This window comes from Sphingomonas sp. ERG5, from assembly GCF_000803065.1.
GTDB lineage: Bacteria > Pseudomonadota > Alphaproteobacteria > Sphingomonadales > Sphingomonadaceae > Sphingomonas.
Map to the genome: position 1 here is coordinate 1 of NZ_JSXI01000043.1, position 57,671 is coordinate 57,671.

At 61.9% G+C, this 57,671-nt stretch carries 55 protein-coding genes and 1 tRNA gene (1 of these 56 running past the window's edge); 17 read left to right on the forward strand and 39 right to left on the reverse strand.

All coding sequences use genetic code 11. From position 1 onward, the window contains the following. Positions 1–132 precede the first annotated feature (132 nt). Together OO12_RS14910 and OO12_RS14915 are read left to right on the forward strand one after the other, a co-directional pair. Positions 133–1,635 (forward strand): TonB-dependent receptor, encoded by a 1,503-nt coding sequence (locus OO12_RS14910; RefSeq protein ID WP_160296819.1) that lies wholly within the window; start codon positions 133–135, stop codon positions 1,633–1,635. Between the two features lie 66 nt (positions 1,636–1,701). After that, positions 1,702–3,429: an arylsulfatase gene (locus tag OO12_RS14915; protein ID WP_052215906.1), complete on the forward strand. Its 1,728-nt coding sequence runs from the start codon at positions 1,702–1,704 to the stop codon at positions 3,427–3,429. Between the two features lie 123 nt (positions 3,430–3,552). Here OO12_RS14915 and OO12_RS14920 read toward each other — a convergent pair whose 3' ends face one another. From OO12_RS14920 to OO12_RS14930, 3 genes are read right to left on the reverse strand one after another with little or no spacing between them, the layout of a single operon-like run. Next, positions 3,553–4,560 (reverse strand): sugar phosphate isomerase/epimerase family protein, encoded by a 1,008-nt coding sequence (locus OO12_RS14920; RefSeq protein ID WP_034159578.1) that lies wholly within the window; start codon positions 4,558–4,560, stop codon positions 3,553–3,555. Between the two features lie 42 nt (positions 4,561–4,602). Next, entirely contained in the window at positions 4,603–5,742 is a 1,140-nt protein-coding gene (locus OO12_RS14925; RefSeq protein WP_034159515.1) for a Gfo/Idh/MocA family protein, read from the reverse strand. Then, the gene (locus OO12_RS14930) at positions 5,742–6,995 is read right to left on the reverse strand and encodes an MFS transporter (protein ID WP_034159516.1); all 1,254 of its coding nucleotides are present in this window, start codon (positions 6,993–6,995) and stop codon (positions 5,742–5,744) included. The genes OO12_RS14925 and OO12_RS14930 overlap by 1 nt, the downstream gene beginning before the upstream one ends. A 267-nt stretch (positions 6,996–7,262) precedes the next feature. On the opposite strand from OO12_RS14930, the gene OO12_RS14935 reads away from it, so the two are divergent. Beyond that, positions 7,263–8,279, forward strand: a complete 1,017-nt coding sequence (locus OO12_RS14935) for a LacI family DNA-binding transcriptional regulator (RefSeq protein ID WP_034159517.1) — start codon at positions 7,263–7,265, stop codon at positions 8,277–8,279. A gap of 135 nt (positions 8,280–8,414) precedes the next feature. Here the strand turns inward: OO12_RS14935 and OO12_RS14940 are convergent, their stop codons facing one another. Both OO12_RS14940 and OO12_RS14945 read right to left on the reverse strand, forming a co-directional pair. Next, positions 8,415–10,103: a GMC oxidoreductase gene (locus tag OO12_RS14940; RefSeq protein ID WP_034159579.1), complete on the reverse strand. Its 1,689-nt coding sequence runs from the start codon at positions 10,101–10,103 to the stop codon at positions 8,415–8,417. An 11-nt stretch (positions 10,104–10,114) separates the two neighbouring features. Further along, complete coding sequence (locus OO12_RS14945; RefSeq protein ID WP_152616458.1) at positions 10,115–10,768, reverse strand: gluconate 2-dehydrogenase subunit 3 family protein; 654 nt, start codon at positions 10,766–10,768, stop codon at positions 10,115–10,117. Between the two features lie 269 nt (positions 10,769–11,037). Between OO12_RS14945 and OO12_RS14950 the strand changes: the two genes are divergently transcribed. From OO12_RS14950 to OO12_RS14965, 4 genes are read left to right on the forward strand one after another with little or no spacing between them, the layout of a single operon-like run. Continuing rightward, positions 11,038–11,403 (forward strand): c-type cytochrome, encoded by a 366-nt coding sequence (locus tag OO12_RS14950; protein WP_034159518.1) that lies wholly within the window; start codon positions 11,038–11,040, stop codon positions 11,401–11,403. 52 nt (positions 11,404–11,455) lie between these two features. Next, positions 11,456–12,469 (forward strand): sugar phosphate isomerase/epimerase family protein, encoded by a 1,014-nt coding sequence (locus tag OO12_RS14955; protein WP_034159519.1) that lies wholly within the window; start codon positions 11,456–11,458, stop codon positions 12,467–12,469. A 3-nt stretch (positions 12,470–12,472) separates the two neighbouring features. Next, the gene (locus tag OO12_RS14960; protein ID WP_034159520.1) at positions 12,473–13,264 is read left to right on the forward strand and encodes a 3-keto-disaccharide hydrolase; all 792 of its coding nucleotides are present in this window, start codon (positions 12,473–12,475) and stop codon (positions 13,262–13,264) included. Further along, positions 13,200–14,045 (forward strand): 3-keto-disaccharide hydrolase, encoded by an 846-nt coding sequence (locus tag OO12_RS14965; protein WP_235364808.1) that lies wholly within the window; start codon positions 13,200–13,202, stop codon positions 14,043–14,045. The genes OO12_RS14960 and OO12_RS14965 overlap by 65 nt, the downstream gene beginning before the upstream one ends. Before the next feature lie 29 nt (positions 14,046–14,074). On the opposite strand, the gene OO12_RS14970 is transcribed toward OO12_RS14965, so the two are convergent. Next, complete coding sequence (locus OO12_RS14970) at positions 14,075–14,311, reverse strand: hypothetical protein (RefSeq protein WP_034159522.1); 237 nt, start codon at positions 14,309–14,311, stop codon at positions 14,075–14,077. 99 nt (positions 14,312–14,410) lie between these two features. Then, a complete protein-coding gene (locus OO12_RS14975; RefSeq protein WP_052215909.1) occupies positions 14,411–16,735 on the reverse strand; it encodes a TonB-dependent receptor in 2,325 nt (774 codons plus the stop codon). 396 nt (positions 16,736–17,131) lie between these two features. Between OO12_RS14975 and OO12_RS28620 the strand changes: the two genes are divergently transcribed. Further along, entirely contained in the window at positions 17,132–17,458 is a 327-nt protein-coding gene (locus OO12_RS28620; RefSeq protein ID WP_034159523.1) for a hypothetical protein, read from the forward strand. A 6-nt stretch (positions 17,459–17,464) separates the two neighbouring features. On the opposite strand, the gene OO12_RS29415 is transcribed toward OO12_RS28620, so the two are convergent. The 10 genes from OO12_RS29415 to OO12_RS15025 form a co-directional block, all read right to left on the reverse strand. Then, on the reverse strand, positions 17,465–17,689 hold the full coding sequence (locus OO12_RS29415) for a retroviral-like aspartic protease family protein (RefSeq protein WP_082006557.1): 225 nt from the start codon (positions 17,687–17,689) through the stop codon (positions 17,465–17,467). Between the two features lie 70 nt (positions 17,690–17,759). After that, positions 17,760–17,948, reverse strand: a complete 189-nt coding sequence (locus OO12_RS14985; RefSeq protein WP_034159524.1) for a hypothetical protein — start codon at positions 17,946–17,948, stop codon at positions 17,760–17,762. After that, positions 17,945–18,721 carry an MBL fold metallo-hydrolase gene (locus OO12_RS14990; protein ID WP_034159525.1) on the reverse strand — a complete coding sequence of 259 codons (777 nt, stop codon included), beginning with the start codon at positions 18,719–18,721 and terminating at the stop codon, positions 17,945–17,947. The genes OO12_RS14985 and OO12_RS14990 overlap by 4 nt, the downstream gene beginning before the upstream one ends. A 10-nt stretch (positions 18,722–18,731) precedes the next feature. Further along, complete coding sequence (locus OO12_RS14995; RefSeq protein ID WP_034159526.1) at positions 18,732–19,508, reverse strand: TatD family hydrolase; 777 nt, start codon at positions 19,506–19,508, stop codon at positions 18,732–18,734. Continuing rightward, positions 19,508–21,046 (reverse strand): methionine--tRNA ligase, encoded by a 1,539-nt coding sequence (gene metG, locus OO12_RS15000; RefSeq protein ID WP_034159527.1) that lies wholly within the window; start codon positions 21,044–21,046, stop codon positions 19,508–19,510. The genes OO12_RS14995 and metG overlap by 1 nt, the downstream gene beginning before the upstream one ends. A 381-nt stretch (positions 21,047–21,427) precedes the next feature. Further along, positions 21,428–22,411 carry a DNA polymerase gene (locus OO12_RS15005; RefSeq protein ID WP_034159528.1) on the reverse strand — a complete coding sequence of 328 codons (984 nt, stop codon included), beginning with the start codon at positions 22,409–22,411 and terminating at the stop codon, positions 21,428–21,430. Continuing rightward, entirely contained in the window at positions 22,408–23,034 is a 627-nt protein-coding gene (tmk, locus tag OO12_RS15010) for a dTMP kinase (RefSeq protein ID WP_034159529.1), read from the reverse strand. The genes OO12_RS15005 and tmk overlap by 4 nt, the downstream gene beginning before the upstream one ends. Next, complete coding sequence (locus tag OO12_RS15015; protein ID WP_443024568.1) at positions 23,031–24,146, reverse strand: D-alanyl-D-alanine carboxypeptidase family protein; 1,116 nt, start codon at positions 24,144–24,146, stop codon at positions 23,031–23,033. Before OO12_RS15015 ends, tmk begins: the two co-directional genes overlap by 4 nt. A 97-nt stretch (positions 24,147–24,243) precedes the next feature. Then, the gene (locus OO12_RS15020; protein ID WP_235364809.1) at positions 24,244–25,254 is read right to left on the reverse strand and encodes a septal ring lytic transglycosylase RlpA family protein; all 1,011 of its coding nucleotides are present in this window, start codon (positions 25,252–25,254) and stop codon (positions 24,244–24,246) included. Next, positions 25,244–26,275 (reverse strand): lytic murein transglycosylase, encoded by a 1,032-nt coding sequence (locus OO12_RS15025; RefSeq protein WP_034159531.1) that lies wholly within the window; start codon positions 26,273–26,275, stop codon positions 25,244–25,246. Before OO12_RS15025 ends, OO12_RS15020 begins: the two co-directional genes overlap by 11 nt. Positions 26,276–26,611: 336 nt before the next feature. Here OO12_RS15025 and OO12_RS15030 point away from each other — a divergent pair. The 3 genes from OO12_RS15030 (at position 26,612) to OO12_RS15040 (ending at position 28,224) form a co-directional block, all read left to right on the forward strand. Continuing rightward, a tRNA-Ser gene (locus OO12_RS15030) sits at positions 26,612–26,701 on the forward strand. Between the two features lie 54 nt (positions 26,702–26,755). Next, positions 26,756–27,145 (forward strand): hypothetical protein, encoded by a 390-nt coding sequence (locus OO12_RS28625; RefSeq protein WP_034159532.1) that lies wholly within the window; start codon positions 26,756–26,758, stop codon positions 27,143–27,145. 437 nt (positions 27,146–27,582) lie between these two features. Beyond that, positions 27,583–28,224 (forward strand): class I SAM-dependent methyltransferase, encoded by a 642-nt coding sequence (locus tag OO12_RS15040; RefSeq protein ID WP_034159533.1) that lies wholly within the window; start codon positions 27,583–27,585, stop codon positions 28,222–28,224. Here OO12_RS15040 and OO12_RS15045 read toward each other — a convergent pair. Further along, complete coding sequence (locus OO12_RS15045) at positions 28,221–28,781, reverse strand: MarR family winged helix-turn-helix transcriptional regulator (protein WP_034159534.1); 561 nt, start codon at positions 28,779–28,781, stop codon at positions 28,221–28,223. The two genes, OO12_RS15040 and OO12_RS15045, sit on opposite strands and share 4 nt — an antisense overlap. Positions 28,782–28,934: 153 nt before the next feature. On the opposite strand from OO12_RS15045, the gene OO12_RS15050 reads away from it, so the two are divergent. Both OO12_RS15050 and OO12_RS15055 read left to right on the forward strand, forming a co-directional pair. After that, positions 28,935–29,270: a cupin domain-containing protein gene (locus OO12_RS15050; protein WP_034159535.1), complete on the forward strand. Its 336-nt coding sequence runs from the start codon at positions 28,935–28,937 to the stop codon at positions 29,268–29,270. 47 nt (positions 29,271–29,317) lie between these two features. Further along, positions 29,318–29,728, forward strand: coding sequence for a VOC family protein (locus tag OO12_RS15055; RefSeq protein WP_327196026.1), 411 nt, complete (start codon positions 29,318–29,320; stop codon positions 29,726–29,728). Positions 29,729–29,793: 65 nt separating this feature from the next. Here OO12_RS15055 and OO12_RS15060 read toward each other — a convergent pair whose 3' ends face one another. From OO12_RS15060 to OO12_RS15135, 16 genes are all read right to left on the reverse strand, one after another. Next, a complete protein-coding gene (locus OO12_RS15060; RefSeq protein WP_034159537.1) occupies positions 29,794–29,994 on the reverse strand; it encodes a hypothetical protein in 201 nt (66 codons plus the stop codon). 92 nt (positions 29,995–30,086) lie between these two features. Continuing rightward, a complete protein-coding gene (locus tag OO12_RS15065; protein ID WP_034159538.1) occupies positions 30,087–30,410 on the reverse strand; it encodes a PilZ domain-containing protein in 324 nt (107 codons plus the stop codon). Between the two features lie 93 nt (positions 30,411–30,503). Then, positions 30,504–30,731: a 50S ribosomal protein L31 gene (rpmE, locus tag OO12_RS15070; RefSeq protein WP_034159539.1), complete on the reverse strand. Its 228-nt coding sequence runs from the start codon at positions 30,729–30,731 to the stop codon at positions 30,504–30,506. A gap of 146 nt (positions 30,732–30,877) precedes the next feature. After that, positions 30,878–31,354: a 3-hydroxyacyl-ACP dehydratase FabZ gene (gene fabZ, locus OO12_RS15075; RefSeq protein WP_034159540.1), complete on the reverse strand. Its 477-nt coding sequence runs from the start codon at positions 31,352–31,354 to the stop codon at positions 30,878–30,880. After that, the gene (locus tag OO12_RS15080) at positions 31,351–32,025 is read right to left on the reverse strand and encodes an OmpH family outer membrane protein (RefSeq protein ID WP_235364810.1); all 675 of its coding nucleotides are present in this window, start codon (positions 32,023–32,025) and stop codon (positions 31,351–31,353) included. Before OO12_RS15080 ends, fabZ begins: the two co-directional genes overlap by 4 nt. A gap of 5 nt (positions 32,026–32,030) precedes the next feature. Then, positions 32,031–34,760: an outer membrane protein assembly factor BamA gene (gene bamA, locus OO12_RS15085; RefSeq protein ID WP_443024566.1), complete on the reverse strand. Its 2,730-nt coding sequence runs from the start codon at positions 34,758–34,760 to the stop codon at positions 32,031–32,033. Between the two features lie 63 nt (positions 34,761–34,823). Then, entirely contained in the window at positions 34,824–35,957 is a 1,134-nt protein-coding gene (locus tag OO12_RS15090) for a M50 family metallopeptidase (RefSeq protein WP_034159584.1), read from the reverse strand. A gap of 13 nt (positions 35,958–35,970) precedes the next feature. Next, positions 35,971–37,125 (reverse strand): 1-deoxy-D-xylulose-5-phosphate reductoisomerase, encoded by a 1,155-nt coding sequence (locus OO12_RS15095; RefSeq protein WP_034159542.1) that lies wholly within the window; start codon positions 37,123–37,125, stop codon positions 35,971–35,973. Next, positions 37,122–37,904 (reverse strand): phosphatidate cytidylyltransferase, encoded by a 783-nt coding sequence (locus OO12_RS15100; protein ID WP_052215911.1) that lies wholly within the window; start codon positions 37,902–37,904, stop codon positions 37,122–37,124. The genes OO12_RS15095 and OO12_RS15100 overlap by 4 nt, the downstream gene beginning before the upstream one ends. 2 nt (positions 37,905–37,906) lie before the next feature. Then, positions 37,907–38,647 (reverse strand): isoprenyl transferase, encoded by a 741-nt coding sequence (locus OO12_RS15105; protein WP_034159544.1) that lies wholly within the window; start codon positions 38,645–38,647, stop codon positions 37,907–37,909. After that, positions 38,647–39,204, reverse strand: coding sequence for a ribosome recycling factor (gene frr / locus OO12_RS15110; RefSeq protein WP_034159545.1), 558 nt, complete (start codon positions 39,202–39,204; stop codon positions 38,647–38,649). The genes OO12_RS15105 and frr overlap by 1 nt, the downstream gene beginning before the upstream one ends. Continuing rightward, the gene (pyrH, locus tag OO12_RS15115) at positions 39,201–39,878 is read right to left on the reverse strand and encodes a UMP kinase (protein ID WP_443024569.1); all 678 of its coding nucleotides are present in this window, start codon (positions 39,876–39,878) and stop codon (positions 39,201–39,203) included. The genes frr and pyrH overlap by 4 nt, the downstream gene beginning before the upstream one ends. 259 nt (positions 39,879–40,137) lie before the next feature. Then, the gene (gene tsf / locus OO12_RS15120; RefSeq protein WP_034159547.1) at positions 40,138–41,070 is read right to left on the reverse strand and encodes a translation elongation factor Ts; all 933 of its coding nucleotides are present in this window, start codon (positions 41,068–41,070) and stop codon (positions 40,138–40,140) included. 87 nt (positions 41,071–41,157) lie between these two features. Then, positions 41,158–42,078, reverse strand: a complete 921-nt coding sequence (rpsB, locus tag OO12_RS15125; RefSeq protein WP_034159548.1) for a 30S ribosomal protein S2 — start codon at positions 42,076–42,078, stop codon at positions 41,158–41,160. Between the two features lie 418 nt (positions 42,079–42,496). Next, positions 42,497–43,303, reverse strand: coding sequence for a CDP-diacylglycerol--serine O-phosphatidyltransferase (gene pssA / locus OO12_RS15130; RefSeq protein WP_235364811.1), 807 nt, complete (start codon positions 43,301–43,303; stop codon positions 42,497–42,499). Positions 43,304–43,325: 22 nt separating this feature from the next. Then, a complete protein-coding gene (locus OO12_RS15135) occupies positions 43,326–44,054 on the reverse strand; it encodes a phosphatidylserine decarboxylase (protein ID WP_034159549.1) in 729 nt (242 codons plus the stop codon). A gap of 416 nt (positions 44,055–44,470) precedes the next feature. Here OO12_RS15135 and OO12_RS15140 point away from each other — a divergent pair, with 416 nt between their 5' ends. Beyond that, the gene (locus OO12_RS15140) at positions 44,471–45,682 is read left to right on the forward strand and encodes an NADP-dependent isocitrate dehydrogenase (RefSeq protein ID WP_034159550.1); all 1,212 of its coding nucleotides are present in this window, start codon (positions 44,471–44,473) and stop codon (positions 45,680–45,682) included. A gap of 41 nt (positions 45,683–45,723) precedes the next feature. After that, positions 45,724–46,953 (forward strand): hypothetical protein, encoded by a 1,230-nt coding sequence (locus OO12_RS15145; protein ID WP_034159551.1) that lies wholly within the window; start codon positions 45,724–45,726, stop codon positions 46,951–46,953. A 22-nt stretch (positions 46,954–46,975) separates the two neighbouring features. Here the strand turns inward: OO12_RS15145 and OO12_RS15150 are convergent, their stop codons facing one another. Beyond that, entirely contained in the window at positions 46,976–48,214 is a 1,239-nt protein-coding gene (locus OO12_RS15150; protein ID WP_034159552.1) for an FAD-dependent oxidoreductase, read from the reverse strand. A 38-nt stretch (positions 48,215–48,252) separates the two neighbouring features. Here OO12_RS15150 and OO12_RS15155 point away from each other — a divergent pair, with 38 nt between their 5' ends. Next, positions 48,253–50,046 carry a cation:proton antiporter domain-containing protein gene (locus OO12_RS15155; protein WP_034159553.1) on the forward strand — a complete coding sequence of 598 codons (1,794 nt, stop codon included), beginning with the start codon at positions 48,253–48,255 and terminating at the stop codon, positions 50,044–50,046. Between the two features lie 738 nt (positions 50,047–50,784). On the opposite strand, the gene alaS is transcribed toward OO12_RS15155, so the two are convergent. The 4 genes from alaS to OO12_RS15175 are packed head-to-tail and all read right to left on the reverse strand — an operon-like array spanning position 50,785 to position 56,348. Further along, positions 50,785–53,445 carry an alanine--tRNA ligase gene (alaS, locus tag OO12_RS15160; protein WP_034159586.1) on the reverse strand — a complete coding sequence of 887 codons (2,661 nt, stop codon included), beginning with the start codon at positions 53,443–53,445 and terminating at the stop codon, positions 50,785–50,787. A gap of 46 nt (positions 53,446–53,491) precedes the next feature. Then, on the reverse strand, positions 53,492–54,172 hold the full coding sequence (locus OO12_RS15165; protein ID WP_034159554.1) for a site-2 protease family protein: 681 nt from the start codon (positions 54,170–54,172) through the stop codon (positions 53,492–53,494). Beyond that, positions 54,169–55,080: a diacylglycerol/lipid kinase family protein gene (locus tag OO12_RS15170; protein WP_052215913.1), complete on the reverse strand. Its 912-nt coding sequence runs from the start codon at positions 55,078–55,080 to the stop codon at positions 54,169–54,171. Before OO12_RS15170 ends, OO12_RS15165 begins: the two co-directional genes overlap by 4 nt. Further along, a complete protein-coding gene (locus tag OO12_RS15175; protein WP_235364812.1) occupies positions 55,077–56,348 on the reverse strand; it encodes a M24 family metallopeptidase in 1,272 nt (423 codons plus the stop codon). Before OO12_RS15175 ends, OO12_RS15170 begins: the two co-directional genes overlap by 4 nt. A gap of 94 nt (positions 56,349–56,442) precedes the next feature. Between OO12_RS15175 and OO12_RS15180 the strand changes: the two genes are divergently transcribed. Further along, positions 56,443–57,671, forward strand: partial view of a dicarboxylate/amino acid:cation symporter gene (locus tag OO12_RS15180; RefSeq protein WP_034159555.1) — the 5' portion only. 79 nt of this gene lie beyond the right edge of the window; 1,229 of the gene's 1,308 nt are visible here — the first part of the coding sequence; the start codon lies at positions 56,443–56,445; its stop codon lies beyond the right edge, outside the window.

Consider the following 57,671-nt stretch of genomic DNA (forward strand, 5'->3'; position numbering starts at 1 on the left):
GCTGATGGAGCCCATCGGCAACATCCCGCCTGCCGAAGCCGAAGATCAATATTATGCTGCCGCGGACAACATCGATATGGCAGCGTGACTCACAACCCACGGCCTCCGGCAGACCCGGCGCGGTTCACAACAGTGCGTTCTGTGCTTCCAACGACCACCTATTATAACGGCCAGACTCGCGCCGCGCTGCTATCGGCTCAGCGGCTCGGGCCGCTTAACCGCGAGGTGACGGTCGACGGGGATTTCTTCAACCGGCAGAAAACCGGTGGCGCCTCGGTCGAGATCAACACCGAGCTTGGCGGCCAGACGATCACATCGATTTCCGCCTATCGCGAATTCAAGGTCTTCGATAACAATGACGCCGACTTGGTGCCGTTGCCGGTCGCCAGCGTCAACAACGCGCGCCAGCGACAACAGCAGTTTACGCAGGAACTGCGCCTGACATCACCGTCGGGCGAGCCGATCGAATATGTCGTCGGCCTGTTTTATTTCTGGCAGGATGTGGCGAGCCGGACGCAGGTGAAGGGCAATCTCGTCGCGAACCTGCCGGTGGGCCAATATCTCGGCAACCAGGTTGACCGCGACATTACATCGAAGAATGTCGCTGCATTCGGTCAGCTGACTGCGCACCCGACCGACAGATTGTCGCTCATCGGCGGTTTTCGCCTGACGTCGGACCAGGCCGTAGCGCATTTCAACCGGACGATCCTGCCCGGCGCAGTCGGTGCCATGCCGAGCCTCGGCGGCCCAGCTTATGTCTCGCCGACGTTGAAGGCGACGGATACCGATTTCAGCTACAAGCTGGGTGCGCAGTATCAGTTCTCGCCTGATATCATGGCGTATTTCACCTACACACGAGGATATAAAGGACCGGCGCTCAACCTGCTGAACAACCTGACCGCTACCACAGTCAATTCAGGGCTGGCGGTGCTGAAGCCGGAAATCGCGAGCAACTGGGAAGGCGGCGTCCGCACAACGCTCTTCGATCGGATGCTGACGCTCAATGTTACCGGCTTTTATGAAACCTTCACGGATTTCCAAGCGCAGACCTATAGTGCGGTGCTGACGTCGTTTCAGCTCACCAACGCGGGTAAGCTGATCACACAAGGGGCAGAAGTCGAAGCGGTCCTGCGGGCGGTCGATGGCCTGACGTTGACGGGTAATCTTGCCTATACCAAAACGGAGGTGCGCGGGTTGGTCCTGAGCTGTTACCCGGGGCAGACTGCGGCGCAAGGATGTCTGACCGGCAACCGGCAGGATGTGACCGGGGAGGCACTCGCGAACGCGCCGAAATGGGCCTACTCCGTCAATGCTAATTATGGGGCCGATATTGGCAATCGCCTGCGCGGCAGTGCCAATCTGGCGTTCACCTACCGCTCGCAGATATTCTTTGGCTTTCGCGACCCCGAGACCATTCAGCGGGGCTATGGTTTGCTCAACGGCCGCCTCTCGCTCGAAACGCAGGATCGGCGTTATCGCGTATCGGTTTTCGGCAAGAATCTGACGAACAAGCATTTCGCCAGCTTCATCGGGACGGGCCTGCTTGATACGTCGGCAACCGGCGCTGGCTATACTCAGCTCCTGACACCGGATGCCTTCCGCACCTTTGGTGTCGAGGCCGCAGTCCGCTTCTGAGTTCTCATGGCAACGGGGACGCGAGCGGACTGGCGATCCCCGCTGCGCGACGGAGTGCCTTGATCCATGCAGATTTCCCGCCGCCGCTTCCTCGGCACGTTGCTCGCTACCACGACGCTGTACAGCGTTGCCGGGGCTCAATCCGTGGGTCGTGACGGACCGCGCCCCAACATCATAACCATCGTCCTCGACGATGTAGGGTATTCCGATCTCGCATGCTTCGGTGCGGAGATCCGCACTCCGGCAATTGACAGTTTGGCGAAAGCTGGGCTGCGCTACGTCCATTTCGATACCAAGTCGGTCTGCGCTGCAACCCGCGCATCGATGCTCACGGGGCGCAACAACCACACGATCAACATGCCGGATGTTCCCGACGTCGCCGCCGTGCTGGCCAAGGATCCGGACATGGCACGCCTGTTTCGTATACCCGGTAACGCCCAGACGATGGCGCAGGTGTTGCAGCGTCAGGGTTATGCCACTTGGGCGATCGGGAAATGGCACATGATCCCAATGGATGAACTCGGTGCACATGCCGGCCGCGAGCACTGGCCGTTGCAGCGCGGCTTCGATTATTTCTATGGTTTTCCACGGGGCTGGACCGATCAATATCGTCCGGAGCTGGTGGAAAATAACGACTATCTCAAGCGAGATTTCCCCGCGGGCTATCATCTTTCGGTCGATCTCGCCGATAAGGCGATCAGCGTGATCGAAGATCACATCGCACGGAACGGCGACAAGCCCTTCTTCCTGAACCTTGGTTTTGGCACCGCCCATTCCCCAATCCAGGTCGCGCGCAAATATTCGGCACCCTATGATGCCATATATGAAAAGGGATGGGACGCGATCCGGGAGGAGCGCTTCGCCCGTATGAAGCGGATGGGGCTGATTCCGGCGAATACCCGGATGCCGCCACGCGAAGCACGCGATCGGGCCTGGGCGGATCTGTCCGATGACGAGAAGGCGGTCTTTGGCCGCTTCATGGCGGTCTATGCCGGCTTCATTGAGCATTGCGACGAACAGATCGGCCGGCTGCTGGAGACGCTACGGCATAAGGCGTTGTTCGATAACACCATCATCGTCCTCCTTTCAGACAATGGTGCAGCGTCGGAGGCGGGGCAGCGCGGCTTTTTCGATGGACTCTATCGCGCCAACACCATTCCGGCGGCAGAGCAGCGCGCGCGTATCGACGAGCTGGGAACGGCCAAGACGCAAGCGGAGTATCCACGCCCTTGGGCGATGGTCGGCGACACGCCGCTGCGGCGATACAAGCTGTGGCCCTATTCAGGGGGCACCCGGACGCCGATGATATTCCATTGGCCGCGCCGTGTACGCGATCCAGGAGCCATTCGGCGGCAATTTGTCGATGTGATCGATATTGCCCCGACACTGCTCGAAGCTGTTGGCACGCGATTCGAATCCGTCGTCGGCGGCGTGGCGCAAATTCCCGTAGCGGGGCGCTCCTTCCTGCCGACCGTGCGGAGCCGCAAGGCTCCGGGCCGATCGGTGCAATATTTCGAATTGCGCGGCAATCGAGCGATCACCAGCGGTCGCTGGCGAGCTGTCGCCATCCACGATTGCGATCAGCCCTACGCCAATGACCGCTGGGAGCTTTACGATCTAGACACCGACTTTGCCGAAAGCACGGATCTTGCCGCGAAATACCCGGACAAGGTCGAGGAATTGAAAGTGTTGTGGGGCAATCAATGGGCCAGATATGGCACCGGGGAACTGGCGCAGCCGACCCTGTTGACGTGCCGCTATTCCGACATGTTCGACCGCCGCCCGGCCGGATAACCGGTCGGCAGACGACATCGCTGAAAACAACAAGATATGGGAATCGGGATACAGGGCGGTCGGCCTCAGCGATGTCTCCGCCGATTTGCGTAAAACTCTCGCGCCGGTGGATGAAGAACTTGTTTACCCCGCAAAATCGTCGAACCGCCGATCGGTGACGCGGATGATGCGGTCACGAATGAAGGGGGCGCCTTCACGGGCGCCATCTTCGGGATGCTTGAGACAGCACTCCCATTCGAGCACCGCCCATCCGGGAAAATCATATTGCGCCAACTTGGAGAAGATCGTGCGAAAATCGATCTGACCATCCCCTAGCGAGCGGAAACGGCCCGGCCGGTCGATCCAGTTCTGATAACCGCCATAGACACCGGATCGCCCGCTCGGCCGGAATTCGGCATCCTTCACGTGAAAGGCGCGGATGCGATCGTTGTAAAGATCGATGAAGGCGAGATAATCGAGCTGCTGCAGCAACAGATGGCTGGGATCGTACAGGATCGTTGCGCGCGGATGGTCGTCGACCGCAGCCAGGAAACGCTCGAACGTGGCACCGTCATGCAGGTCCTCGCCGGGGTGGATCTCATAAGCCAGGTCGACCCCAGCATCGTCGAATGCATCGAGAATGGGGCGCCAGCGCCGGGCAAGTTCGGCGAATACATCCTCGATCATTCCGGCCGGGCGCTGCGGCCAGGGATAGAAATTGCCCCAGGCAAGGGCGCCCGAGAACGTAACATGCGTATCGAGTCCCAGATTGCGGCTCGCCTTCGCGGCGAGCAGCAATTGTCGGTGCGCCCATTCCCGGCGCGCTTCCGGGCGCCCACGCAGGTTCTCGGGCGCAAAGGCGTCGAACAGCACATCCTGCGCCGGATCGACGGCGATCAGCTGTCCTTGAAGATGCGTGGACAATTCAGTGATGCGGATGCCGTGTTCATCGAGCATGCCGATGATGTCGCTGCAATAGGTCTTGCTTTCGGCCGCCAGTTCCAGGTCGATCAGCTTACCCCCGGTCGGCACTTGCACGCCTTCATAGCCGAGGCTGGCCGCCCAGCCCGCCATCCCCGCGAGCGTGTCGAAGGGCGCTTCGGCTCCTTCAAACTGCGCCAGGAAAATCGCCGGGCCTTTGATCGTTCGCATTGAATACCTTTCGGGAAAAATCTTCAAACCGGGCGAACCGGTTCAGTCGATCAGCGGAAGCCATGCCGCGCCGAGATTGCTCGATTGCAGGGCGGTCTCGATAAACCGCATGCTGCGCACGCCTTCCTCTATGCCGGACAACGGAGATATGATGGCCGGCGCCTTTGCCCGGATCGCCGTGGTGAAATCGCGATAGAGAGTCGCGAATGCCTCGATAAAACCCTCCGGATGCCCGGCCGGCAAGCGCGAGGCGCGTCGCGCGGCTTCGCCGAGATAGGAGCTGCCGGCGCAAAGAATTTGATCGGGGCGGTCGGGCCAGCGCAGGTACAGGCGCTGGCTATCCGCATGCGACCATTCGAGTCCGCCGCGTTCACCCCAGATCCGGATTTTCAGATCATTTCGTGCACCAGCCGCAATCTGCGTCGCGGTAATCAAGCCCTGTGCCCCACCCGAAAACCGGACGAGGACGGTGGCGTCGTCATCGAGGGTGCGGCCGGGCACGACCTTCGCAAGGCAGGCCAGGAGTTCGATCACCCGCTCGCCCGAGACATATTCGGCGAGGTTGAAGGCGTGGACGCCGATATCCGAAATGCACCCGCCGACGCCCGTGCGCGCGGGATCGGTGCGCCACCCGGCCTGTTTGTTTCCACTGTTCTCGATTGCGTCGGCAAGCCACCCTTGCGGGTAGTCGACATGGATCTTGCGCAACCGGCCAAGGTCGCCACGCGCCGCGATATCACGCGCCTCACGAATCAACGGATAACCCGTATAGGTATAGGTGAGTGCGTAGAGACAGCCAGTACCCGCCAGCCGATCGCGCAGTGTCAGCGCCTCGTCCAGCGTCGCGGTGGCCGGCTTGTCGCTCACCACATGCACGCCTGCCTCGATTGCGGCGAGTGCGATCGGCAAGTGCGTGTCGTTCGGCGTGGCGATGGTCAGGAAATCGATCCCGTCGCTTCGCTGCCGTTCCGCCGCGACCATCGTCGCAACGTCGGAATAAATCCGATCGGGATCGATCCCATAGGCCTTTCCCGCCGCTTGCGACCGGCCGGGATCGCTGCTGAACACACCCGCGCATAGCCGTGCATCGCCATCGAGTTCCGCCGCGATACGGTGGATCGGACCGATGAAGGAGCCGGGGCCGCCTCCCGCCATGCCCATTGCGAGGGGCTTGGCCGACATCACGCCCTCCCGCCATTCGCCACGCGACCGGCCCGATTCCGTGCCCCAGCTTGTTCGTGAAAGGTGAGGGCGAAGACGATGGCGGCGGCTGCCGCGACGACGGCCGGAATCAGCCAGATCGCGCGCCAGTCGTGGTCCGTCGTCGAATGCGTATTGGCGACATAGATCCAGCCGGCGACGTTCGATCCGATCACCGTGCCGATGCCCTGAGTTACCAGCGCGAGAAACGCTTGCGCCCGAGACCGGGCGGAGAGATCGAATTTGCGATCGACATAAATCTGGCTCGATACGAACACGAAGTCGTAACAGATGCCGTGGATGATGATGCCGAACAGCATCAACGGCACGATCGCCTGTGCGCCTTCATAGCCCCAGCCGAATGCCAGGAACCGGACGCTCCACGCGGCCATGCCCACGACCAGCACCCATTTGATGCCGAACCGGAGCAGCAGCAGCGGCAGCGTGATGAGGAACAGAGTCTCGAACATCTGGCCGGCGGTCTGGATCGCAGTGGCTTCCAGATGCCAGCCGAACAGGTCGATCGTCAGGTTCTTTTCCGAAAAGAACGCATTCGCATAGGTGTCGTAAAAGGTCTTCGGCAGCATGATGACGAACATCGCGCAGATGAAAACCCAGAAGGCGCGATTGCGATAGCCCATCACGATGTCGAGGCCGAACAGTCCTGCAACACTGATCGGCTGGCCCTTTGCGCGCGGCGGCGTATCGGGCAATGTCAGTGAATAGACGCCGAGCAATACATACACGCCACCGGCGATCTGCATCGGCAACGCGGTTCCGGCCGCACCAGGGATCAGGCCGATCAGCAGGCCTGCGACAATCCAGCCGATTGTGCCCCAGACGCGGATCGCCGGGAACTCACGACCCGTATCCGATATGGAATTGAACGCGATCGACGTCGCCAGCGGGATGGTCGAAGCATAAAACAGGAAGTGGACCATCAATCCGGTAAGAAAAACCGTCTCGGATTGAGTGATCGTCGAAACCCACAGCAACGCCGCGCCCGCGCCCAGGCACAGCACGGCCATCACCTTCTGCGCGGAAAAATACCGGTCGGCGACCATGCCGACGAACAATGTCGAGAGGATCGTCGCGATGCCGATCAGCCCGAAGGCCGTGCCGATGATCGCGTCGAACCGAAGCCCTTTGCTCATATAGGTGCCGAGCGGGACCAGCCAGACGCCCCAGGCGAAATATTGAGCGAACATCATCAACGAGAGGCGTGTCTTTACCATCGTCTCATCCCTCTCCGGCGCCGGTCTTTGCCGAGCGTCCTGGTGCCTGCTCAGGCGACTGGTTCGAAAGGGTGGGGTTGGGTGTCACGTCCGTTCGCACCGCAACCCACTTCGTGAGAACTTGCCTCAACGCTGCGGTTGAATCTTTCCGCATGACCCCTCCCTTGTTGTAATGGATTACATCTTAGGGACGGCTGTACCTAAGGCAAGGACAAAGATATACGACAAATTTGGCCGTTGCCCGCATTTGAGAGAACAGGTTAACGAATGACCACGATTGCGGACGTCGCGCGAGCAGCCGGCGTATCGACAGCCACAGTATCACGGGCGCTCAGCGATCCCGATTCTGTCAGCGAAGCGCGCCGTCGCCTTGTCGTTCAGGCGGTGGACGCATTGGGCTATGTGCCCAATTATGCCGCCAAGAGCCTCCGTACGACCCGCGCACAGCGGATCATTCTGACGGTACCGGACATCTCCAATCCCTTTTTCTCCGCCATCATTCGCGGTGCGGAAGAGGCGTTGCAGGCGGCACGCTATTCACTTCTGATCGGCGATACGCGCCACGACAGCGCGCTGGAGGAATATTATGCCAACATGCTGTCCCGCCGGGAGGCGGACGGCATGATCTTCCTGGGCCACCGGCTGGCACCGACGGCCGCGGCGATGGTCGCCCGGCTGGGCGCCGCCGCGCCGATCGTCAATGGCTGCGAATATGAACCCGACCTCAATGTCGCGAGCGTCCATATCGCCAATGGCGTCGCCGCGGCTGAAGCGATGCAGCATCTCTACGATATCGGGCATCGGCGCATCGGCGTCATTACCGGCCCGTTGCTCAGCCCGCTCAGCCGCGATCGGCTCGGCGGAGTCCAGGGCGCCGCGGCGGGGCGGGGGCATCGCGAGAATCTGCTGCTCCGGACCGGCGATTTCTCGGTCGATTCGGGGGAAGCCCATACCCATTCGCTGCTCGACGAGGATCAACCACCCACGGCGATATTCTGCTTCAGCGACGAGATGGCGATCGGGGCGATCGTCGCGCTGCGCGAGCGCGCACTCGATTGTCCGGGCGATGTCTCGGTGGTTGGCTTTGACGATATTCGTCATGCCCGGGCTTTCCAGCCGGCACTGACCACGATCAATCAGCCCAAGGAATTGATCGGTCGCAAGACGGTCGAAATTCTGCTCGATATTCTGCGCGGAAAATCGACGACCAGCGCCGTGTCGATCACTTTGCCGCATGAACTGATCTTGCGCGAAAGCACAGCGCCGCCGCGCTCTGCGCGGTGACGGACGATCGCTTCCGGGGGTAGTTTCAATTGACCGGTCCCGGCGAGCCTTTTCCAGGCGGCACCGGGACCAACCTCACCGCCGCCGATGATCGCTCAGCGGACGGGAATTCCAATGCCCGGTGCCGATCGGGCCTTATAGCTGCCCCTGTTTCATCCGGCCGACTGCATGATCCACCGCCCGGGCGGTTAGCGCCATATAGGTGAGCGATGGATTCTGGCAGGCCGTGGAGGTCATGCAAGCGCCATCGGTCACGAACAGGTTCGACACCTCATGCGCCTGGTTGAAGCCGTTGAGATACGATGTTTTCGGATCCCGCCCCATCCGTGCGGTGCCCATTTCGTGGATCGCGAGCCCGCCGATCGGCATTGCCGCATTGGCCTGGACGCCCTGCGCGCCCGCAGCCTCGAGCATCGCTTTCGCTTCGGCGGCCATCTCGGTCGCCATCGCCCGTTCATTGTCGCCCCATTCGAACCGGGTGTTGAGGATCGGGATGCCCCATTTGTCCTTCTTTACCGGATCGAGGCTGAGGCTGTTCTCGTAATAAGGCAGGCATTCGCCAAAGCCGCCGAGATACATGACCCATGGTCCCAATTCGCGTAGACCCTTTTTGAAATCCGCGCCAAAGCCGGGGGTCATCGTCCCGCGTGCCCAGTTCATGCGGAATGCGGCGCCCTGGAAACCGAAGCCACGCAGATAGGGCTTGTCCTTTTTGTCCAGATTCTGAAAGCGCGCCATATAAAGGCCGGCCGGACGATTGCCGATCGGATGCTTGTCATACATGCCCGGCACCATCCCGAATGCGCTGCCGGTCATCAGGTGATCCAGCAAATAATGACCGAGCACGCCACTCGTGTTGCCGAGTCCGGTCGGATATTTCTCGCTCTTCGAATTGAGCAGGATCTGCGTCGTGCCCAGCGTCGAAGCGTTGAGGAACACGATACGCCCGCGATAGGTGCTGCGCGCGCGGCTGTTGGTGTCGATCACACGCACGCCGCTGACCTTGCCTGTCTTGGGGTCATGATTCAGCCCCTCGACGATCGCGTTGGTGATGGTGGTGAGGTTGCCGGTCGCCTCGGCGGCAGGCAGAGTCGAACTGATCGAACTGAAATAGGATCCGGTGGAACAGCCGCGCGCGCACGGCCCGCAATAATGGCATGCCGCCCGGCCATTCAGCTCCTGCGTCAGGATCGCCGATGGTGCGATCGCCAGCCGCCGCTCCGGAAATTTCTGCGCAATGGCCTCCGCGACTCGGTTCTCGCAGCTGTTCATTGGCATGCCGGGTTGAAAGCGTCCCTCCGGCGCGCTCGGAACATTGAGCCCGATCGGCCCGGACACGCCGATGAATGTCTCGACCTTATCGTACCAGGGACGGATGTCGTCATATCGGATCGGCCAATCAACGCCGTGGCCGTCGCGGGCATTGTCGGTGAAGTTGATCTCTCCCCAACGCGGCGTGCATCGGCCCCAGGTGAGCGAGCGGCCGCCCAGATGATAGCCGCGGATCCAGTTGAACGGATGATCGGGATCGCGACCATAGGGATGGTCGACGTCCTTCACGAAAAACTGCTCCGTATCCTCACCCAGCGCATAGTCGGTGGAACGCTGAATCGGATAGTCGCGCTCATAACGCAGCCGGTCGCCCAGGCCGCGAAAGGGAAATTCCCACGGCGCCTTGTGCTCGCCCTGATAGTCATCGGGCGTGATCGGGCGACCGCGCTCGATGAGCAGGACCTTCAGGCCCTTTTCGGTCAACTCCTTGGCGGCCCAGCCGCCCGAAATCCCCGAGCCGACGACAATCGCATCAAAATCCTGGTTGCTCATGGTCTTTCCAATCATCGTGCGCTGAAGGGGGGCAGGGCGATCTGCGCGTAGGAATCCGCACGCTCGCCGGGCCTGACCGTGGCTTCGGGCACATATTCGTTGGGTATGATGTTGAGCGACAGCTCGACCGAACCGCCAAGCTCGCTGGTGTAATAGCCGAAGATCGTAAGCCGCTTCATCAACACGACGAAGGGAGACCATGGAGGCGGTGGAGCGCCCTTTGCGCCGCCCCTGTTGAGCGAAGTGGGCTTGGCCGGCTGCGCTTCGGCCTGGTGCAGCAAGCCGCCGAAATACTCCGTTTGCTGCGCCGGCGTCAGAGCGGTGAATGGCTTACCGTATTTGGTGACGGCGCCCGTGGCGAATTCAGCCATGCCGGAAAGGAAATTGTCGCGTTCATCCGGATGGAACCAGCGCGTGACCATCAGGCCAATGAACGCGGGCACTTCGGCTTGCTTGGCGCCGCCGGTGTCGGTGGCCGGGATGATGAGCTCGGCAACATCTCCGATCAATGCCAGGTCGGAGGGAGCGAGTGTCGTCTCGCCTGCCGCATACGCATCCGGCATGCTGACCGACGCGACCAGCGCCACACCAAGCCAGGCTCCCAGTTCCAGCAGCTTTCGCCGATTTGGCTGAAAGCTTGCCAACGGATTCCCGTCTGTTCCCACGGCAACACTCCCCTATTCCTTTTTTTAGTAATCGTTTTCATATCGCCCCGAAATTCGCATGGCAATGCTGTTTTATATCTTGCGAGTCGATCGCACGCTGACTCGATTTGGCGAACGGGCTCCGGCTGATTGTAATCCATTCCAAAGCCTGTTAGGCCTCGCCTCGAGATCGCTTTCCACGTTAAGAAAGTGCGGGAATTGGGAGAAGGATTCGAATGCATCGGGATTCCGTATCTAGACTGTCGGTCGCCGCTCTGTGTTTCAGCGCCATGACCCTGTCCGTCGGCGCCGCAATCCTCTCTTCCCGGCCCGCCCAGGCCCAGGCGCAGGCAATCACCCCGGCGAAAGCGAAGCTCGCCTTTCAATCCTGTGCGATATGTCATTCGGAGAAGGCGGGGGCCTCGGGCCTCGGTCCCAGTCTGGCCGGCATCTTCGGCAAGCCCGCCGGTCAGGTGAAGGGCTTCAAATATTCCCCAGCGATGTCGACCGCCAAGGTGCGGTGGGATCGGGAGACGCTGGACGCATTCATCGCCAAACCCAAGACGGTCGTTCCCGGTACGCGCATGTCGTATCCCGGCGTCAGCGACCCCGCCAAGCGGCAAGCGATCATCGACTATATTCAGGCGCTGCGTTGAGCCGGACGACGCCAACACGACAGATCAAATCGAAATCAGAGGGGACCATATCATGAGCATCCGTCGCAACGCTTTGTCGCTGCTGGCACTGGCCACCTTGCCGGCCGGCGCTACCGTCGCGCAGGACATGCATGCCGGACATCGCATGGCGGCGGGCCCGCGATGCCTCGGGTTGCCTGAAAGCAAGGTCGCCGTTCAAACTTATAATTTTGCAGGTCCACTGACCGGCACCACCATTCCGGTGGAGTGGGATGCCCTACCGATGCCGGCGAAATTCCAGAAGGCGATGCCGACATTCGCCAACGTGTTCGGGCCGCGGGCCTCCCAGCCGACTCGCGAACAAATTGCGACGGTGCTCAAAAACATTCGCGATCTCGGCTATCGCAACGTCGAGGGTTTCGACCTGATTTCGCAAAGTTCGCCGGAAACCTATGCGGAGTTGCTCAAGGCCAATGGCCTGCAAGCCATTGGCAATCATACCGAGCTCGACCCGGCGCAATGGCCGGCGCGGCTTGCCGAAGCCAAGACGCGTGGGCAGGCCTTTGTAGGATCCAGCGGTTTCGGCAAACCGGGTTTCGATACGCTGGAACACACGCTGGAGACGGCGCGCAACCTGAATGAGCTGGGCAGGGCAGCCCAGGCGCAAGGCTTGAAACTCTATGTGCATAATCACGACAAGGAATTGTCCACTCAGTTCCTGTACGACAGGGGTGACGGCAAGTCGGTGATGACCAGTGCATGGGAAATCGTCGCGGCGAATACCGACCCCCGCCTGGTTCATTTCGAGGTCGATGTCTTCTGGGCACTGGCCGCGTTCAAGCCCGAGCATTTCAACGATCTGATTGCGTTTCTGGAAAGGAATCACAGCCGCATCGCCATGCTGCACATCAAGGATCTGTCCGCGGAAGGCGCCATGGTCGCGCCCGGAAAGGGCATGATCGACTGGCGCAAGGTGGTCACTGCCGCGGGACCGCAGGTCGCGTATTACATCATCGAATATGACTTGCCTTCCGATGCGGCGAAGGTGTCGAAGGAAGGATACAAATACCTCACCTGCAAAGCGTAGATAATGACCCGGGCAATCAAGGCGGCGCTGCTCCTGTCCCTCGCACTGGCCTCGGTGCCGGGACAAGCGAAGGGGAGGTGGCAACCCCTGTTCGATGGCAAGACGTTGAACGGCTGGACGCCAAAAATACGCGGCCTTCCCTTGGGGCAGGACGATAAGAAGGTCTTCACGGTCAAGGACGGCGTGATCCACGTTTCGCACGCGAATTATGCGGCCTTCGATATGCATTTTGCACATCTGTTCTACCATACGCCGTTCAAGGCCTTCCGCCTCCAGCTTGACTATCGTTTTCTTGACGCCCGCCCGCCCGGCGTGCCCGATTGGGCAACGGCGAATAGCGGCATCATGTTCGACAGCCAGCCGCCGGAAACCATGCCGCTCGACCAGGCATTTCCGATCTCCGTCGAATTTCAGTTGCTCGGCAAGGTGGATGACAAGGATCGGCCGACCGGGGCAGTCTGTACGCCCGGAACGATCGTTTCGATCGGCGGCGTCCCGCAAACCGAGCATTGCATCCAGCCCAGCAACGCGCAGACGATCGCTCCGGGCATCTGGGTGCGGGCGGAATTGCGCGTCGATGCCAAGGGACATGTGACTCAGCTGATCAACGACAGGATCGTCGCAGAATATGACGATGTTGCGCTGGCGCCCGACGAACTCGATGGCTCGAATCCGATGTACAAAGCGATGTTTCCCGGGGGCGTATCGCTGAAAACCCTCGGACATTATGTTGCGCTTCAAGGTGAGGGGCAGGACGTGGAATTCAGGAATATCCGGGTCATGCCGCTTCGCTGAAGGATTTGCCGCAAGCAAGGGGGCGAGAATGCTATCCGCTGTGATGATCCTGTTGTTGCAGGCCTCGACGCCCGTCGTGGCGAAGCCGCAGGATACCGAAAAATGGTCCCCCGAGCCGCCGATCGTGACACCGGCCGCGGCCATCGGGAATCCGCCCTCCGACGCCGTCATTCTGTTCGACGGACGAAATCTCGATCAGTGGGTGTCCACTATTGACGGCTCTTCGGCGAAATGGCCGATCCGTGACGGCATTCTCACCGTCGACAAAAAGGCGGGCAATATTCAGACCCGACGTACCTTCCGCAACTTCCAGATCCATCTGGAATGGCGGATCCCGGCGGACGTCGACGGAGAAGGCCAGGGGCGCGGGAACAGCGGTCTGTTCCTTGCCTCGACCGGGCCCGGTGACGAAGGATATGAGCTGCAGATCCTGGACAGCTATCATCACAAAACCTACGTCAACGGCCAGGCGGGCAGCATCTACAAACAATATCCTCCGCTGGTGAATGCGACACTGTCGCCGGGCAAATGGCAGAGTTATGATGTTATCTGGACCGCGCCGGCATTCGCGCCGGATGGTGCGCTGGAAAGTCCTGCCAGAATGACCGCGTTGCTGAACGGTGTCGTGATTCAGTCGGACGCGGTGCTCAAAGGCCGGACGGTCTATATCGGCCAGCCCAGTTACAAGGTGCATGGTGCGGCGGCGATCAAGCTACAGGCGCACGGTGACCCCAGCCGCCCGATCAGTTTTCGCAATATCTGGGTCCGCGAACTGCCTTGAAGCGGAAGCGGGGGCGATAGTTCGCGCGTTCATCGGGTGGAAAAGTCCAGCTTGGCCGAACCCTGGTGGCGAAGCCGTTGTTCGAGACGCTCCGCCACGGAACGGCGGATCGGCTCACCCGCCCGAACCTTGCGCCAAGTATTATAGCTGATACCAAATTGAGGCATTAGTTTTTCATCGGTCTGACCAACGAGGTGCGCCGACATCAGGGTCACGACCTTGGCATCGACGATCCGAAGGCTGGCGCGCGCAGGTTGCGAAGCCATAATTCACTCCTTGAAGATCGGAAAACTGCGGCGCGGGCACTCCCGGGAAGTGGAGGGCCCGCGCCGATCTGAACCTTCCAGGGGGCTGGAAGGTCGATGTCAGAATTTCACGCCAGCTCGGATGCCATAAGTGCGTGGATCTCCCGGCACGACAGTGGTCAGGCTGTCGCGGCCAAGGCTGGGCGGATTGAAGCTCACGGCGTTCACCGTGATGGTATTTTCCAGATTTTTGGCGAAACCCTGCACATACCAGCGATGATCGGGCGCGTTATAGGTCAGGTTCACTTCACTGCGCGTGAAGCTGGGCTGGCGATATTGGCGCGGCACGTTGAACGCAGTGATGACATAGGAATCGCTCAGCCGTGAGCGCGCCCCGAAATCGATCGAACCGCCATTACCGAGTGGCTGGCTGTAACTATAGCCAGCCGAGGCAACATATTTAGGCGATCGATCGAGCGCCCGGCCCTTATAATCGATCGGCACGATCTGGCCGTTCTGGCCGATCGGGTTCGGGGTATAATCGGTATATTCGGCGTCGAGCCAGGAGAAGCTCAAGTCGAAGCGATTGCGGCTATCCGGGGTGATGGTCGCGTCCGCTTCCACACCCTTCACGCGCGCCTTGCCGGCATTGGTGGTGTAATTCACCGGTACGCCAAGGAAGATCTGCGACGTGTTGAGCTGCAGATTATTATAGTCGTAATAGAATGCCGCCAAGGTCAGGCGAACCGCATTATCGGCAAAGCGCGTCTTCAGGCCCAACTCATAGGCAGTCAGCGTTTCCGGCTTGTAATAGAGCCGGTCCAGCGGGCGCGATTCCGCCACGGTGCAGGTGCGTCCCCGCGTTGCAACGCCCGCTTCGCAGCCATCGTTGAAGCCACCGGCCTTATAACCGGTGGAGACCGACCCATAAAGCAAGGTCCGGTCGTTGACGTCAAAGTCGACCCCGGCGCGCCAGGTAATCTTGTCGAACTTCGCCGATGCCGAATTCAGCGTGGAGCTGTCGGTGGCCGGATTAAACACCGGGCCTCGCTGCATCACGGTAAGGCCGACACGCGACTTGTCGTCTTTCGAATATCGCGCGCCTGCGGTAATGCGCAGCGTATCGGTCAGGCTATAGGTTGCCTGGCCGAAAACGCCGAAGCTTTTGACGATCGTCGGATCCTGCGGGAAGCCGAAATAGGGCACGCCAGGGACAAAATCCTTCAGGAAGAGAGCGATGCCCGATTGCTCGCGGAAATACATGCCGCCGAACTGGACCTTGAGTGGGCCGGTGCCTGTCGTCGCAAAACGCACTTCGTGCGATTGCTGGGTGTAGAGACCGGTGAATCTGGTGTTTCGGGGGGTAGGCGCTCCACCCGCCACGCCGCCGACGACCGTATCGGCGAATTCATCGCGCTTGAATTCGCGATAAGAGCCCAGATAGGTCAGCATCACCGGGCCGAAATCCCAGTTGAACTCCCCGCTGACTCCCCAGGTGTGGTTACGAGTCGATTGGTCGCCGAGCAGCGAATAACCCCGTCGCCGCAAGTCCGCGGAACTCTTGCCGGCACCGGCATAGACCGCATCGGTATAATCAAATTGATTGGGTTGCGGGCGATAGAATGTCCCGTCGGCAACCACTCCGATCAGTGAATCGCTCCCCCGCATCCGGCTGTAATCACCCTTGATCAGCAGATTGATATCCGGGCTGAAGGTGAATAGCGCCTGGGCACGTGCCGACAGGTTGTTCTTGAACGGATCGAATTTATTGCGATCTCCAGCACTCTTGATGAGGTAGCTGTCACGCCGGTCAAAGGACCCGCCAAAGCGCAGGGCGAGCATGGCATTGACCGGGATGTTGACCATCGCATCCGCCTGGATCGAATCATAATTGCCATAGGCGACATTGGCGGCCGCCTCGAACTTATCCGAAGGCTTCTTGGTGATGACGTTGACCACGCCCGCCGTGGTATTCTTGCCATAGAGCGTGCCTTGCGGTCCGCGCAGCACTTCGACCCGGTCGATGTCGAAGAAGCTGACCTCTTGCGCCTGCGGTCGGGCGATATAGATACCGTCGAGCAGGAACGCGGCGGAAGGATCGCCCTTCTCGGTATTGTCGCGGCTGGTGATGCCGCGGATCGTGATTTGCAAACCGCCGGTGCGGTCGATCGACAAATTGGGCACCTGATCGCCCAGTGCTGTGGCGTTGGTAATGCCGGCGGTGCGTAGCGCGTCCCCGCCGATGGCGGTCAGCGCGATCGGAGTCTTGGAGGCGAGCGACGATGTGCGTTGTGCCGTCACGACGATATCGCCCCCCGCGACCGCATCCGCGAGAGGTGCGGCCTCTAGTTCGCTTTTGGGGACATCCTGTGCGTAAACCGCCGGCGCGGACGCGCTCAGTGCAACAAAGGCGGCGCCATAAAGTAATCGATTACGTTCCCTCATACATCCTCCCATTTTTGGCTCGTTCCCACGGCCTTACGTTTCACACCCTTGTTTTGCGGGCTTGGCTTCGAAAGACTCCCTCGTCCATCAAAGCCCGAAGAGAGTAGGGGGGGATTGTCAATCGAGTCAAGTAATCGTTTACATAATTTGGTGATGTGAATGCGTGGGAGCCTTTGACAGCGCTACGGCGACGTCACGGCAATTCCACTTCGGCCCTCGTCGAATTTTGACCATATCCAGCTGTACAGGTGTCGGGACAAGCCCGTCGGCGGGGGCCGGCATCCCGACGGGGCGCGAGTCCGTATCGACCGTGCAAGAGAGCTTAGGGACTTTGGCGTTGAACTGTGTGGAAATGTACGCGGTTTCGTTGAGGCATGCCGCGAGCTCATCGGCGTAGTGAGACACTGGCTGGGTTCGATCGACCTGACCGCCGAAATCATCCAAGACCTAATTGTCCGCTGGTCGCGTATCGACACGATCATTCCGATAGGCGCCCGAACCTATCTTTTTCGCATGGCAATTAATCTCGCGGTCGATCACGGGAAGGCCGATAATCGGCGTGCTGAGATCCGTTATCGCCCGGACCGTCTCACATTCCTTGACCGAAGGTTTATCGTCACCAGGCGTGGCATTGGCTCCATCGATCAGAAAGAAGCGCGGTTAGGGGCTTCTCATGAGATGTCTCTCTTCGACGTCGCGCTTACTTTGATTCAAGTCCGATAATATACATTATGTTAAATCGACATCGATACCGCACTCTTGCCCACGCTCAGTCGGTTCGGGCACCAAAGTGCCATTCTCCACTGGCATCGATCCGCTGGCGGTTTGCACCTCGATCGGCTCGTGGCGCCTGTCGACCGTGACCTTAGCTGCCCTGGCGGTTGCTTCAGACAATGCAACCGTCGTTGCGCCGCTATCGCTCGGCATCGACCACGTGACACCGTTGATCGTCACTCGGGAATAATGATGACTGTCATCGCTCGGTGCGATGCGGATCGTTCTGCCGTGGCCTGCATGCTGGAAGCTATTGAAAACTAGCGAAAATTGCTGGCAGGTTGACGACAACGATATAGATGATGCCAATGATCGCCGCCCAGGCCAGTGCCGATTTGATTGCGAAGCTGAGCGGGATACGGCGACCGGCCAATGAGCTGACCGCCAGCACCAGGCACAACAGCGAGAATATAACGCCAGCGGATTGGCCCTCGGTCATGCGATCAGCTCCAGCCCGTCATAACCCGGTTCGACACCCTTGGGCAGTTCACGCAACAATGTGGCATAATCCATCGAATAATCCATATGGATCAACGCCGATCTGGGCGGACGCAATTCCCCGATCCATCCGAGCACGGCCGACAGTTCAGGATGGGTCGGGTGTGGAAAGCGCCGCAGTGCATCGACCACCCATATATCCAGCCCTTGATACAATGATCGCATATTATCAGTTAAAATATTGAAATCAGTAGCATATCCGATCGATTTTTCGCCATGATCAAAGCGCAATCCAGCGGATTCGATATTACCATGTGGCTGATCGACCACCCGGATCATGATGTCGCCGATCTCGATCGCGTCCGGCAGGCTCTCGCCATCGACCGTCGGCGGATAACCGTCGCGGCCGTTAAAGGCATAAGCGAAACGCTCGCTCAACGCGGCAAGCGTTGTGGCCCGAGCCAACCCTCGCACCGGCCGCCCGCGCGCGTGATAGATTTGCCGCAAATCATCGATACCATGGCAATGATCGGCATGATCATGCGTCCAGATCACCGCATCGACATCGGCGACATTGGCGGCCAGCAGTTGTTCGCGCATGTCTGGACTGGTGTCGACCAGGATGCGCGTCGTATCGGTCTCGACGATCACTGACTGGCGCAAGCGGCGATTGCGCGGTTCGGTTGGGTCGCATTCGCCCCAGTCCCCACCCTGATTGGGGCCGATTCGCGGTACGCCCGATGACGTGCCCGATCCGAGGATGCGGATCTTCACCGCCGCGACTTCACGCGATGGTCTTGGCGAACAATCGGTGGAAATTCCGGGCGGTTGCTCCGGTCAGTTGCTCGACTGTCTCACCGCGCAGATTGGCCAGAAACTGCGCCGTGTCGGCGACAAATGCCGGCTCGCCGGTCTTGCCGCGATGCGGCACCGGCGCAAGGAACGGCGCGTCGGTTTCGATCAGCAGGCGGTCGAGCGGCAGCCGCGCGGCCGTTTCCTGCAGATCCTTCGCATTCTTGAACGTCACAATGCCTGAAATCGAGATCATGAAACCCAGGTCGAGCGCGATATCGGCGAACGCCCCGCTCGCGGTGAAGCAATGGATGACGCCGGGATAGGCCCCCTTCCCCAGTTCGTCGCGCAGGATCGCCGCCGTATCGTCCTCGGCATCGCGAGTATGCACGACGATCGGCAATCCGGTCTCGCGCGCGGCGGCGATATGCGCGCGAAAGCTGATCTGCTGCCGCTCGCGATCGCTATGATCGTAGTAATAATCCAGCCCGCTCTCCCCGATGCCGACGACGCGCGGATGCCGGGCACGATCGACCAGTTTGGCGGTGTCGATATGCGCATGCTGGTCGGCTTCATGCGGATGGATGCCGACCGTCGCCCACACATCGCTTTCGCGCTCGGCGGTGGCCAGCACATCGTCCCACTCGCTTTCCCGCGTCGCGATATTGAGCATTGCGGTCACACCCCGCGCGCGGGCGCGTTCGAGCACTCCCGCCTGATCCTCGGCAAGCCCCTTGTAATTCAGGTGGCAATGGCTGTCGGCGAGCATCAGTCCGGTTCCGCCGCCAGTTCCAACCGTGGGAACACGCCGCTCGGCGCGGGCAGCGGCGTTCCCGCCGCCACCGGCCGGCTTAGCGCAGCAAAGGTCCGCGCATCCACGCTCTGGCCAAGCAGGTCGAGCAGCCGATCCGCGCCGTCGGGAATGGCCCAGCGTGCCATGATCGCGATGCGGCGGATCGCCTCGATCGTGAAATGCAGGATGGTGTCGGCCCGGGCTGGATCGGTCTTGCGCACGCCCCAAGGCGCGGCGTCGGCGAAATACTGGTTCGCATCGCGCGCGGCCGACCACACCGCCTCCAGTGCATTATGAATCGCAAGGTCGCCCATCGCGGCATGCAGCCCCGCCTCGGCGGCGATGACGCTCGCCATCAACGCCTCTTCGGTTTCGGTCGGCGGCCCCGCCGGCGGTATCTTGCCCTCGCAATTCTTGGCCACGATCGACAGGCAGCGCTGCGCGAGATTGCCGAGATTATTGGCCAGATCGGCATTGCAACGCGTGACGATCGCTTCTTCCGAATAGCTGCCGTCCTGGCCGAAACTCACTTCGCGCAACAGGAAATAGCGCAGCGCATCGACCCCGAACCGTTCGACCAGTTCGATCGGATCGGTGACGTTGCCGACCGATTTCGACATTTTCTCCCCACGGTTGAGCAGGAAGCCATGGCCGAACACCCGCCGGGGTAATGCCAGCTTCGCTGACATCAGGAAGGCCGGCCAGTAAACCGCATGGAATCGCACGATATCCTTGCCGATGACATGCAGATCGGCTGGCCAGTATCGCGCCATGTCGGCGGCATTGTCTGGATAGCCCGCACCGGTCAGGTAATTGGTCAGCGCATCGACCCATACATACATGACATGGCCCGGGCTGCCCGGCACCTTGACGCCCCAGTCGAAACTGGTCCGCGATACCGACAGGTCGGACAGGCCGCCTTCGACGAAGCGCATCACTTCGTTGCGCCGCGCATCCGGCAGGATGAAATCGGGCTGTGCGTTATACAGATCGAGCAGGGGCTGTTGATATTTCGACAGGCGGAAGAACCAGGTCTCCTCGGCGGTCCATTCGACTGGCGTGCCCTGGGGGGAAACTTTGCCCCCTTCCCCGTCGACCAACTCCTTCTCGTCGTAAAATGCTTCGTCGCGAACCGAATACCAGCCTTCATAGCGATCGAGATACAGATCGCCGGCATCCGCCATCGCCTGCCAGATCGCGGCGCTGGCGGCGTGATGCGCCGGCTCGACGGTCCGGATGAAACGATCATAGGAAATATTCAACCTGTCATCCATTTCCTTGAAATAGGATGACATTTCATCAGCAAGCGCACGCGTTCCGACGCCGCGGTCACGTGCTGTCTGGACCATCTTCAGCCCATGTTCGTCGGTGCCGGTCTGGAAACGCACGTCGCGCCCCGCCTGACGGTGGTACCGCGCGATGGCGTCGGTCGCGATCGCCTCATAAGCATGACCGATATGCGGGCGTCCGTTCGGATAGCTGATCGCGGTGGTGATATAATAAGGCTCGCCCATGCCGGGCCTCCTAGCGCGGTTCGCGCGCGATTAGAACCACCGACACGGCACTCATGCGCGATTCAAGACCAGCCCCGGCATTGGCAATGAGGGAAAGCGCCTGGTCGATGCCCGGCGCGAATGGCTCTTTGACATGACTGGTTCACGACGAAAAACGCGCCACGCTGTTATGGCGGGAACAGCGTGCGCCTGTTGCTGATACGCGGATCGGCGATGCTGTTTTTATGCTGTTACCATGCTGTTATTCAATAACAGCATAGATGCCGGTATCTTATTGATAAACATCAAGAAAACTGCCGCCGATTTCCAACATAACAGCATGAAAAAAATATCGGCAAATAACAACATCCGGGCATATCGATCAGGCCCGGAAAACCGGCCTCACCGCTCGGCGAGCGTCGCCACCAGCCCAGCCATCTCGAACACCGTCGCCTGCGCGTCGAGCGACAGGCCGCGCGCGCTGGCCGACAGCGCACGTGCCGCATCATAGCTGTTCAGCGCGGTTTGCAGGGCAGCCCCGCGCTTTCCAGGCGCAGCGGCAGCGATGAAAGCGGGCGCGCGGTCGAGAAACGCCTCGTAGCGCGGTTGCGCGGCTTTGGGCGACAGCAGCTTGGCCAGCTTCGCGCGCTGCGCATTGCTCGGGTCCCCATCCCTCGCGATCCCGATCAGCGCCGTATCGAGCGCCGCCATATCGAGCCCGGCAAATCCCAGTGCCCGGCCCGGCGATCCCTGCCCCGCCGTCACCAGCGCGGCGATCTCCGCATCCTTGGCGTCGGGCAGCTGCGCGCGCAAAACGCGCTCCATCGCGACATCGTCGAGCGGGTCGAAGCGCAGCAGCCGGCAGCGTGACCGGATCGTCGGCAGCAGCCGACCGGGCGCGTGGCTGATGAGCAGGAAGATGGTGCCGGCGGGCGGTTCCTCCAGGCTCTTGAGCAGCGCGTTCGACGCGCCGGGCCGCTCGACTTCGTCGATCGCGTCGATCAGCACGATGCGGCGCGAGGACATCGATGGCGTGGTCGCGAACATCGGCCCAAGTGCACGAACTTGCGCGATCGGAATGCTCCGCGCGAGATCCTGGCCGGGCTTGTCGGCATCCTTGGGCTGGCGCGTCAATTCGCGGTAATCGGGGTGCGATCCGGCAGCGATCAGTGCGCGGGTGCGATCGCCTTCCGGCACATCGTAACCCGGCGGAAGCGCCCCCGGGTTGGCACCTTCGGCCAGCAGGCGCAACGCGGCGATCCGGGCGAAACTCGCCTTGCCCACGCCTTCGGGGCCCGCGAACAGCCAGGCATGGTGCAATGTCCCGCCCGCCATCGCCGCGGCAAAGGCAGCATGTGCGGCATCGTTTCCGACCGGCAGTTTCATGGCAGCAGATCGGCGAGACCGGTGAGCAATGCCTCGGTTACCGCTTCGGGCGATCCTGATGCGTCGATGCGGCGCACCCGGTCGGGTTCATGCTCGGCATAGCTCCGGAACGCCGCCGCGACCTGGGCGTGGAAGTCGTCGCCCCGCGCCGCGAACCGGTCCGCTGCCGCGCCATCACGATCATCGGCACGGGCACGCCCCTGATCGAGCGGTACTTCGAGGATGAAAGTGCGATCCGGCAACAAACCGCGCGATCCAAAGCCGTGCAGCGCGAGCACCGCCGCATCGTCAATCCCGCCCGCCACGCCCTGATAGGCGCGGCTGCTGTCGATGAAACGGTCGCAGATCACCCAGGTCCCGGCACCGAGCGCTGGCTGGATCTGCTTTTCGACATGATCCGCGCGCGCCGCCGCGAACAGCAAGGCTTCGCTATGTGGACTCCAGCGTGTGACCGTGCCCTGCATCAGCAGCCCGCGAATCGCCTCGGCGCCTTCGCTGCCGCCGGGCTCGCGCGTGACGAGCGTCTCGATCCCGCGCGCGCCCAGCGCCTCGGCGAGGCGCCGGACCTGAGTCGATTTACCCGCCCCCTCGCCGCCTTCGAGCGAGATGAAGCGTCCCCTCACCCGCCGAACAGGCCCATCAGACCAGCCCAGGCCCGGCCGAAAAAGCCGGCTTCATCGACATCCTTGTCCGCAACCAGCGGCAGGCTCTGCGCCGGCATATCGGGGGTCATCACAACCAGGTCGGCAATGTGCTGGCCGGCCTTGATCGGGGCCTTGATCGGCCCGTTATAGACCACGCGCAGCTGAATATCGGGCGAGGTCCCCGCAGGAAGGGTTGCCGTCAGGTTGGACGGCGCGACCAGACCGACGGTGCTCGCATTGCCTAGCTGAACTTCAGCGGTCTCGACCTTGCGGCCCTTGGCGACGATGGGCTTGGCCTGCCAGGCGCGGAAACCCCAGTTCATGAACTTGACCGATTCCTCGATCCGCTGGTTCGAACTGGTCAGGCCGGCCATGACCATGATCAGCCGACGCCCATTCTGCTGTGCCGATCCGGTGAAGCCGTAACCGGCCTCATCGGTATGTCCGGTCTTCAGCCCATCGGCTCCGGCAACGCGGCCGAGCAGCGGGTCGCGATTCGCCTGAGTGATGTCGGCGCCGGCGCCGAGCGTCTTGCCCCAGGTGAAATTCGGCAGTGAATAGAACTTCTTGTAATAATCGGGATGGTCGTTGATCGTCGCGGCCGCCAGCTTGGCCAGGTCGCGCGCAGTAACATAGGTCACGCCATTGTCGGGCCAGCCATTCGATGTGCCGAAATGGCTGTTGGTCAGGCCAAGTCGCTTGGCCGCCTGATTCATCCGCTCGGTAAACGCCGCTTCGGTACCGGAGATGCCTTCGGCCAGCACGACACAGGCATCGTTGCCCGAAAGCGTCACGATGCCCTTCAGGAGATTCTCGACGCTGACCTTCTCTCCGGTCGACAGGAACATGGTCGATCCGGCGGCAGGGCCATGCCACTGCTTCCAGGTCTCGGGCCGAACATCATATTGCGTGTCGAGCTTGATCTCGCCCTTTTTGAGCATGTCGAAGGCGACATAGACCGTCATCATCTTCGCCATCGACGCGGGCGGCATGCGCCGGTCGGGGTCCTTGGAATAGAGGATCGCCCCTGACGACAGGTCAGTCAGATAGGCGACTGGCGCCGGCGTCTCGAACGCTGGCGCGGCGGCCATGCTCGGATTGGCCAGAACAAGCGCGATAACGGAGGCGGCGGCGAGCTTCTTTGTCGACAGGTTCTTCATGGGCAGTCCGTAACGCTAAGGGGATGACTCAGTTCGTTTTCACGATCCTGGCATCTCCATAACCACGTCTTGCCACATCGTCACGCGCGCGTTGCGCCAAAGCGTTGTTTGCGAACGGTCCGATCTGCACACGGAAGATCGATCCGGCCATTTCGACCCGCCCGCCCAGTTGCGTCGCCAATGCTTTGGCGCGACCGGCATTCGAAAGGGCGGCCACCTGGACATAAAGGCCCGGCCCGCCATGTGTCGCTGCTGCTTGCTGGCGCGGAGCGCTCGGCAGCGGCGCTGGCCGCGCGCGGGGCTCGCCTGGTGGTGCGTAGCTGGCACCCGGCGCAGCGCGGAGTGGTGCGCTCCGTGTCGCTGTGGGCCGCGCCGCCGTCGGGCGCGGCGCAGCAGCCGTTGCACGCACCGGCAGCTTGCGGCGCAAGGCGGTGAGCAGCGATGGCGGCGCATCGATACGGGGCGACGCGGCCTGCCCCTGGCGCAACGCCATCTGATCCGGCGGCGGCGGGTTGACCAGCCGCACACGCACCGGCGCCAGGGCATTCACGCCGAGCAATTGGGCCGCGCCGCGCGATAGATCGATCAGCCGGTCATCCGCACCCGGTCCCCGGTCGTTAACCAGCGCGATAATGGTTCGCCCGCTGTCCAGCGCGGTAACCTCGACGAACGAGCCGAGCGGCAAGCTGTTATGTGCCGCGGTGATCGCTGCGGGGTTGAAGGGTTGACCCGACGCCGTGCGCCCGCCGCCCACTTCCTCGCCATACCAGCTCGCATAGCCGACTTCGTCATAGCGCTGCTGCTCACCCGACGTGCCGCGCGGTCCGGTGCCGGAGGGCATGTCGACCGGCAGCGGTTCGGGAACACGCGCCTGTTGTGCTGGGCCCGGGCGACCAGACGGTGGTGGCGCATAACTCGCCCCATAACTGGGCTCGGCCCCGTTGGTCTGCTGCTGCGCCTGCAACGGCGTCGCCTCGACACCGCTCCCGCCACATCCGGCAAGGAACAGCGCTACGCCAAGGGCAAATCTATTGTTCAACTGCATCCGCGAGGAGTCCGACCGAAAGAGCGTAAAAGTTCGAGCAATTATAATCGAGGATAACCCGATAATTTCCGGTTAGCAGATACGCGGTTTTCCCCGGACCATCCGGCTCGAGCAATGTCGCCAGCACCCGGTCGCCCGGCCAGGTCCGGGTTTGCGGCGTAATGCCGAGCGCACGCCACTCCGCCATCGTTTTCCATCCGCTATGTCGTTCGAACACGCGGGGGCAGCGTGGCGAGACGCTGCGGTTGGCGATCAAGCCGCGATCGAACCCCGTGGGGACATTGACCGCCAGTCCCCAGGGCTGGCCCGGGCGCCAGCCGGCATTGGCGAAATAATTGCCGATCGAGGCCAAAGTATCGGCATCGCTGTTCCAGATATCCGGCTGCCCGTCGCCATCGCCATCCTTGGCGAGGCGCAGATAGATCGACGGCAGAAATTGCGGCCCGCCGGTCGCGCCTGCCCAGCTGCCCAGCAATTTGCTGCGTGGCAGGCCGCGATCCATCATCTTTAGCGTGGCGATGAATTCGGACGAGAACAGCTCGCGGCGGCGCCCTTCATAGGCAAGCGTCGCCAGCGCGCGCGGCAAATCGAAATTGCCCATCACGTTGCCGTAATTGGTTTCATGCCCCCAGATCGCGACCATGATCGATTCGGGGACGCCGAGTTCGCGTTCGATCCGCTGCAGCCGGAACCGCTGCGCCTGATAGGCGGTGCGCCCGCGATTGATCCGCGAGGCATCGACATGGCGCGCCTTGTACGGCGCGAAGTTGAGGATCCCCGCGGTCGGGCTGGATCCGCCGCCCGGTTGTGCCCGGTCGAGTTCGATCACGCGGGTATTGAGCGTCAGCGTCGGCATGACCGCATCGAGCGTCACCGGGCTCACTCCTTGCGCTTGCGCCTGCGCCCGGAGGGTGACGAGATAATCCTGGAAACCGGCCTCATCCTGGGCATGAGCCGATCCGCTGAACATTACGCATACACAGGCGGCGAACACCGCCCCGAACCATTGCTTCATTTGATCACTATCCCCGGCATTGACCGACCTTGCCACAGCGTTGCCGCGACACAAACCTCCGATGGTCGTGCCTGGAGCACAAAGCGGCGCGGCTTCATACCTATTCCGGGCTTGCGCTCCGCCGCCCCGGCGCATTAAGCGCCACAACGCGCGGAGAGGTGGCCGAGTGGTTTAAGGCAGCGGTCTTGAAAGCTAACGGGGGTTTCGACCCGCGGAAGCGCGGACCGACGAAAAAGGAATGTAATTAGAATCGCTTAGCGGTAGGTCGGCAAATCGGCGGGTTGGAGCGCTTCCGAGCCATCTAGCAGATTTCTAGCCCCGCCGCTGAATCGGTATGGAAGAGTGTCCGAGTGGTTTAAGGAACTGGTCTTGAAAACCAGCGACGGGGCAACCCGTCCGTGGGTTCGAATCCCACCTCTTCCGCCAATCCCAACGAAGCGCACTCGTTGCGGCGAGTGAGTCATATGGCAGTCTCGAGCTATGTTGAAGGTACGACGCGACAAACTGCCAAAAGGTTGGGCCTACCCGTTAAAGGCGTCGATCCTCGACCAAGCGGTCTCGGATGCGGGCATTTTCACTTCAGTGACACTATTTCTCCATCATGGAGCTTTCTGGGCAAAGCGCCCCCTCTTCCACGCCAATTTCTATCTCGTCGGTGCATTGGTAAAAAACGAGGAAGAGGAATTCTGGATCGGTTGTCGGTCGGTCGCGGCAGCGGATTGCAGCGAAGCCCGCAGCTTTATCGAGGCGGAGGCCATACCGGCGTTTACTAAGTGGGCAGCGGAGCTAGAAGTCCTGCCAGCCAATTCCACCCGCCGGAAGTCGCACGGAATCACGAGAGATTGGAGTGCTACGACTCCTAACGAGTAGTCGTAACAGCACCCCACGCCCGAGGGCGCAGGGTGCTGGCAGCGTCAGGTGGCAGAAGAACCCTACCCCGCTGCTGGCCCCGATGTTTGATGGCGAGGGTCGGTGGCCTTAACCTCGGCGCGGGCTAGCCGGAACACCCGCGCAAACTCAACTCATGTGAAACGATCCTCGTCCCTCCGGCAACCGCCAATGGTGGGATCAACGCAGAGCCGCAGGCGCACCACGTCGTCGGACCAGAATGGCTTCCGACACTTGAGGCAGTGATGCCAACCTACCTTGCGAACGACGCGCCGGTTGTTCCGCCGTTCCGGGCCGTTATCGACACGATGTGACAGCTCCCCGCAACCTTGGCCTGCGAGGCAGGGGCGAGACGCGGCTTCGCTTCGACTCATTCCGACGCCGGACAGGATAAGGTCGCGATCCGAGGAGCAAATATCATGAGCATCGCGGGCGACGCCCGTTTCTGGGACCGGAGTTCACGGAAATACGCCTTGAGCACCGTTGCCGATCAGGCCGGATATGAGCGCACACTGGACCGTACCCGCGCCCTGCTCGGACCAGGCGACAGGGTGCTCGAACTGGGCTGTGGAACCGGAACGACGGCGCTCCGGCTTGCCGGCGATGTCCCGGACTATTGTGCAACCGATATTTCCGCGGAAATGATCAGGATCGCCAATGAGAGATACGCTGCCGATCCGGCCCCGACCCTTACTTTCCGCACCGCGACCGCGGAAGCGCTTGCCCCTGACGCGCCACCGTTCAACGCGGTCCTGGGCTTCAACTATCTCCATCTGGTCCGCGACTTGCCCGGGACGTTACGCCGGATCCATGATCTTCTGGCAGCGGACGGCCTGTTCATCTCAAAGACGCCATGCGTTGGAGAAATGAACCCGCTCATTCGGCTCGCCTTGCCGGTGATGCGCGCGATCGGTCAGGCCCCTTATGCGGGCGTCTTTCGGGCGGTGGAACTAAACCGGCAAATATCCGCGGCGGGTTTTGACATTCTTGCCATCGAAAACCATGCAACCAGGGGTAACGACAACCGCCCTTACATCGTGGCACGCAAGAGCCGAGGTTAATGGTCGGGGGCGTGACGCACCGGCGCGCGCGCGCCTTGCTCGATGCCGACGATCAGCTTGCGCAGCAAGCCAGCAAGGACCTCGCGCTCCTTGATGTCCAGCGCATCCAGGAACAAGGCTTCGTTCGCCATGTCCGTGCGAAAAGCTTGCTCGGCAAGTGCAGCGCCAGTCTCAGTCAACGCCACCAGCACGCTTCGTCCGTCGCGCGGCGCCTTCTCGCGCCGGATCAGCCCCGCCTTCTCCAGCCGGTCGAGCCGATGGGTAAGGCCGCCCGACGAAACCATCAGCAACGTGTATAAATCCGTCGGCGTCAACCGGTAAGGCGGCCCGGATCGGCGCAGGGTTCCGATGACGTCGAATTCGCCGCGATCGAGACCGAAACCGGCAAAGGTCGCCTCGATGCTCGAGCGCACCAGAGTCGACACCCGATAAGCCCGCCCCAGGATCGCCATCGGCGCGGTATCGAGATCGGGCAGTTCGCGTGCCCATTGCCCGCGCAGCCGATCTACATGATCGCCATCGACCTGGCCGGCATTGTTTTCAGTTTTCCCCGTCATTTCTCACCCCGGGGCGCCAGTTGCGCCGAACGCAGCGCATACACCATCCAGCGTTTCGCGAGAAGGTGTCTTGACAGGAAGATAGTTCCGACGGATATATCTTCTCGTCAAGATAGTTTGCTTCCGCAAACATGCATCAAGAGGAGACTGGATATGCTCAATGTCCTTCGTCACCAGGAGCCGCAACCAGGCCAGAGCCGCACGGTGCGCTTCGAGGGCCTAGACCATGGCAGCGGGGTGTCGTTCTTCCTGGTCGACAATGAGCCGGGCCAGGGGCCGGGCCTTCATGTGCATCCCTATTCCGAGACCTGGATCGTCAGAAAGGGCGAGGCCGAGTTCATCGTGGGCGACGAGAAGGTCCGCGGCTATCCGGGCGACATCCTGGTCGGGCCCGCCGGCATCCCGCATCGCTTCGTGAATGTCGGGACGGGGCGGCTCGAAGTCACCTGCATCCATGCCAGCGACACGATCGAGCAGGAATTCCTGTGACGTGAAATCGACGCCAAGAACAGCAAAAGGAGAATAGTGTGCCCAAGATGATCTTTGTGAACCTGCCGGTGCAGGACCTAGCCACAGCGACCCGCTTTTATGAAGCGATCGGGTGCGAGAAGAACGAACAGTTCAGCGATGACCAGGCCTCTTCGATGGTCTGGTCGGACGCAATCACCTTCCAGTTGCTGACTCACGGCTATTTCGCAACCTTCGCGCCGAAGCCGATCGCGAATGCGCGGGAAACCGTCGGCGCACTGTTCGCCCTGACTCGCGACAGCCGCGAAGAAGTGGATGGCATCACCGAAGCCGCAGCCTCAGCGGGGGGCAAGGCGGACGTTCGCGACCGCATGGATATGGGCTGGATGTACAACCGTGCCTTTGCGGACCCGGATGGCCATGTCTTTGAAGCCGTATGGATGGACATGAGTGCGGCGTTTGCCGCGCCGAATGAATAACGACGAAAGGATCACGATGGTCGGCGCTTTCGCTTGCCGACCATCGTCTCCCCCTATTGCCCACCCTATCGACTGTCGGGCCGTGACTTGCGCGGCGCACCGTCAGTTTGATGATCGCGCGACGCGTCAAACGCGCGCCAGTCGCCAAGGGTGACCTTGATCAGCGGGAAACCGCAACGGCGACATGGCGCACGGTAATTATGGCCATCGTCCCACACCCGCGCCGCGTCGCGCTGATGGTTCAGGATCAAGCATAGCAGATTCATCGCCGCGTTTCCGTCCGGCACCAATCGACCGCGCGGGGAAAGCTGGGTCCTATATCGGCTCGCGTGGCCATAACGCCCCCTCGCCCTTCAAACTAACTTGGGCTGAGCGCAGCCAGCGTTTCGAACGCGGCATCGTCGAGTGCATGATGGAACTGGCAGCCGGCCTCGAAATCATCGGCCCACATCACCGTGGCCGCAACCTGGCCAAGCAACGGGAGGGTCAGCCAGATAACCGCGCCTCTGCGCAGTCCGGAATAGCTATGGATACGGGCACCGTGGATCGACAGATCCGCCACCTTGCACAAGGTGCGGTCCAGTCCGCCTCGCCCGATCCGCGCATCAAGCGACACCGGCGCGCGCGGGGCTCGCCGGCGTCCGTTGCTGATGACTGCTGGTTCGTATTCGGCGGCGAACATGGCTCCCCTTTCGTCTGAACGATGAATCGTCGACAACTGGGGAGAGCCTATGCCCGCTTGGCTAACGCGCCGTTAACAACGGCGCCAAAGCCCTTACTTCTTGAGAGTGAGGCCACCGAAGCGCTTGTTGAAGCGTGCGACCTGGCCGCCGGTGTCGAGCATCGTGCCGCGGCCGCCGGTCCATGCCGGATGCGCCAGCGGATCGATTTCGAGCGTCATCGTGTCGCCTTCCTTGCCCCAGGTGGAGCGGGTTTCGTACACGGTGCCATCGGTCATCTGCACCTTGATGGTGTGATAATCGGGATGGATGTCTTTCTTCACGTCAAATCTCCGAGAGTGGCTGGTTCCGACCAGCCTGAAGGAAGGCGCGCCTTACAGAAGGCGCTCTTGAAACACAAGCGCGGCGGCCATCCGACCGGATCGGCATCCCCGGCGCAAATATACGGCAGACCGGGCAGATACTATGCTCAGGCTTTGGGAGGATCCGCGATCATTGCGGTGAAATTCGATTCCGCGACAAGCTGCCCGTCGATCGTGGCGCGACCGGAGAATTTACACACGCTCGACCGTTTCTGCACGAACTCGACTTCGAGGCGCAACAGCACACCGGGTTCAACCGGCTTCCTGAACTTCGCGCCTTCGATCGCCATGAAATAGACCAGCTTGCCCGATCCGGCGAGGCCAAGCGATTCGACCGCAAGGATGCCTGCCGCCTGCGCCATCGCCTCGACGATCAGCACGCCGGGCATGATCGGCCGTCCGGGGAAATGTCCCTGGAAAAAGCTTTCGTTGATCGTCACCGCCTTGATCGCCGCGATCGACCGGTCGAGGATCAGTTCCTCGACGCGGTCGACCAGCAGCATCGGATAGCGGTGCGGCAGCGCTGCCATGACCCGCGCGATATCGAGCGGGCCAAGCACTGCCGGAGCTACCGTCTCGGTCACCGGCTTTCAGGCTGCTTCTTGGGCTTGGCGCCGGTCGCCGGTGCAGCGGGCGCAGGAGCGGCGGCCGCTTGCTGACCCTGCTGGCCAGGCTGCCAGCCGGCTGGCGGTGTGATGCTCGCCTTGGGGAAGAGGCGATCGATTTCAGCGCTGATCGCCGGGGTGATGTCGGCGGTCGGGCTGGCGAAGAACGCCGCATTGGGGCGGATCAGCACCGAGATGTTGCGCGACTTCACCACATTGGTGACGGCTTCATTGACCTTGCTGGTGATCTGCTCGACCGCATAAGCGCGGGCGCGCGACGGCTGTGCGGTCATGCGGCCCAGTTCTTCCTGCGCTGCCTTTTCCTTCGCTTCGATCTGCGCCAATTCCGCCCCACGGGTGCTGCGCGCGGCGGCAATCTCAGCCTGGCTCAGCTGATTGTCGCCATTGGTGTCGAACTTCTTGTAAAGCGGCGCCAGTTCGGCCGCGATCGCATCGCTGCGCGTCTTGGCTTGATCGAGCTGCGTCTTGTAGGTCGTGCCGATTTCCGCCTGTGCCGCAGCCCAGACCTTGGAATTCTCGACTGCTGCTTCAGGATCGGCGACCGCAACGGTCTGTGCCTGCGCCTGGGTAGCGACGATGATCGCGCCGGGAGCGACCAGCACCGCCGCCAACAAAATCTTCTTGTGCATATTCATTAGAAGGATGTCCCTACGTTGAAAGTGATAAGCTTGGTATCGTCGCCTTTATCCTTGAGCAGCGCATAAGCAAGATCGATGCGCAACGGGCCAAAGGGTGAGGTCCAGTTAACACCGGCGCCGATCGAGAGACGTGGCTTGGCTGAATTGCCGACGAATTGTTCCTTGAAGGGCTGGATGGCGGTATTACGAAGAATCTGGTTCACGCCGCCGCCGTTGCAGGTTCCGGATGCGTCCGGAATACCGACCGCGCAAGTCGTCGTCAGCGTGCCGCCATCGGCCTGGGTAATACCGTAGAGCTGCTGGCCTTGGTCGTTCAGGAGCAGAGGTGACAAGAAATTGCCTTTGTCATCGACCGGAAAAGTAACCGTGGGCAAAGGCTTGGTGATACCGAACAGCGCGCCGGTCTGCAGATAGATTGACGGGCGCAAGCCGAGTTCGCGAGCGCCGGCACTGAGCGGGATTTCAAGCTCGATGCGCCCGGAGTAATACGCTCGACCGCCGAGTGCATCGTCGATGATCTGGTTCTTGTCGGTCACCAGGATCTGCTTGCCGCTGGCATCCGTGGTGTAGGGGATACGCTGGACGCGCGGCCCGACGCCACGAATGTCGAAGCCGCGGAACTCCGGCTCGCCAAGATAGAAACGATCGGTGATGCGCACCTTGTCAATGCCCTTGCCGCGACTACCTTCCAGTGAATGGATGTAACCGCCCTCAAGGCTTGCCGACAGGATGAAGCCGCTGCCGAGGCCCCAATATTTATCGGCATCGAAACGCGTGCGGATGTAGCGCACGTCACCGCCAAGGCCAGCGAAATCCTGGCTGAACACCAGTCGCTGACCACGGCTCGGCCGCAGTCGGCTGTTGAGGCTGTCATAGATCAGCGAGTAGCCGACCGAAGACGTCGCGCGGTTGCCGATCGCTTCGCAGAGATAGCGGCCAGCCTTGACGACATCGCAGCTGCCGTTGGTGTAATATTGGCTCGAAAGCCCCACATTGTCGAAGGTCAGGCCGTAGCGCGCCGACGCCGACCAATATTCGGTCAGCGGGATGCCCGCCCGGATCTGGAAACCGGTCGAGACCTGACTGTAAGTGGTCTGGCGGTCGTTACCGATATAATTGAACGAGTTATAGTCGCGGCGGAAGATGTCGCCACCAATCGCGATATTCTTGTCAAAGAGATAAGGCTCGGTAAAGCCCAGTTCCACCGACTTGGAATAGCTCGAATAATTGACGCTCGCGCGCAACTCCTGCCCCTTGCCGCGGAAATTGCGCTGACGGATCGATGCCTGGACGATGAAGCTTTCGAGGCTGGAGAAACCGGCCGACAGCTGCAATTCGCCGGTCGATTTTTCTTCGACATCGGCGGTCAGCACGACGCGGTCCGGCGCCGATCCGGGAGTCTGCTTGATCTCGAACTTTTCCTGGAAAAAGCCGAGCGAGTTGATCCGGTCCTGCGAGCGCTTAACCTGGAAGCTGTTGAACGCATCGCCTTCCGACAGGCGGATTTCACGCCGGATCACCTTGTCCTGCGTGTTGGTGTTGCCGTTGATGTCGATGCGCTCGACATAGGATCGCTTCGCCTCGGCGATGTTGAAATTCAGCGACATGGTGAGCGTTTCACGGTCGCGCTGGAATTCCGGATTCACCTCGGTGAAGGCGTAGCCGAACAATCCAGCCGTCTCGCTGAGGCTGTCGACCGAGCTCTCGACCAGCTTGGCGTTGTACCAGTCGCCCTTCTTGATCGCCAGCCCCTTGGCCAGCGCGTCATTGTTAAAGTCGCGGATCGAGCTGTCGACGGTGACGTCGCCGAACTTGTAGCGCGGGCCTTCCTCGACGACATAAGTGATGATGAAGTCGGATTTGTCGGGGCTCAGCTCGGCGACGGCGGAGGTCACCTTGAAGTCGGCATAGCCCTCGGTCAGGTAGAATTGGCGCATCTTCTGCTGGTCATACGCCATGCGATCCTGGTCGTAGCTCGTGTTCGAGCTGAGCAGCCGGAACAGACGCGCCTGCTTGGTCGCCATCTGCTCGCGCAGCTTGTCATCGTCGAACACCTCGTTGCCGATGATGTTGATCTGACGGACCTTGGATTTCGGCCCTTCGCTGATTTCGAATACGACATCGACACGGTTCTGGTCGAGCGCAACCATCTTCGGTTCGATCGAAGCACCGAAACGACCCTGGCGCCGATACAGTTCGACGATTCGCGCGACATCCTGACGCACGGCCGTGCGCGTGAAGATCTGGCGTGGGGCGAGCTTGATTTCCTTGGTGATTTTCTCGGACTTGAGGCGCTTGTTGCCCTCCAGCACGATACGATTGATCACCGGATTTTCGCGGATGCGAATGACGATGTCGCCGGTCTCGACGCCGGCGATCGACACATCGGCGAAGAAATCGCTCGCCAGCAGGTCGCGCAGGCCCTGATCGAGCGTTTCGTTGGTGTAGGCCTGACCAATACGCAGCTTGGTGTAGGAGAGCACCGTATCGGGTTCGATACGTTGCGATCCCTCGACGCGGAGCGACTTGATCGTGCGCGTCACCGGCGCAACGACGGGCGCTGGTGCCTGGGGGGCTCCCGCTTGTGCCGCGGCACCCTGTGGCGCGGCTTGGGGCTTGGCGGCCGGCGGCGCGGTCTGCGCACTGGCGATGCCCGACAGCATGGTGCCCGCGAGCAACGCCGCCGTGGCGCTAGCGCCGAATTTAGAAACCTTGATCGCTGTCACTGTCCACCCCAACCGGAGAAAATTACGCGGGCCGCTTAATTAGCCTGCCCTGCCTCAACCGCGTCAGCCGATCAACCCGGCCAAATTCTTCCACAGCCCGAAAGCGCCCAGATCATTGAACGTTACGAGCATCATCAGCGCAAACAATGCCACCAACCCGCCACGAAAAGCCCATTCCTGGACTTCCGGTCTGACCGGTCTTCGCCGGATCGCCTCGATCGCGTAGAAAAACAAATGGCCACCATCCAGCATGGGGACTGGCAACAAATTGATGAACCCCAAGTTAATCGACACCAGGGCAATCAGGAAAACAAACGCATCGGGACCAAGCGCCAACTGCTCGCCCGATGCCTTGGCGATGCTGAGCGGTCCGCCGAGTTCCTTCACCGAGCGCTTACCAGTGATGATCTGGCCAAGCGTTTCGACCATCATGCCGACGATGTCACGCACACCGCGGACCGCCACGCCCGGCGCCTCCAGCAAGCCGACCGAGACACGGACGGCCTGAGCCGGTGCGACGCCGAGCAAGCCGAGGCGATATTCATTGTTGAAGCGGTCGCGCTGGACCTGCGTGCCGATCGTCACGGTGCGACGGATCGACACGCCGCCGCGATCGAACGTGACCTCGGCCTGTTCGCCGGCCCGAATCCGGACGTAACGGCGAATATCTTCGAACCATGCGACCGACCGGCCGCCGATTGCGGTGATGCGATCGCCGGGCTGCAGCGCGATCGCGGCCGCGGCACTGCCCTTTTCAACCGCCCCCACGACGGTGGTGGTGCGGCTGTCGCCATAAGCCAGCGCGAACCCCATCAAAATCAGGACCGCGAGGATAAAATTCACCGCGGGCCCAGCCGCGACGATGATCGCGCGCTGCCATACCGGCTTCGCCTGGAAGGTTCGCGACCGTTCTTCGGCGGGCAACGCCAACCACGCCGCATCGGGTTGCCCCGCCGCATTCATGTCACCGGCAAACTTCACATAGCCGCCCAGCGGCAGCCAGCCGAACTTCCACCGTGTGCCGCGCTTGTCAGTGACGCCAAAGATTTCCCGACCGAAGCCGATCGAGAAGGCGTCCGCCTTCACGCCGAACAGGCGTCCGGCGAGATAATGGCCCATCTCATGAACGAACACGAGCGGTCCGATCACTAGCACGAATGCCAAAATGGTCAGCCAAAGGCCAGGGGTCTGGATCAAATCACGCAATCCTTCACACGCCACTCACTATTCTGGCGCCCGCGATCCTCCGCGCTTCGGCGTCGATTGCCAATACTGCATCGAGCGTTTCCGGTGCGGGCGGGTCGTAACGATCCAGCGTATCGGCGACGATTGCGGCAATTTCGAGGAAGCCGATCCGGCGTGCGAGGAACGCTGCAACGGCGATCTCATTGGCAGCGTTGAGAATTGCCGGACGCGCGCCACCCGCATTCAGGGCCTCGCGCGCCAGACGCAGCGCCGGGAAGCGTATGGGATCGGGCGCCTCGAAATCGAGCCGGCCGATTGCGATCAGGTCGAGCGGCGCCATCGGCGTCGCCATGCGCTCGGGCCAGGCCAGGCAATGCGCGATCGGCGTACGCATATCGGGTGGGCCAAGCTGAGCAAGCACCGAACCATCGACATAATCGACCAGCGAATGGACCACCGATTGCCGATGCAGGATGATTTCGATCTGATCATATAGAATTGGGAACAGCCGGGCCGCCTCGATCAACTCGAGCCCCTTGTTCATCAGAGTCGCCGAATCGATCGAGATCTTCGCACCCATCGACCAGTTGGGATGCGCCACCGCCTGCTCCGGTGTGACGTCACGCATCCGATCGACCGGCCAGTCACGGAACGGTCCGCCGCTCGCGGTCAGGATGATGCGGCGAATCCCCTCCGGCCGATCGAAGTCGAAGCATTGAAAGATCGCATTATGCTCCGAATCGGCGGGGAGCAGGGTCGCACCATGGCGCTTGGCCGCGGCGAGGACGACATCGCCGGCCGAAACCAGCGGTTCCTTATTGGCCAGCACCACCGTGCCGCCCTGTTCGACCGCCGCCATGACGGGTTCGAGGCCCGCACAGCCGACGATCGCCGCCATCGTCCAGTCCGCGCCCATCGCCGCGGTATCGAGCAAGGCCTGCGCGCCGCCCGCAGTTTCGATGTCGGTCCCTGCCAATGCGTCGCGCAGCGCCGGCAGGCAGCTTTCGTCCGCCACCACCGCGCGTCGCGCATTGGTCCGGACCGCCGCCTTGGCGAGTTTGTCGACGTCGCAATTGGCGGTCAGCGCCAGGACCTCGAAACGCTCGGGTTCGCGCTCGATCAGGTCGAGCGTCGAACTGCCGACCGATCCGGTCGCACCAAGGATAGTGACTGTTTTCATATGTAAAATCGCGGCAGGATGACCAGAAACGCGGCGATCGGCGCTACCGGCACCAGCCCGTCGAGCCGGTCGAGTACGCCGCCATGCCCAGGCAGGATGTTGCCGCTGTCCTTGACCCCTGCCCTGCGCTTCAGCCAGCTTTCGAACAGGTCGCCGCCCTGCGCCAGCACGGCTAGCACCGGCGTCGCGAGCGTCATGCGCCAGGGCAGACCGTAGAAAACATGCATGGCGATCGCGAACAGGCTTGCCAGTACGACACCACCGATCAGCCCGGCCCAGGTCTTGTTCGGGCTGATCGCCGGCCATAATTTCGGCCCACCGATCGCGCGCCCGGCAAAGTAAGCACCGATATCGCAGGCCCAGACAAGCGCCAGCGCCCACAAGGTATAGACGATGCCTTCGTCTTGGCGGCGCATGAACACCAATGCCAGCACTGGCAGCCCGCAATAGATCACACCCGCGGCCAGTGTCGGCCGCCGTGTCACGATCGCGATGAAGAAAGTCGCGCCCGCCAGCAACCCGAGCGTGAAAAAGTTATGCACCTCGATGATCAGTGATGCCGGCGCCATCAGCGCAAGCGGCACCGACAATGCGAATTGCGCCATCCGCCGGGTCTTCCGATCGACACCATCAAGGTCGGCCCATTCCGCCATCATGACCAGCGACAACAGGATGCAGACCAGCCAGAAGCCGATGCCGCCCCACCACAGCGCCAGCGCCGCGACGGCGACGAGCAGCACGGCCACAGCGGACCGCAGCCCGAGATCAGAGCTTTTCATGGTCACAGGCCGCCGAAGCGCCGCTGACGTCGGGCGAACTCGGCGACCGCATTTTCGAGCGCAGCGGCATCGAAATCCGGCCATAGCGTGTCAATGAAGAGCAATTCGGCATAGGCCGCCTGCCACAACAGAAAATTGGACAGACGTATTTCGCCCGACGTGCGGATGAGCAGATCGAGCGGCGGCAAATCGCCGGTATCGAGTTCGGCATCAATTGCCGCCTCGTCGATACTGGCAATATCAAGCGCACCGCTCTCGACCCTGGCGGCAAGTCGCCGGGCTGCCCCTGCAATCTCGGCTTGTGCGCCATAATTGAGCGCGATCACCAGAATCGGGCCGCTATTGGTCGCCGTCCGCGCGATCGCGTCCTCGACCTGGGTAACAAGATCCGCGGAAAAGCGCCGATAATCCCCGATCACCCGCAGGCGGACATTCTCGCGCACCAGTTCATCGATATCGGTGCGGATGAACAAGCGCAGCAACCCCATCAGGTCGCTCACTTCTTCCTCTGGCCGGCGCCAATTCTCCGAGGAGAAGGCATAGAGCGTCAACGCTTCGATACCCATCGCGCGCGCCGCACGAGTCACGGCGCGAACCGCCTCGACCCCAGCCTTGTGCCCGGCGAAGCGCGGCAGAAAGCGCTTCTTGGCCCAGCGCCCGTTGCCATCCATGATAATGGCGACATGGCGGGGCAAATGCGTCGTCCCGGCAGCGGGAGGCGCAGCCGTGGCGGGTACGGGCATCACTTGCCGAGGATTTCCTTTTCCTTGGCCGATGCGGTCGCGTCGATCTCTCCGATCGTCTTGTCGGTCAGCTTCTGGACTTCGGTTTCGTGACGCTTGCGATCGTCTTCGCCGAACAGGCCCTTTTTCTCATCGGCCTTCAGGCTGTCCATGCCGTCGCGGCGCACGTTGCGCGCGGCAATGCGTGCGTCCTCGGCATATTTACCGGCCAGCTTGGCGAGTTCCTTGCGGCGTTCCTCGGTCAGGTCGGGAATCGGCAAGCGCAAGGTCGTACCATCAACGATCGGGTTGAGCCCGAGGCCGGCCGAGCGGATCGCCTTGTCGGCCGGACCGACATTCGATTTATCCCAGACCTGAACCGACAACATGCGCGGTTCAGGCGCCGACACGGTCGCGATCTGGTTGAGCGGCATGTGCGCGCCATAGACTTCGACCGTCACCGGATCGAGCAGCGACGTCGACGCACGGCCAGTGCGCAGGCCCTGCAGATCGTGCTTCAGCGCCTCGACACTGCCGGCCATGCGGCGTTCGAGATCTGCCTTGTCATAGGCCATCAGGCTTGCTCCTCTTCATTCTGCACGATCGTCGATGTGCCTTTTCCGCTGAGGACGGCGGCAAGATTGCCCTCTCCGCGAATGTTGAACACGACGATCGGGATGTTGTTGTCACGGCACAAGGCGACCGCGGCGGCATCCATTACCTTTAGATTATCGGCCAGAACGCGTCCGAAACTCAAGCTTTCATAGCGTGTCGCCGATGCGACCTTTTTGGGATCGGCATTATAGACGCCATCGACGCTGGTGCCCTTGAACAGCGCTTCGCAATTCATCTCGGCGGCGCGTAGCGCCGCGGTGGTGTCGGTGGTGAAGAATGGCAGGCCGGTGCCGGCGGCGAAGATCACCACGCGGCCCTTTTCCATGTGCCGTTCGGCACGGCGGCGGATATAGGGTTCGCACACCGACGCCATCGGGATCGCCGACTGCACGCGCGTATGCACGCCGATTTTCTCGAGCGCGTTCTGCATTGCCAGCGCATTCATCACCGTGGCGAGCATGCCCATATAATCGGCGCTGGCACGGTCGATGCCCTGGGCGGCGCCCGCAAGGCCGCGGAAGATATTGCCGCCGCCGACCACGATGCAGATTTCATGACCCGCTTCCCTGGCAGCCTTGATTTCGCCGGCGATGCGATCGCACGTTTCGGGATCGATGCCAAACTGGCCCTGACCCATCAGGACTTCGCCCGACAATTTTAGCAGAATTCGTTTGAAGCGGAGTGCTGTCACAGGGTTCCAACATACAGGCGGACGGGGCGGCGCGGACCTTAGTCGGCGAGGCTGGCGATTGGAAGCGGGAAGGCGTGCCCAAAACCAGCAAGTGCGCAGGCAACGCCGACCAGACCGCGTTCGCCGGGTCCAGGTACAATTTGGGCCAGCTCAACAAGCCGGCCCAAATCAAGTCAAATTCCTCTCCCGGGGAGAAGAATGGGGTTTATGCGGGCTGCTTGACGCCCGATGCCGCGGCGACTTCGGCAGCAAAGTCGCTGGCTTCCTTCTCGATGCCTTCACCGAGCTGGAAGCGGACATAGTCCTTGAGCACGATCGTCTTGCCGGCCGCCTTGGCGGCATTGGCAACGACGTCGGAGATCTTGGTCTTGCCGTCCATCACCAGCAACTGGCTGACCAGCGCATTTTCCTTGCGGTACTTGGCGATCGCACCATCGACCATCTTGGCGACGATGTCGGCGGGCTTGCCGCTCTCGGCCGCCTTTTCAGTGGCGATCGCACGCTCGCGCTCGACGATCTCGGCGTCGAGATCATCTTCGTTCAGCGCCAGCGGGAAAGCTGCCGCGATGTGCATCGCGATCTGCTTGCCGAGCGGTTCGAGCACGTCCGCGCCCGCATCGCTTTCCAGCGCCACGAGAACGCCGATCTTGCCGAGGCCGGGAGCTGCCGCGTTGTGGACATAAGGCACGACCGCGCCCGAGGTCACTTCGAGACGCTTTGCGCGGCGGACCGTCTGGTTCTCGCCAATCGTCGCGATGTTGTTGGTCAGCACTTCTTCGACCGTCTTGCCGCCAAGCGATGCCGCCTTGATCGTGTCGATCGAATCGCCAAGCTCAAGCGCGACCGAGGTCACGTCACGGACGAAGGTCTGGAACTGCACGTTCTTGGCGACGAAATCGGTCTCGGAATTGACTTCGACCGCTGCACCCTTGGTGCCCGACACTTCGATGCCGACCAGACCTTCTGCCGCGGTGCGGCTGGACTTCTTGGCGGCCGAGGCGAGACCCTTGGCGCGCAGCCAATCGATCGCCGCGGTCATGTCGCCATTGGCTTCGGTCAGCGCCTTCTTGCAATCCATCATGCCCGCGCCGCTCTTTTCGCGCAGGTCCTTCACCGCTGCTGCCGTGATCTCGGCCATGTCTAATTCCTCTTGTGCTTCGAATATGGGTACGGACGGGGAAAGGCTGAAGCGCCCTACCCCGTCCGCATGTCAGTTCTACGACGCTCAGGCGTCGATCTGGCGCTCGCCCTCGGCGGCCGTTTCCGGCTCGGTCGAGGCCGCGGGAGCCTCGGGCTCGGCCACTGCCGGTGCGGCGACGGGCGCCTCAGGTGCGGCGAAGTCCTCGGCGGTCACCACCGTGTCGGCAATCGGCGCTTCTTCAGCCACCGGTGCGACGGTCAGGGCTTCCTCGACCGGCGGACGCTCCATCGCGCCGACATCGACACCACGGCGCTGCTGCTGCTCATGACCGCCACGGGTCGCGGCAATCGCGATCGCTTCGCAGTACAGGCGGATGGCGCGGCTGGCGTCATCGTTCGCCGGAACCGGGAACGCGATGCCGTCGGGCGAGACGTTCGAATCGAGGATCGCAACGACCGGAATGCCCAGCGTGTTGGCTTCCTTGATCGCCAGCTCTTCCTTGTTGGCGTCGATCACGAACATCACGTCCGGAATGCCGCCCATGTCGCGGATGCCGCCGAGCGAAAGCTCAAGCTTGTCCTTCTCGCGGGTGAGCTGAAGCACTTCCTTCTTGGTCAGGCCGTGCGTGTCGCCCGAAAGCTGCTCTTCGAGCGTCTTGAGGCGCTTGATCGAACCCGAAATGGTCTTCCAGTTGGTGAGCATGCCGCCCAGCCAGCGATGGTTGACGAAATGCTGACCCGAACGGCGGGCCGCGTCGGCGACGGGTTCCTGCGCCTGGCGCTTGGTACCGACGAACAGCACCTTGCCGCCCGCTGCGGTCGACGCAGCGACGAACTCGAGAGCGCGCGCGAACAGCGGCACGGTCTGCGACAGATCGAGGATGTGGACGCCGTTGCGGTCGCCAAAGATGTAAGGCTTCATCTTCGGGTTCCAGCGATGCGTCTGGTGGCCGAAATGCGCGCCCGTTTCGAGCAATTGCTGCATGGAGACGACAGGTGCCGCCATAAGATAGTTCCTTTCCGGTTGAGCCTCTGGGAAGCGAGTAATCCGTCGAGCGAACCCAAGTGGGTGAACTCGGCCGACACCGGTGATGTGTGCTTCCCATGCGGTGTGAAGGCGCGCCCTCTATCCGAAGCTTTCCCGTAAATCAAGTGTTGACACGCGGAACAAGAGTGGAACATACAGTGCCCGTAAGGCGGACACGGAACGGAACGGGACCATTATGGTTGGCGTATCCTGACCTTGGCCCGAATTTCAGGGAGTTGGGCAATGATGACGATCGTCGCACTATTGGTTTTCGCTGGCGCCTTTGCCGCCGCAGCGATGGTATTTGCTTATACCCTGCTCCCTGCACTCCCGCGGATCGGTGCGATCCTGTCGGGTCGCGAAGATCCGGTTTTGTCGGCAACTCACCAGCTGGTGGTCAGGGATCGACGCTCGTCGGCGCGGTCGCGGATGGTTGCTGCACCGGTTGCGTTCCGCGCAGCCGCTTGACCCGGGCATAGGAAGAAACGCTGAACGGCAGCGACGCGATATAAGCGATGCACAACAGGGATAGCGTGTGCCACGGTGCCGAAATAATCGCCGCGCCGAGCAGAACCATGACCGCCAATGCCTCGAACCGGATATTCCGGCGCAGCTTGAGCGAACTCCATGAATAGGTGGCGACGCTCGACACCATCAGGAGCGCAACCGCAGCGACCCAGGGCGCAACGAGATAGGGTGAGCGGAACAGCGCCTCACCGGTCCAGAACCACAGGAACAGCGGCAGCAACGCCATCGCCGCTGCGGCCGGCGCGGGAACGCCGGTCAGGAACCCGGCCGACTTATGCGGCTGTTCGCTGACATCGATATTGGCGTTGAAGCGTGCCAGGCGCAGTGCGCAGAATACCGCCAGGACCAGCGAGCATAACCAGCCGATCCGCGGCACGGTGTACAGCGACCAAAGATACAGGATCAGAGCGGGCGAAACCCCGAACGAGATCGCGTCCGCCAGCGAATCGAGCTCGGCGCCGAATTTGCTTTCGCCGTGCAGCATGCGAGCGATCCGTCCGTCGAGACCATCGAGCACGCCGGCGATCAGGATCAGGGCGACGGCAATCTCCCAATCGTGCGAGATCGCGAAACGAATCCCGGTCAGGCCACAGCACAAGGCGAGCGCGGTGACCGCATTCGGCACGACCGCGCGCAACGGCAAACCGCGCGTGATGGGTCGCGGACGGCGACTCACGCGCGGCAAGACATGGCGGTAATCACTGGGATATGCCGGTCGGCACGACACCGCCAAGGCGACCCAGGACCGTTTCGCCCGCGACGCTGCGCTGTCCCAGCGCAACCTGACAGGCAATATCATCAGGCAGATAGACATCGACACGGCTGCCGAAACGGATCAGCCCGACGCGCTGGCCGGTGGCGACCATGTCGCCCGGCTTCACGAAGCCGAGGATGCGCCGCGCGACCAGTCCGGCGATCTGCGTCATGCCGACGCGTCTTCCGTCGCGCCCTTCGACGACGATGTGCTGGCGTTCGTTTTCCTCGCTCGCCTTGTCGAGATCGGCATTGAGGAATTTGCCCGAAATATAGACGACCTGACGAATCGTGCCCGCGATCGGGGTACGATTAATATGCACGTCGAACACCGACATGAAGATCGACACGCGGATCAGCGGCGCGTCGCCCAGGCCATTCTCCCCGGCCAGTTCGCGCGGCACGGGTACACGTTCTATCATCGTGATCAGGCCATCGGCCGGCGCGATGATCAACCCTTCGCCCACTGGCGTCACACGCACAGGGTCACGGAAAAAGGCGGCGACCCAGATCGTCAGGCCGATCAGCGGCCAGGCCCAGAAATCCCAGAAGATCAGCGCGAGGAACACAAGGACACCCGCGATCAGGACATATTTGCGTCCTTCGGGGTGCATGTCGGGGAAGCGCCATTTGACGGTCGGATTCGCCACTGGCGGTTTATCGAATGAAGACATGGAGGGCGGTGTAGCCATGCGGCCGGGGCAAGACAACGTGCAGCGTCAAAAACGCGCATTCCGCTGGCCGATCCAATGTCGATGGAATATAACCTGCCCATGATCTTCCGAAGCGAGCGCAAATAACGGACAGCGACATCGCTTGGCGTTGTACGGCAGCGGAAAGGTCACATCCGCAAGCCGCCTTCACCTTCATGGGAGGACGCAATGGGCATCGTCATCGCCGTTACTGGATCGGAAATCCCGCGCTGAGTGCATGTGAGCCTGGAATGATCGGATCATGGGAGCGGGTCGCCGGCGATTGGGCCCGTGCGGCGGTTGCTCCCTGCCCGCGACGGTTGACCATTTACCCGCCTTGCTCCTAGACGCCCAATCTAAACCCGGAACCGAAACCTCCCCCTACGGAAAGAGCATCGATGGCGAAGATCAAGGTGAAGACGCCTGTCGTGGAAATCGACGGCGACGAGATGACGCGGATCATCTGGCAGTGGATTCGTGAGCGCCTGATTCTCCCCTATCTCGATATCGATCTCGATTATTACGACCTCGGCATCCAGAAGCGCGACGAGACCGACGACAAGATCACCGTCGAATCCGCTCGCGCGATCCAGAAATACGGCGTCGGCGTGAAGTGCGCGACGATCACGCCGGACGAAGCCCGGGTCGAAGAATTCGGCCTGAAGAAGATGTGGAAGTCGCCCAATGGCACGATCCGCAACATCCTGGGCGGTGTGGTGTTCCGCGAACCGATCGTGATGAAGAACGTGCCCCGCCTGATCCCCGGCTGGACTCACCCGATCGTTGTCGGCCGTCACGCATTCGGCGATCAATATCGCGCGACCGATTACCGCGTCCCCGGCCCCGGCAAGCTGCGCATGGTGTTCGAAGGCGATGACGGCACGGTCATTGACGAGGAAGTGTTCCAGTTCCCATCGGCCGGCGTGGCGATGGCGATGTACAATCTCGACGATTCGATCCGCGATTTCGCCCGCGCGTCGATGCACTATGGTCTCAACCTGGGCTGGCCAGTCTATCTGTCGACCAAGAACACCATCCTGAAAGCCTATGATGGCCGCTTCAAGGACATCTTCGCCGATGTTTTCGAAAGCGAATTCAAAGACAAGTTCAAGGAAGCAAACATCGTCTATGAGCATCGCCTGATCGACGACATGGTCGCATCGGCGCTCAAATGGCATGGCGAGTTCGTCTGGGCCTGCAAGAATTACGACGGCGACGTGCAGTCGGATCAGGTGGCGCAGGGCTTTGGCTCGCTTGGCCTGATGACCTCGGTGCTGCTCACGCCCGACGGCAAGACGGTCGAGGCGGAAGCCGCGCACGGCACCGTCACGCGCCACTTCCGCATGCATGAGCAGGGCAAGGCGACCTCGACCAATCCGATCGCGTCGATCTTCGCCTGGACCGGCGGTCTGAAATATCGCGGCAAGTTCGACGGCACGCCTGAAGTGACCGAGTTCGCCGAGCTGCTCGAAAAGGTCTGCATCGATACGGTCGAAAGCGGCAAGATGACCAAGGATCTCGCGATCCTGATCGGTCCGGATCAGCCCTGGATGACCACCGAACAATTCTTCGAGGCCGTCCGCGTCAACCTCGAAACCGCGATGGGCTGATCGTCACGTAACAGTCAGCATTGAAAACAGGGGGGTGAAGCATGCCGGAACGGGGCGCATCGAATAATGGCTTCACCCCCAACGCTCCCGCCATCATGGCAGCGATCGCCGCAGCCGACCATGCGCGGAACGGTGTCGATTTCGGGCCGTTTCTGATCAACGTGATGATGACGAACGCCGGGCAGATCTGGTCATCCGAAAAGGGTGATTATCCGATCTCCTTCCTGTTCGACGAATATGGGTTGGACGATGGCGGCTTTCACAGCCTGGGCGGCGCCGTCCTGACACAGGCGACCGAAACCACGGCCTCGCGTTGGTCGATCTACGCCAAACCCCATGCCGGCGCGCAGACCGGTCTCGTACAACCGGCGAGTTTCGACTGGGTGCTGGACGATGCCGGCTCGGGTAATCCCAACTCGGTCGATTATTTCTGGCCCACCCCACCTGCGGGCTGTCAGGGCGTGGGGATCTGCTTCGCACCAGGGGCGGGACCCGACGGTTTTACACCGCCGACCAGCTGGTGTGTGGCCAGCACATCCCTCGAACCCGGCCTGACAACGCCATTCTGGAGTGATGCCGGACAGGGCTGGTCGCACCATAGCGGGAATTTGAGCGCGGTCAGCCTGACCGACACACCGCCTGGTGACAAGATCCGGATCGCGCCACGCACCTATCTCAGCGACGAAGCGGTTGCCTCGGGCAAGTTCGGTTCGTCCGGCTGGACGCTGGTCGGTGAGAAGATGATGTTGCCCGTCCCGGGCAGCGGCAGCACCCTGCCACCCCCGACGTTCCCGGCGCCGGGCAGCCTTCCGCCGACAGTCCTGCACGCAGTGGCGATCCTGCCCGGTCATGCGATCGTCGATCCTGATCCGTATCAGGCGTCCGCCTTTTATTACCTCTCCGCCGAAAGCAGCTGGTCGTTCGGCTCCGCGCCCGACCCCGCCAACCCGACGTACCAGATTTACTACGAGCAGCTGACTCAAGCCGATTTGCGCGCGGTCGCCGGCCTGGCGATCGGTGCGAAGAGCGGCGTGGTAATACCGCCCACGGCAAATGGCCTGTTGTCGATCGACCTGAACGCGGAATTCTGGCTCAGGAACAATGTCGGGCCAACCGACGACACCGTAACCCTGCCCTTGCCGCCCGCGGTGCGCGTTGGCGCGATGCAATATTGGCAACGGACGGTGACATTGACGCTCTGGCGATGTGATGGGAGCGTCGCGGCCGGCGCCAATTACTTCGCGGCAAGTGTTCGTCCGGTCGTCCGGTGACGTAAAAAAACGACCGGACGGCTCATGTCGGGGTAATCGGTGCAGACTGATCCGCCTTTCCGGCGTCCGGCGAGCGAACATGCTCCGGTCGAAAGCCAAGACCCAGGATCCGCGCCGGTATACGCCTGAGCATTGGTGTCGCATTCAGCAATCGGGCCGCAAATGGCGGTCTGGTCATCGGCGTGGTGCTGGCCAATAGCGGTTGAATGATGCGGTCCTGAATCGCGCGCTGCACGCCCTGGGTAAGCTTTGTCGGCAACATCCGCCGATCCTGCACCTTGCCCAGCAAGGGGTCGACATCCACGCCGTTCGCCATCGGACCGGCCAGCGCATTGGCTGTAGCGACCGCATCCTGTATCGCAAGATTGATGCCCACGCCGCCGATCGGCGACATGGCATGCGCTGCGTCCCCGATCACGAGCAGGCCGGAACGATGCCAGCGATCGAGACGATCGACCGTCACCGTCAGCAGTTTGACGTCGTCCCAGCTCTTCACACTCTCGCCGACCGCCGCCGTTTCCGGCCCGACAGCGCGCACGCGGGCCAGAAAGGCGTCAAGGCCCTCGGCCCTGATTTTCTCCGCTCCCCCCTTGGCGAAGACAAAGGCGCACTGCCAGTAATCGCCTCGATCGATCAGGACGAACAGCCGTCCGGTATCGAACACGCCCATACTGTCATTCTGCGGCTGCGCGATTTTCGGGATATGAAACCAGAATACGTCCATCGGGGCACCGATCGTCGTGAGCGGAAAGCCAGCGCGAAAATGCGAATCGCGCCCATCGCAGGCAAGGACGAGGCGACTGCGAATCTCCGTGCCATCCCCGGTGCGAACGCCGCTGACGCGCCCCCCTTCCTCGATCAGCTCGACCGCCGCGCAATTCTGCTTCAACGCGAATGTCGAATAACGCCGCGCCTGATCCGCGACGAAATCGAGAAACTCCCATTGCGGCATCAATGCGATGTAGGGCGCCGGGACGCGAAGGTGACGAAAATCGACGATCTTCAGGTCCTGGCCGGCCACGCGACCGCCCAGCTGCTCGACCCGGTTATGGGGGCGCTGCAAAAGCGCATCGAGCATGCCGAGCTCATGAAAGATCCGCAGGGTCGAGGGATGGACGGTATCGCCACGAAAATCGCGCAGGAAATCGCCATGTTTCTCCAGCACCAGGGTTTTGACGCCCGCGCGCGAGAACAGCAGGCCGGCAACCATGCCGGCCGGCCCGCCGCCAATAATGACCAGATCGGAATTTTGCTCAGTCATCGGCTGACAAACCGTTAGCGTTACGATTAGATGCACGGATGGCATCACCGCTCAGTAACGCAGGCTTCAGCGACGCACTCGTCATTCTCGGCGCGGCGGGTATCGTCATCCCGGCATTCGCGCGGTTCAAGATCAGCCCGGTCATCGGCTTCATCCTGGTTGGATTGCTGGTCGGCCCATCAGGCCTTGGTTCGCTCGTCCATGACTATCCCTGGCTCTACTATCTGACAATCTCCGACGCGCATGCGATCGAGCCGTTCGCCGAGTTCGGTATCATCCTGCTGCTGTTCTCGATCGGGCTGGAGCTTTCGCTCAAACGATTATGGGCGATGCGGCAACTGGTGTTCGGGACTGGCGCCGCCCAATTGCTGGGGTCCGCGCTGTTTATCGGCTTTGCGCTTCATTTGCTGGGCCAAAGCTGGGCCGGGGCGACCGCCCTGGGCCTGGCGCTTGCCTTGTCTTCGACGGCTCTTGTCTTGCCGATTGCCGGCACGGCGAGCCCGGTCGGCAAGACATCCTTTGCGATGCTGTTGTTCGAGGATCTGGCGCTCGTGCCGATCATCTTCGCGCTGGCGGCGCTGGCGCCGACCGCCGCGGGCGAGGGGCTGAGCGGGATATTGGGCGTGGCGCTGCGCGGCCTGTTCACCATCGCGGTGATCTTCGTTGCGGGCAGAATCTTCCTGCCCCGCCTCTTTGCCCAGGCGGCGCGCACCAAAAGCCCGGAACTGTTCCTGGCCGCGTCGCTGCTCGTGGTCATCATCGCCAGCCTGGCGACGACGGCCGCTGGCCTCTCGCCCATTGTCGGTGCGCTGCTTGCGGGCCTGCTGATCGCCGAAACCGAATATCACAGCGAAGTCGAGGTGATCACCGCACCGTTCAAGGGGCTGGCCCTTGGCGTGTTCCTGATCACCGTCGGCATGAGCCTCGACGTGCGGCTCATCCTCGATAATTGGGCCAGCCTGTTGCTGGCGATCGCCGCTGTCGTGGCGATCAAGACAGCGATGACGTTCGGCCTGCTCAAACTGTCCGGTATCCGCAACGGCGTCGCGGCCGAAGCCGGTGTGCTGATGGCAAGCCCGTCCGAAACGACCTTGATCGTGCTCGGTGCGGCGGGACAGGCGCAGCTGATCCTGCCCTCGACCGCGAATTTCTGGCAGACCGTTACCGCGATCGGGCTGACGCTGACGCCGCTGCTCGCCGAACTGGGCAAGAAGGTCGCGCGCAGCATCGAGCAACGCGACAAGAGCGTTGAGGAAGCGGAAATTCCACCCGATGGGCCAGGCACGGTGGTGATCGGATTCGGGCGTGTCGGGCGCATGGTCGCTGACATGCTCAAGGTCCATAATCAGCCCTTCATTGCCGTGGAGGCGGATATCGATGCCGTGTCGGCTGCTCGCGCCGAAGGCTATCCGGTGATTTTCGGCGATGTTGCGCGCGCCGAACTGGTCGATCGCCTCAATCTCGGCCGTGCCAAGGCGTTGATCCTGACCATGGATGATCCGGTTCTGTCGGTTCGCCTCACACGCCGCGTCCGCGGCTGGGTCCCCGGCCTGACCATCGTTGCCCGCGCGCGCGACACAAAACATGCCGCGGAGCTTTATCGCGCCGGCGCGACCGATGCGGTACCGGAGACACTGGAAAGCTCGCTGCAATTGTCGGAAGCCGTGCTGGTCGATCTTGGCGTCGCGGTCGGCCCGGTGATCGCCTCGATCCATGAAAAGCGCGACGAACTCCGCAAGGAGATCATGGCGGCGGCGAGCCTGGAACGCGAACCGAGACTGCGACGCGCGCGGAAATCGGCGCCCGGCACATTGGGTGAGAATGCCAGCTAGTAGCGCGATATGACCGGCAAAGCCCGGGTCCGCCTGATTCAAACCGCTTTCCGACATGGTCATGCCAGCTCTCCGGCGCGCATGGTGCGCGCTGCGGGTTAGAGCCCGTGCGATCGGCCATTTGAATCAAGCGAACCGGAATCGAACCGCCCATGACTTCCGCCCGGCCATTTCCCGATTTTCCCGCAAGCACCCCGAAAAACTCCCGTGCGGATCCATCAAAACTCCCGCAGCTTTTCCCGCAGACTCCCGCAGAACCCTCAAAAAACCATTCTCCCGCAGAAACTCCCGCAGCTGCGGGAATTTGGGGTGATCGCGGCGATGCAGGACGCGCCGCGGAAATGAGACCGCCGATTCAACCCCGGCTGTCGCGCCGCTAGAGTCCAGTCTGCTTGGGTAGAATCACTCTTCCCCGTTCGTGCTGAGCTTGTCGAAGCACCGTTCTTCTCCTGTACGGGAAAAAGAGAAGGGCAGCCCTTCGACGGGCTCGGGCGATCGGAAGGGAGTGGTTAACTCAACTCGAAAACCGCTCTCGCACAGGACGAATGCCACCGCATGGTTTCCATTCCCGCGGCTTTCGCCTCTGACGATATGGCGGTGAGGACGGACGGCGATCTACGTCAATCCGCACGCGCTCCCGCTCGCGCCGGACCTGTCCGAACACCATTGCGTCTTCTCGACCTCAGAGAAAGAGGAGCGGCCCTTCGACACGCTCGACGCGAACCGAGAGCCCCGGCATCACGCGGCTGCGGTCGTCTCTTCCAGCGCGGCCCTGATCGCCGCAACCGCATCCGCTGCCTTGTCGCCATCGGGACCGCCGCCTTGCGCCATATCGGGTCGGCCACCGCCGCCCTGCCCGCCGAGCACCGCCACCGCACGGCGCAGCAGTTCGACCGCACTATGCGCGGCGGTAAGATCCTCCGAAACGCCCACCGCGATCGAGGCACGGCCGTCATTGACCGCGACGATCACCGCCACGCCCGAACCGATCCGTTGCTTCGCCTCGTCGACCGCGCCACGCAGGCCCTTGGCGTCGAAATCGGCAATCACCTGACCGACGAAATTGATCCCGCCAACCTGCTCCGGCCCGGCCGGAGCGACCCCTGCCCCGCCGCCGAGCGCCAATGCCTTCTTGGCTTCGGCCAGTTCACGTTCGAGCCGGCGGCGGTCCTCGACCAGCGCAGCGACGCGCGCAGGCACTTCATCGGGCGTCGCCTTCAGCGTCGCGGCGGTCTCGCGCAATTTCTCGTCACGGCCGGTGAAATATTGCCGGGCAGCCTCGCCTGTGAGCGCTTCGATACGCCGCACGCCGCTTTGTATTGCGCTTTCGCCAACGACCTTGAACAGGCCAATATCGCCCAGCGCCGACACATGCGTGCCGCCGCACAGTTCGAGCGAATAGATCTTGCCGTCCTCTGTGCCCATCGAGACGACGCGAACCTCATCGCCATATTTTTCGCCGAACAGCGCCATCGCGCCTTCCTCGATCGCTTCGTCAGGCGTCATCAGGCGCGTGGAAACGGGGCCATTGGCGCGGATCTGGCGGTTCACATCGGCTTCGACCTCGCCAATGCGGGCGGGATCGATCGCGCTGGGCTGCGAGAAGTCGAACCTCAGGCGATCGGGTGCAACCAGGCTGCCCTTCTGTGCGACATGCAGGCCAAGCCGTTGGCGCAATGCCTCGTGCAGCAAGTGCGTTGCGCTGTGATTGGCGCGGATCTGGTCGCGACGCGTGACGTCGATCTGCAGCTTGACCGTATCGCCGACCTTGATGCCACCCGCATCGACGATCGCATGATGCACGAATACGCGACCAAGTTGCTTCGACGTTTCGGTGACGTTGGCGCGCAGCCCTTCATCGTTCGAAATGGTGCCGGTGTCACCGACCTGGCCACCGCTTTCGCCATAGAAAGGCGTCTGATTGACCACGATCGAGACCGTGTCGCCCGTCTCGGCGCGCTCGACGCGCGCGCCATCCCTGACCAGTGCTACAACCTGCCCCTCGCCCGCCGTCGCGGTATAGCCGAGAAACTCGGTTCCGCCCGATGCTTCGGCGATATCGAACCATATCTCATCCGACGCCTTGGCGCCCGAGCCCTTCCAGGCGGCGCGCGCCGCGCCCTTCTGCTTGGCCATCGCGGCGTCGAAACCCTCACGGTCGATGCCGAACCCCTGCGAGCGCAGCGCGTCCTCGGTCAGGTCATAAGGGAAGCCGAACGTGTCGTAGAGCTTGAACGCGGTTTCACCGGGCAGGGTCGCACCCGGCGTCATGTCGGCGGTCGCTTCATCGAGCAGGCGCAAGCCGTTGGTCAGCGTGCGGCGGAACTGCGTTTCTTCCTGCAGCAATGTCGATTCGATCGAAGCCTGAGCGCGAAGCAATTCGGGATAAGCCGCGCCCATCTCTGCGATCAGCGCCGGCACCAGCCGGTGCATCAACGGCTCCTTCGCGCCGAGCAAATGCGCATGGCGCATGGCGCGGCGCATGATGCGGCGCAGCACATAACCGCGCCCCTCATTGGCCGGCAGCACCCCGTCCGCGACCAGGAAGCCGCTGGTGCGCAAATGGTCGGCGATGATGCGATGGCTCGCCTGATTGTCACCGGTGGTCGAGGTGCTGGTCAGGGCGCCGGATTCCGCGATCAGCGCCTTGAACGTATCGGTATCGTAATTGTCGTGCACGCCCTGGAGCACCGCGGCAACGCGCTCAAGGCCCATGCCGGTATCGATCGACGGCTTGGGCAGGTCGGCGACGATCTGGTTGTCGGCTTGCTCATATTGCATGAACACCAGGTTCCAGATCTCGACGAAGCGGTCGCCATCCTCGTCCGGGCTACCCGGAGGACCGCCGGGGATATGGTCGCCATGATCGTAGAATATCTCGGAACAGGGTCCACACGGACCATTGTCGCCCATCGTCCAGAAATTGTCCGAGGTCGCGATGCGGATGATGCGCTCCTCGGGCAGCCCGGCGATTCTGCGCCACAGGTCGAACGCTTCGTCATCGGTATGATAGATGGTGACGGTCAGTTTTTCGGGCGGAATGCCCCACACCTTGGTCAACAGCGTCCAGGCATGCGTGATCGCCTGATCCTTGAAATAGTCGCCAAAGGAGAAATTGCCGAGCATTTCGAAGAAGGTATGATGCCGCGCGGTATAGCCGACATTATCGAGATCATTGTGCTTGCCGCCGGCGCGCACGCACTTCTGGCTCGACGCCGCAGTGACATAGGGCCGCGTTTCAAGGCCGGTGAAGACGTTCTTGAACGGCACCATCCCCGCGTTGACGAACATCAGCGTCGGATCGTTCTGCGGCACGAGCGGCGCGGATTGGACGCGGGCGTGACCGGCGGACTCGAAATAGTCGAGGAAGCTGCGGCGGATGTCGTTGGTCGATGTCATGACGAGCGACTTAAGCGAGGCCATCGAGCCGCACAAGCATCCCAAATCAACCGTGAGTTCGACGCGATAGCGGAAAAAGGGCGCGCATGATCACCGCGCCATCGCTCCCGTTAAAAGGGACGAGGTTTGCGAGCCCGGCTCCCGCCGACAAATAGCCAAGCGCGAGCATGACGGCTCGCACCAACTCAAGGTCATGAAGATGCCGTTTGTAAGCGAGTTCCTTAAGGACGTCACTGTCGCTGGGCAGCAGCCCCTTCCCTATATTAACCACTGAAGCAGTGTCGTGCTGAACGCCGCCGCCCGCTACAAGATTCGCCAAGAGATACGCGATCAATGTGGTCGCAATGATCAGCAAAAAATTCGCCATCGGCCCGGCGATGGCGACAATCGCCGTCTTCCTGTGATTACCCAAAGTACCGGGATCATAAGCGACATAGCCGCCATATTCGCAATCCTTGGGCCAATCGGTCACCCCGGCCCAGCGACTCCCCGGGCGATAGATGAAAGGCAAAACCACGATTTCCCGAATATGCCCCTTCACGGCGATGACGGCGGCGGCATGACCCAGTTCGTGAACCAGCGTCGCAACAAAACTAAGTACCGGTATGGCGGCCACGACGATCAGGATTCCGATGTCGCCCGAAAAGTATGCACGAAGTGTCAGCCATGCGGCGAGCCAGCCAATAAAGAAGACTGCGCCGCCGATCCATTTCCCCACCCTGTTCATGATGCCGCCAATGGTAGCGCAACAACGGTCAGCGCTAACGGGTCGATACGGAAGGCAAGGGGCAAACTCAGCTTCATCACTTCGCCGTCCAGCGCGATATCGACGGTGCTGGATTGACCTGTCACGTCCAGCTCAGCGACATCGCCGATCGCAGCAAAATCGCGATCGCGACGCGTCAATCCGAGCAGGCTGCGGAGAGCCAAGCCAATGAGTTGAAAGCGATGGCTTGGGCCGATCGCAAACACCGACAACAGACCGTCATCGAGCGCCGTGCGCTTGCCCGGATGCCCTTGCTCGATTTCATAATGATTGTTGCCGACGAACAGCATCGGCGTGACGATCTCACGATCCTGCCCCGCGCTGCGCAGTCGCAGCCGATGATGCCGTACGCGGCGGAGCGTGGCGGCGCTGGCGGCAATCGCTGCCAGCCATTTTGCGACCTTGTGGCGGCGCTGCGTGTCGTCGCGGACGCGCACCATTTCCGGATAGAGCCCGATCGACGCATTGTTGAGGAACATCGCGTCGCCTGCCCAGGCGACATCGATTTGCCGCCGGGCGTGCGACGCGATGACCGCCGCCGCCCCGGCAAGGTCGAGCGGAATGCCCAGTTCGCGCGCCAGATGGTTGCGCGTGCCGAGCGGCAGGATACCCAGCGCCACATCCTCGCCGCGCTCAACCAGCACGCGTGCCGCACAGCCCAATGTTCCATCACCGCCACCGATCACGATCACCGGTACACCGGTCAGGCGCATGACCGCGTCGCGCAGATCGCCGGCGTCGAGCAGTACGAGGTCGATCTCGATCCCCGCTTCGGCGAACGCCGCGCGTACCTCGTCGGCCAGCGCAGGGCCCTTGCCTGCCGCTGTACCGCCCGCTTTGTTGATGAGAACCGGCAGGCGCCGGCTCACCCGAACGGCTTTTCAATCGAAGTCGGCGGGATCGAGAACCATTTTGGACCGGCTGCGGTCATATGAAAGCAATCCTCCAGCCGAACGCCGAACTTGCCCGGCAAATAAAGCCCCGGCTCGTCGGAAAAGCACATGCCGACAGCAAGCGGCGTCTTCTCGCCGCGCACCAGATTGACCGGCTCATGACCGTCCATGCCAATGCCGTGCCCGGTGCGGTGCGACAGGCCCGGCAAGCGATAGTCCGGGCCATAGCCGTTGGCGATATAGTAGCGGCGCACGGCGTCATCGACCTGACCCGCAGGCGTGCCGATCTGCGCTGCGGCGAAGGCCGTTGCCTGTCCGGCGCGAACTTGATCCCAGACCTTGCGCTGTTCGGCGCTCGCCGCCCCGAACACGAAGGTGCGCGAGACGTCGGACTGATAGCTCTGCACGGTGCAGCCGCAATCCATCAGCACCACCTCGCCATCCGTCACCCGCTGCGGCTTGCCGCTGCCATGCGGATAGGCTGCGGCTTCACCGAGCAGGATCAACTCGAATTCCGGACTGCCGCCCAGCTTGCGCGTCGCCGCGTTCATCAGCGCGCCGATCTGTTGCGGCGTCATGCCTTTTTCGATGCGCGGATATGTCCAGCGATAGGCAGCGATGGTCACATCGGTCGCGGCCTGCATCAGCGCGATCTCGGCCGGCGTCTTGATCATGCGGCATCCGCGCACGACCGGGTTGGCGGAGACGATCTTTGCCCCCGGCAATGCACGCGCAAGGCCGTCGACCGCAAAATAGCGCGTGGTTTCCTCGATCCCGATCGGACGATCGGCAAGTTTGCGGTCCTTCAGAAATCCGGCGACCACGCCAAGTGCATCCTCATCCTCCTGCCAGACTCGCACATCGGCCACGATGCCGAGCGATTCGCGGATCGAAGGCTCTTCGAAGAATGGCGTGACGATGCACGGCCGGCCCTCGACCGGGATCACGACGGCCGTCAGCCGCTCGCTTCGGCTCCAGCGAACGCCAGTGAAATAGATCAGGCTCGATCCCGATTCGATCAACACCGCGCCGATATTATTGGCCTTCATCAGCGCCTGGGCCCGGGCGATCCGGCCATCGCGCTCGGCCCGATCGATCGGCCGGGTGGCGGTCGTGATGTCAGCCAATGCCGACAGATCGGGTTCCGCGGCGCGAACCACGCCTGCGACCCCAAGCAAGGGGAGCGAAGCGGCGCCTGCCAAGACCCGGCGCCGATCGATGGAAAGCAGCGGCTGCATCGTCATTCTCTTCCCTATAGCGACGGACACAGCGATAGGGTCCTTGACCGCGCCGCCGCAATCCCCTTCCCTAGCCGGCGATCGTTTCTCGGAGAGTTTCATGGCCAAGCGCCTTACATGGTTTATTCTGCTCGGGCTGGTGCTGGGCCTCGTGGTTGGCTGGGCGCTCAATGCCACGATCGATGACGGCACACCGGCCGCGGCGGCGAAGCTCAAGGAAATCGCCTATTATCTGTCGATCGTGACCAGCCTGTTCCTGCGGCTGATCAAGATGATCATCGCGCCGCTGGTGTTCGCGACGCTAGTCGGCGGCATCGCGCATATGGGCGATACCGGTGCGCTTGGCCGGGTCGGGTTGCGTTCGGTTGCCTGGTTCCTGTGCGCGAGCCTGATGTCCCTCACGCTTGGCCTGATCCTGGTCCATCTGTTCCAGCCTGGTATCGGGCTGAACCTGGCAATCCCCGCGGTGACCGCGGCGAGTGGCGTGGACCAGAGCGCGTTCGACCTTGCCAAGTTCGTCACTCACGTCGTTCCCGCATCCGGTGTTGCGGCGATGGCGGACAATGAAATCCTTCAGATCGTCATCTTCGCGCTGTTCATCGGCGTCGCGATTACCGCGGTCGGCGAGAAAGCCGCGCCGCTGGTACGCGGGATCGAAGGACTGGCGGCGGTCATGCTGCAAGTCACCAACTATGTCATGCGCTTCGCGCCGTTCGCGGTGTTCGCGGCCGTCGCCAGCACGCTGACGGAGCGTGGTCCCGGCGTGATCGGCGATCTCGCTTACTTCATGGGCACTTTCTACATCGGCCTGTTCAGCTTGTGGGCGCTGCTGATCGGGATCGGTTTCCTGTTCATCGGCAAACGCACCGGCTTGCTGGTACGTTACATTCGCGAACCGTTGCTGCTCGCCTTTTCGACCGCGTCATCGGAGGCGGCGTATCCGCGTACACTCGAAGCACTTGATCGCTTTGGCGTGCCGAACAAGATTTCCAGCTTTGTCCTGCCGCTTGGCTATTCGTTCAATCTCGACGGCTCGATGATCTACATGACCTTCGCGTCGCTGTTCATCGCCCAGGCCTATGGTATCGAGTTGAGCCTGGGACAGCAGATCACCATGCTGCTGGTGTTGATGGTCACGTCGAAGGGCATTGCCGGCGTGCCGCGCGCCAGCCTGGTGGTGATTGCGGCGACCTTGCCGATGTTCAAGATTCCCGAAGCCGGGTTGCTGCTCGTGCTGGCGGTCGATCATTTCCTCGACATGGGCCGGTCGGCGACCAACGTCATCGGCAATGCCGTTGCCGCGACCGTGGTGGCGAAATGGGAAGGCGA

Bases quoted from the DNA above. Each gene is read 5' to 3' on its own strand.
- OO12_RS15165 (WP_034159554.1), bottom strand. From the start codon at position 54,172: ATGAACAGGGTGGGGAAATGGATCGGCGGCGCAGTCTTCTTTATTGGC.
- alaS (WP_034159586.1), bottom strand. From the start codon at position 53,445: ATGACATCGACCAACGACATCCGCCGCAGCTTCCTCGACTATTTCGAG.
- OO12_RS15100 (WP_052215911.1), bottom strand. From the start codon at position 37,904: ATGAAAAGCTCTGATCTCGGGCTGCGGTCCGCTGTGGCCGTGCTGCTC.
- OO12_RS15025 (WP_034159531.1), bottom strand. From the start codon at position 26,275: ATGAAGCAATGGTTCGGGGCGGTGTTCGCCGCCTGTGTATGCGTAATG.
- pyrH (WP_443024569.1), bottom strand. From the start codon at position 39,878: ATGGGTCAGGGCCAGTTTGGCATCGATCCCGAAACGTGCGATCGCATC.
- OO12_RS14960 (WP_034159520.1), top strand. From the start codon at position 12,473: ATGACCCGGGCAATCAAGGCGGCGCTGCTCCTGTCCCTCGCACTGGCC.
- OO12_RS14915 (WP_052215906.1), top strand. From the start codon at position 1,702: ATGCAGATTTCCCGCCGCCGCTTCCTCGGCACGTTGCTCGCTACCACG.
- OO12_RS14930 (WP_034159516.1), bottom strand. From the start codon at position 6,995: ATGGTAAAGACACGCCTCTCGTTGATGATGTTCGCTCAATATTTCGCC.
- OO12_RS15080 (WP_235364810.1), bottom strand. From the start codon at position 32,025: ATGCACAAGAAGATTTTGTTGGCGGCGGTGCTGGTCGCTCCCGGCGCG.
- tsf (WP_034159547.1), bottom strand. From the start codon at position 41,070: ATGGCCGAGATCACGGCAGCAGCGGTGAAGGACCTGCGCGAAAAGAGC.
- OO12_RS14925 (WP_034159515.1), bottom strand. From the start codon at position 5,742: ATGTCGGCCAAGCCCCTCGCAATGGGCATGGCGGGAGGCGGCCCCGGC.
- OO12_RS15065 (WP_034159538.1), bottom strand. From the start codon at position 30,410: ATGTTCGCCGCCGAATACGAACCAGCAGTCATCAGCAACGGACGCCGG.
- OO12_RS15055 (WP_327196026.1), top strand. From the start codon at position 29,318: ATGATCTTTGTGAACCTGCCGGTGCAGGACCTAGCCACAGCGACCCGC.
- metG (WP_034159527.1), bottom strand. From the start codon at position 21,046: ATGGGCGAGCCTTATTATATCACCACCGCGATCAGCTATCCGAACGGA.
- OO12_RS14950 (WP_034159518.1), top strand. From the start codon at position 11,038: ATGACCCTGTCCGTCGGCGCCGCAATCCTCTCTTCCCGGCCCGCCCAG.
- OO12_RS15150 (WP_034159552.1), bottom strand. From the start codon at position 48,214: ATGACTGAGCAAAATTCCGATCTGGTCATTATTGGCGGCGGGCCGGCC.
- OO12_RS15040 (WP_034159533.1), top strand. From the start codon at position 27,583: ATGAGCATCGCGGGCGACGCCCGTTTCTGGGACCGGAGTTCACGGAAA.
- OO12_RS15015 (WP_443024568.1), bottom strand. From the start codon at position 24,146: ATGGCCGCCGCGCCAGCGTTCGAGACGCCGGCGCCAGTCGCCTATCTG.
- OO12_RS14920 (WP_034159578.1), bottom strand. From the start codon at position 4,560: ATGCGAACGATCAAAGGCCCGGCGATTTTCCTGGCGCAGTTTGAAGGA.
- OO12_RS28625 (WP_034159532.1), top strand. From the start codon at position 26,756: ATGTTGAAGGTACGACGCGACAAACTGCCAAAAGGTTGGGCCTACCCG.
- OO12_RS14975 (WP_052215909.1), bottom strand. From the start codon at position 16,735: ATGAGGGAACGTAATCGATTACTTTATGGCGCCGCCTTTGTTGCACTG.
- OO12_RS15050 (WP_034159535.1), top strand. From the start codon at position 28,935: ATGCTCAATGTCCTTCGTCACCAGGAGCCGCAACCAGGCCAGAGCCGC.
- OO12_RS14970 (WP_034159522.1), bottom strand. From the start codon at position 14,311: ATGGCTTCGCAACCTGCGCGCGCCAGCCTTCGGATCGTCGATGCCAAG.
- OO12_RS14985 (WP_034159524.1), bottom strand. From the start codon at position 17,948: ATGACCGAGGGCCAATCCGCTGGCGTTATATTCTCGCTGTTGTGCCTG.
- OO12_RS14940 (WP_034159579.1), bottom strand. From the start codon at position 10,103: ATGAGCAACCAGGATTTTGATGCGATTGTCGTCGGCTCGGGGATTTCG.
- OO12_RS14995 (WP_034159526.1), bottom strand. From the start codon at position 19,508: ATGCTCGCCGACAGCCATTGCCACCTGAATTACAAGGGGCTTGCCGAG.
- OO12_RS15045 (WP_034159534.1), bottom strand. From the start codon at position 28,781: ATGACGGGGAAAACTGAAAACAATGCCGGCCAGGTCGATGGCGATCAT.
- rpsB (WP_034159548.1), bottom strand. From the start codon at position 42,078: ATGGCGGCACCTGTCGTCTCCATGCAGCAATTGCTCGAAACGGGCGCG.
- OO12_RS15135 (WP_034159549.1), bottom strand. From the start codon at position 44,054: ATGTCTTCATTCGATAAACCGCCAGTGGCGAATCCGACCGTCAAATGG.
- OO12_RS15105 (WP_034159544.1), bottom strand. From the start codon at position 38,647: ATGCCCGTACCCGCCACGGCTGCGCCTCCCGCTGCCGGGACGACGCAT.
- OO12_RS15095 (WP_034159542.1), bottom strand. From the start codon at position 37,125: ATGAAAACAGTCACTATCCTTGGTGCGACCGGATCGGTCGGCAGTTCG.
- OO12_RS15145 (WP_034159551.1), top strand. From the start codon at position 45,724: ATGCCGGAACGGGGCGCATCGAATAATGGCTTCACCCCCAACGCTCCC.
- OO12_RS15005 (WP_034159528.1), bottom strand. From the start codon at position 22,411: ATGAAACTGCCGGTCGGAAACGATGCCGCACATGCTGCCTTTGCCGCG.
- OO12_RS14935 (WP_034159517.1), top strand. From the start codon at position 7,263: ATGACCACGATTGCGGACGTCGCGCGAGCAGCCGGCGTATCGACAGCC.
- OO12_RS15060 (WP_034159537.1), bottom strand. From the start codon at position 29,994: ATGAATCTGCTATGCTTGATCCTGAACCATCAGCGCGACGCGGCGCGG.
- OO12_RS15175 (WP_235364812.1), bottom strand. From the start codon at position 56,348: ATGACGATGCAGCCGCTGCTTTCCATCGATCGGCGCCGGGTCTTGGCA.
- OO12_RS15155 (WP_034159553.1), top strand. From the start codon at position 48,253: ATGGCATCACCGCTCAGTAACGCAGGCTTCAGCGACGCACTCGTCATT.
- OO12_RS14955 (WP_034159519.1), top strand. From the start codon at position 11,456: ATGAGCATCCGTCGCAACGCTTTGTCGCTGCTGGCACTGGCCACCTTG.
- OO12_RS15140 (WP_034159550.1), top strand. From the start codon at position 44,471: ATGGCGAAGATCAAGGTGAAGACGCCTGTCGTGGAAATCGACGGCGAC.